This is a genomic window from Streptomyces sp. NPDC048612 (assembly GCF_043199295.1).
Lineage (GTDB): Bacteria > Actinomycetota > Actinomycetes > Streptomycetales > Streptomycetaceae > Streptomyces.
The window spans coordinates 100978-156735 of record NZ_JBICVV010000011.1; the positions used below are offsets into that span (position 1 = coordinate 100978).

The window sequence follows — 55758 nt, forward strand, 5'->3', positions numbered from 1 at the left end:
ACGCACAGGCGGGATGGGGGGGGGGGTCACCTGCCCGCCCCATGGCCGGCCGAGCCACCCCGGCGTCGGCCAGGTGGCGGCCCCCCCCGACGCGCGCGGGCGGCCCCGCCTCCTGCCCTCATCAGTCGCCTGCGCAGGTCAGTCGACCGGCTCATGCGGAATGGGCTGGTCGGTGCGGAAGCCCGCGGCCTTCTGAGCACCGGCCCGCCCGGTACCGGCCTGATCGGTGTCGGGAACCGTCTCGTCGGGCCCGTCGCTCTCGCCCTCCGAGAGCTCGGGGTCCCAGGGGTCGGGAACCGGGCTGGCGGCATCGGCCTGGTGGTTCGGCAGGTCACGGGGCAGCGGTTCGGGGTCCTCGCCGGTCGCGTCATAACGGGTCATCAGTTGACGTGCCTCCTCCACGGGTGCGTTGGGCGTGCTGGGCCCGGTACCCGGGTTCCGCCCCACCATGCTCGGCGCGGACTGAGAGACAGCCCACCCACCCGTTGACGGCACGGACAACCGGACAACTCCCGCCCGGCAAGGGAATTACCAACGACCGGTAATGCGGGAAACTCCCGTCTTCAGTTGTCAGCTCGGCCGAGATCCTCGGTGACATTCGTGATCTTTGGATTCCCCGATGGCTCCGGCAGGCGCTGCGCGGTGCCGCCTCGGTGGCCGCCTCCCTCGGACGCGAGGCCCGCCGAGCGTCGAATTCCATGGCGACGTGACATCCGTCACACCGACCTCCGGCATCAACTAAGCCAGATAGTAGAGACGGCTCGCGGTGACATAGGAGACTTGTCCGTCTTGACCCTGGAATTTCGCGCACGAGATCAGGCGCCATGGGGATTGCCGGGCTCGTTTGCCCACGAGTTCACCACATCAGCACATCTGACGGGGCAACAGCGAAAACAAAAGTGCCGAATTCCGGGCCAGCACGTTCGTACATCCATTGCAAGGTTTCTGGAGTACTACGAAGCGCAGTAGTAGTGAGCTTCGTTGCCTTGCTCTCCGAGCACCCCAAGAATGTCGACCGCAAGGCGTCTTCGCAGCTCAGGCGCGGGGATTGCACAGAACCAGCCGCGCCGGGGGACGCTGGGCAATTACCGAGTGAGGTCACGCATGAGTAAACATCGCAAGAAGCGGCGCTACCGGCAGATAACCATCGCTGCCGTCGCCGTAGGCGCCGTGGGCGTGCCCTCCGTTGCCATGGCCTGTTTCGGCGACGGCCAGGAGAATTCCGGCGGTCGGCACCATGAGAAGTGGCAGAACGCTTCCTTCGACCATGAGTGGTCCAAGGAGCAGCGGCCGTCCAAGGACCACCGCCCGGCGAAGGACCACCGCCCGTCGAAGGACCGGAAGAGCGCGAAGCCGACCGCGAAACCGGCCACGAAGCCGACCGCAAAGCCGGCCGCGAAGACCACTCCGGCACCCGCCGCGTCCCCGAGCGCTTCGAAGCCCGCCGCCAAGGCATCGGGTGCCACGGCCCGCGTCGTGGAACTCGTCAACAGTGAGCGCCGAAAGGCCGGCTGCTCGCCGCTGACCGTGAACGCAAAACTGACAAAGGCCGCCCAGGACCACAGCAAGGACATGGCGGACCACGGGAACATGTCCCACACCGGCTCCGACGGCTCCAATCCGGAGGACCGGATCACCCGGGCCGGCTACAACTGGAGTTCCTACGGCGAGAACGTCGCCTATGGCTACTCCACGCCGGAAAGCGTGATGAAGGGCTGGATGTCCAGCCCCGGCCACAAGCGCAACATCCTCGACTGCTCCTTCAAGGAGATCGGCGTCGGCCACGCACAGCCCGACGACTACTGGACGCAGGACTTCGGCACGGCGCGATAACGGCCGGCCGAACCGGACACCACAAGGTCCCCGACCGGATCGTGGTCGGGGACCTTGCGCTGTCGAGAGGGCTCTCCTGCCGAGGGGCCGCCGCCCCGCCCCCGAAGCGGCCGCCACGCGCCACAGCCGACGCCCCGACCCGGCCCGGCGCCGCACCTCACCGCACCGCCTACAGCAGATCGGTGGCCGAGTCCGCGAGCCGGCGTCGCGCCGCGCGGGCGGCGGGGACGACCGAGGCCGCCGCGGCGACGGTGACGGCGATGACGATGACCAGCAGGAGGGTCCCCAGGCCGGGGCGCTGGGCGATGCCGGCCCCCCAGCCGCTGGTCCGCCCCTGGAGGTCGATCAGCCACTGGGAGGCGAGGGCGCCCAGGGCCGTGCCGGCCAGCGCGGCGGCCAGGGTGATGAAGGCGGTGGCCGAGACGATGACCGCGGTGATCTGGCGTGGTGTCAGGCCAACGGCCCGGAGCGCGAGCAGGTCACGGCCGCGGTCGCGGACGCCGACACCGACCGTCGTCGCCAGCTCCACGAGCCCGATCAGGATCAGCACGGCGATCAGCCCGACACTGACGGCCCGGACCGCGGACAGCTGGTCGGCGGGGTTGGGGATCTCGCGCACCTCCAGGCGGCCGGCGGACGCCGTGGACAGGGCGTCCCGCACGGCGTCCGGGTCGGCGCCGTGGTGCAGCACCAGCTGATAGAAGTCGGGGCGCGAGGGGCGGGAGGCCTCGGGCGCCGCCTCACCGGTCTCGCCTTCGCGCAGGGTGTCCAGGGTGGTGGAGACGACCCGGCCGGCGTCGGCGGTCTCGATGCCACGGCCGACGATATGGAGGACGTACGGGCGGCCGGCGACGGTCATCCGTACCCAGTCGCCGACCCGCGCGTCCAGGAGGTCGAGCAGGCCCTGTCCGGCGACCGCCTCGTCGGGGCCGCGGGCGGCGCGCCCTTCCACCACAGCGCCGGGGTACGGGTGGGCGTCCGTGCCGAGCCCGCGCAGGGTGATTGTCCCGGTCTGACCGGGTACGAGTGCCTGGACCTCGGCTCCGGGGTAGGCGGTGATCTGCCGCTGGGAGCCGAGGAGTTGGCGTAGCTCATGATCACTGAGGGTGTCGGAGCGCGCGGTGAGGGCGGCGGGCAGGCCGACGTTCTCGGGGTGTGAGGTGAAGCGGTCCAGGGTCGTCCAGGCCCCCAGCGCGATGGTGATCAGCAGCAGCGGGACGGTCAGTCGTGCCACGGCTGCCGAGGAACGCAGCGGACGGTGGAAAGCACCGCGCCAGCCGAGGACCAGCGCCGGGGGGACGCGGAGACCCAGCGCCCGGCGGGTGAGTGCGGAGGCCCGGCCGCCGGGGGCCGTGGCGGCACGGGCGACCGGTACCGGAGGGACCCGTCCGGCCCGCCACGCCGCCAGGCAGGTCGCCGCGCCGATGAACGCCAGCACACCGCCGGAGATCACCAGGGTCAGCCAGCCGTGTCCGGGAAGCTGCCGCCACAGGGCCATCGCCTCCCCGATCCGGCCGGGCACCAGCGCGCCGACGGCCTGGGTGAGCAGCGCCCCGAGGACGACGCCCAGCAGCGCGAGGCCGAGGTGCAGGGCGACGAACATCCGGACCACCTGGCCGGGGGTGAAGCCGATGGCCTTGAGGATGGAGATGTCCCGCAGATGTCCGCGGACCCTGGTGCTGAGGGCGCCGCCCACCGCCAGGGCCGCGGCGAGCAGCGCGCCGAGCCCGAAGACGCCGAGCAGCCGCCCGAGCAGTTGGTTGTCCCCCTCGGCTTCGGCCTTGGCCTGCCGCCAGGTGGAGACATCGGTGATCTGGTCGGCGCCGAGCCGGGTGACCGCCCGCTGGACGACGTAGTCGGTGTCCGCGGGGTCGCCGAGCCGGAGGCCGATGGCGCGTCCGCGCTGGTCTCGGCCCGCGTCGGAGGCGTCGAGGGTCTCCGGCAGCACCCAGGCCACGCCCGGTGTCCCGCCCGCGCGGAAGGTGACCTCGGCGGTGTCCGCGACGCCCACCACCCGCAGCTGTCCGGGGAAGCCGCTCAGCTCGATGGTGTCCCCCGGCTCGGCCCACATCGCGCGGGCCACCGAACTCTCCAGGACGATGCCCTTGGTGGCCCCCGCGTCGGCGCCCGACTCCAGCCAGCGGCCCGCGGTGATCTGGGGTGCGGCGGTGGTGGGGCGCCGCACGGTGCCGCGCAGTTCCAGGGTCGCCCTGGCGTCGCCGGGCCGGAGGCTCGCGGTGGTGCGGACCGTACGGAAGGGGCCGGAGACGGCGCGTACCTCGTCCAGTCCGGCCAGCGATCCGGCGGCGGCGCTTTGGGTGTGTATCCAGACGTGGGCGCCGGAGGACTGGGTGAAGGCCCGCTGCCAGGGGTCGGTGGCGTAGGCGAACAGGGCGGTGGCCAGCAGCAGGGAGATGGTGATCCCGGCCGTGGCCAGCACGGTGAGCACCGCCGCCGGGCGGTGTGCCGTCAGATGCGCCCGCGTCCAGCGTGCCGCCGCTCGCACGGTCAGCCCTGGAGCTTGAGTACGTCGGCCACACCGGCCGCGGGGCGCTTGGGGGCGCCGCCGAGGTGTGCGTCGTCGACGACCTGGCCGTCGAAGAAGCTGATCACCCGGTCCGCCGCGCTGGCCATCCTGGCGTCATGGGTGACCAGCAGGATCGTCTGGCCGCGCTGGTGGAAGCGGGTGAGCAGCCGCAGCACCTCCCTGGTGCCCTTGCTGTCGAGGCTGCCGGCCGGTTCGTCGGCGAGCAGCAGGCTGGGGCTGTTGACCAGGGCGCGGGCCAGGGCCACGCGCTGCTGTTCGCCGCCGGACAGCTCGCCCGGTGTGGTGTTCTCCTTGCCGGTCAGCCCCAGCTCGTCGAGCAGCTCGGCCCGGTCGGTGCGGGCCTGCCGGGGGGACCGGCCGGCGAGCAGCGCGGGGAGTTCGACGTTGTCGGCGACGGTGAGGTTGGAGACGAGGTTGAAGAACTGGAAGACGATGCCGATGTGGTTGCGGCGCAGCACCGCCCAGCGGGCCTCGCTGTAGGTGTCGACCTGGCGGCCGTCGAGCCAGAGGGAACCGCTGTCGGGCCGGTCGAGGCCGCCGAGGAGGTGCAGCAGCGTGGATTTGCCGGCTCCCGAGGGGCCGGTGAGGGCGACGAACTCACCGCGTTCGACGCTGAGGTCGACATCGCGCACGGCGTGGACCGGGGCAGCGCCTTCCGGCCGGTGGGTCTTCACCAGGCCGGCTGCCCGCACTATCGGGCCGGACGGCTCGTCCCGGTTCATTCCAACTCCTCCTGACAGCGCTCCAGCCAGTCCAGGTCCGCCTGCAGATGCAGCATCGCGCCCTCGATCAGCAGTTGTGCCACCCGGTTCTCCCGGTCCTCACCCGCCGCGAGTTTCGACAGGTCACGCATGGTGTTGAGGTAGTGGCGGCGCTGCTTGTTGATCAGGGCGATCTGGTCCGCGGTCCCGCTGTGGGGGGCCAGGGCGAGCTTCATGAAGAACTCGTCCCGGACCCGTGGTTCGGCGGTGGACTCCTCGAACCAGGCGTCCACCGTCTCGCGGCCCGCCGCGGTGATCCGGTAGATGCGCTTGTTCGGGCGGTCCGACTGCTCGACGTCCTCTCCCTCGATCAGGCCCGCCTTCTCCAGCCTGCCCAGGGTGACGTAGATCTGGCCGACGTTCGGCTGAGGGTATGCGGCGCCCAGGAGGTTCTCAAGGGCTTGCTTGAGTTCATAGCCGTGTGCGGGACCGTTGACCAACAGCGCCAGGAGTGGCAGCCGCACGCTCTCCCTCTCCCTCCCCGCCCCGGGGGTGTCATTCGGATCAGCCCTAGTTGCCGGTCATCTGACCCCATACGGCTGTGAGCCGGGTCGCTCTCGCATCTTCCTGCAGCATCTAGTATCCCGCATGGCTAACAGGTATACATGGGGCGGGCTGTCGGCCCGTGTCCCGTCGACGCCTGGTTCAAGGAGGAGCCCATGCGGTGGAAGCGCGCCGTGGGCCGGGCTCTGCTGGTCTGCACCCTGCTGTTCGCGGGCAGTGCGGGCGCGCGGGCCGGGGAACCGGCGGGCGGTGCGGACGGGCGGGGCCCGGTCACGCTCGTCACCGGCGGAGACCTCACGGGCTATCTGCGGGGTGTCCTCGACGGCTGGAACGACCGGCACCCGCGCGAGAAGGTGACCCTGGTCGAGCTGCCGGACGCGGCCGACGAGGTGCGCGCGCAGATGGTCACCGAGCTGCGCTCCCGCAGTGACCGCTTCGACGTGCTGAACATCGATGTGGCGTGGACGTCGGAGTTCGCCGCCGCGGGCTGGATCAGGCCCGTGGACGGTGCGCGGTTCCCGCTGAAGCGCTTCCTGCCTCCCGTGGTGGACACCGCCACCTTCCGGGGCCGGCTCTACGCGGTCCCGTATGTGACCAATGCCGGGCTGCTCTACTACCGCAAGGACGTGCTCGACCGGGAGGGCACGCGACCGCCGCGCACCTGGGCCGAGTTGACGCACCTGGCGAAGACGGTCGCGCCCCAGTACGGGCTGGACGGTTACGCGGGCCAGTTCCTGCCGTACGAGGGGCTGACCGCCAATGCCGTGGAGGCCGTGCAGTCGGCCGGCGGCACGGTGCTCGCGGGCGAGGGCACGCGGGTGACGGTGGACTCCCCGGCGGCCCGCCGCGGGCTGTCCTTCCTGCTCGACGGGGTGCGCGAGGGCTGGATTCCGCGGCGGGCCCTGACGTTCAAGGAAGAGGAGTCCCGCAAGGCGTTCCAGGACGGGCGGCTACTGTTCCTGCGGAACTGGCCGTACGCCTATGCGCTGGCCAACGCCCGGCCCTCCGGGGTGGCGGGGAAGTTCGGTGCGGTGCCGCTGCCGGGTCCCGACGGGCCGGGCTCCAGCGCACTGGGCGGCTCCAATCTGGCGGTCAACACCCAGTCGCGGCACCAGAAGACGGCCACCGACCTGATCTCCTATCTGACGACCGAGTCGGTGCAGCGCCGGGTGCTCACCGAGGGCGCCCTGCCGCCGGTGTGGGCGGGTCTGTACACGGACCCGGAGCTGGTGCGGCGCTTCCCGTACCTGCCGGCGCTCAAGCGGGCCGTGCTGGCGGCCAAGCCGCGTATCAAGAGCCCGCAGTACGACCAGGTGAGCCTGGCGGTGCAGGCGGTCATGCATGACGCGCTGATCCACCGGCGGAGCACGGACGCCACCGTCGCCCGGCTGACGCGGGAACTGACGGCCATCGTCGGCCGCGGCTGACACACAGCAGTCAGTCTTTCCACTCTCTCTACCTACTTGTTAGGTACAGGCGTGCTATCCAAACCCCCGTAAATCCGGGCATCTCGCAGCGACTTTCGACCATTTCGTTGACACTCAAAAGACATGCCTACTTAACATGCATGCATAACAGCGACTCGCAGCCGCACGGCTTGCCCATGCACGACGGGATCACGGCAGATGCTCATAGCCACGGCAGGGAACGGCTCCACCGCCGGCTCCGCGCCCTCCCCCTCCCTCCCCGGTCCGGACTCCGCCGCCCTCGCGCCGGCCGCCGGGGCCTCCCGGAACTCCGCACGGCACTGGTGGCGCGACGCCGTGATCTACCAGGTCTACGTCCGCAGCTTCCTCGACAGCACCGGCGACGGCATCGGCGATCTGGCCGGTGTGCGGACGGGGTTGCCTTACCTCAAGAAGCTCGGGGTGGACGGCATCTGGCTCAGCCCCTTCTACCCCTCGCCGCAGCACGACCACGGCTACGACGTCGCCGACTACCGCGAGGTCGACCCCGTGTACGGCGATCTCGCCGAGTTCGACCTCCTGGTGGCCGACGCCCACCGGCTGGGGCTGAAGGTGCTCCTGGACATCGTGCCGAACCACTGCTCCAGCGAGCACCCGTGGTTCCGCGCCGCGCTGGCGGACGGTCCGGGCAGCCCGGCACGGTCGCTCTTCCACTTCGCCGACGGGCGCGGGGAGAACGGTGAGCTGCCGCCCAACAACTGGCGGGCCATGTTCGGCGGCCCCGCCTGGTCCCGGGTCGAGGAGGCGGCGGGCGGTGCGGGCCAGTGGTACCTGCATATGTTCACGCCCGAGCAGCCCGACCTGAACTGGCGCCACCCCGACGTCGGCGCCTCCTTCGACGAGGTGCTGCGCTTCTGGCTGGACCGCGGGGTCGACGGCTTCCGGATCGACGTGGCCGCCGGGCTGTTCAAGCACCCCGAACTGCCCGACTCCCCCGATCCGTCGGCCGACGAGCGGACCCGCGACTCGGTCAATCCGCTGGCCTGGAACCAGCCCGAGGTGCACCAGGTGTGGCGCGACTGGCGCGCACTGTGCGAGGAGTACACCGCCCGCGACGGCCACGACCGGCTGCTGGTCGGCGAGGTCTCGGTACGGACACCGGGCGAACAGGCGGCGTACGTCCGGCCCGACGAGCTGCACCAGGCATTCTTCTTCCACCTGCTGACCGCGCGCTGGGACATCGGCACCTTCCGCAAGGTCATCTCCGAGGCGCTCACCGATATCGCGGGCACCGGCTCCACGGTCACCTGGGTGCTCAACAACCACGACCAGGTCCGGACCGTCACCCGGTACGCGACCGCCCCGGGGAGCGCCGAGCCGGCAGAGGCCGCGGGCGGGCTGGGCGCGGCGCGGGCCCGTGCCGCCGCGCTGCTGATGCTGGCGCTGCCCGGCGCGGCGTACGTCTACCAGGGCGAGGAACTGGGTCTGCCGGAGGTCGTCGACCTGCCGGACGAGGTGCTCACCGACCCGATCTACCACCGCACGGGCAGCCGGGAGCACATCCGCGACGGCTGCCGGGTGCCGCTGCCCTGGTCCGGGCACGCCTCACCGTTCGGCTTCACCAGTGGTACCGACGCGGCACGGCCCTGGCTGCCGCAGCCCGACTGGTTCGCCGACCACGCGACGGACCGGGCACTGGCCGACACCCGGTCGTTCTGGCACCTGTACCGCGAGGGGCTGGCGCTGCGCCGCAGTCTTCCGCAGCTCGGCGAGGGCACCCTGCGCTGGCTGGAGTCACCACCCGAGGTGCTGGCGTTCGTCCGTGGCGACGGTCTGGTCTGCGCCGTCAACTTCGGCACCGAGCCGGTGCCGGCCCCCGTACCGGGTCTCCCGCTGCTGGCGAGCGGCGACTGCCCCGCAGGCACCCTCCCCGGCTCCACCGCCGCCTGGTGGATGGACGCCCCCGGCTCCCGCTAGCCCCCCGACGCCCACCACCACCGCACTCCCCCACAGCTCTCCGCACTCCTCCCGCAGTCCTCCCGCAGTCCTCCCGAAGGGAATCCCACGATGAGACGACCCGCAGTACGACACACCCGCGCCGCCCTGTCCGGCGCGGCCGTGCTCGGCCTGGCGCTCTCCGCCACCGCCTGCGGCGGCGGGGTCTCCGCCGGGGGCGGCAAGCAGGAACTGAGCGGTGAGAGCGTCACCGTGGCCGGTGTCTGGACCGGTGTGGAACAGCGGAACTTCAAGAAGGTCCTGGACGCGTTCTCCGACAAGACCGGCGCGAAGGTCACCTTCTCCTCCACCGGCGACAACGTCTCCACGGTGATCGGCAGCCAGGTCGAGGGCGGTAACGCCCCCGATGTGGTGATGGTGCCGCAGGTCGGCGTGCTCCAGCAGTTCGCCAGGAAGGGCTGGCTGACGCCCCTCTCGGCGGAGGTCGGCGCGGCGGCCGGGAAGAACTTCGCGAAGGTGTGGAAGGACTACGGCACGGTCGACAAGAAGTACTACGGCCTGTACTTCAAGGCCTCGCACAAGTCGACGGTCTGGTACAGCCCGGAGGCGTTCAGCCAGGCCGGGGTGAAGCCCGCGAAGACGTACCAGGAGCTGCTGAAGACGGGCCGTACGCTCTCCGACTCGGGTGTGCCGGCGTTCTCCGTCGCGGGTGAGGCCGGCTGGCCGCTCACCGACTGGTTCGAGAACGTCTACCTCTCGCAGGCCGGGCAGGAGAACTACGACAAGCTCGCCGCCCACAAGATTCCGTGGACCGACCCCACCGTGGTCAAGGCGCTCACCGCGCTGGGCAAGCTCTTCGGCGACAAGAGCCTGGTGGCCGGCGGCGGTTCGGGCGCGCTGCGCACCGACTTCCCCGAGTCCGTCCAGCAGGTCTTCGGCCCGGAGCCGGGCGCTGCCATGGTCTACGAAGGGGACTTCGTCAGCGCCCTGGTCACCGACGAGCTCCACAAGCAGGTCGGCAAGGACGCCAGGTTCTTCCCCTTCCCCAGCGTCGGCGACGGGAAGGCGCCGGTGGTCAGCGGCGGTGACGCGGCCGTGGTGCTCAAGGCCGGGAAGCACCGGAAGGCCGCGATGGAGCTGGTGAAGTACCTGGCCACGCCCGAGGCCTCGGAGGTGTGGGCCAAGGCCGGCGGCTACCTCTCGCCCAACAAGAAGGTGCCCGCGGGCGCTTACCACGACGAGGTCACCCGCAAGGCCGCGCAGTGGCTGACCGACGCCGGGAACTCCGTGCGCTTCGACATGTCCGATCAGGCCCCCGCGGCCTTCGGCGGCACCCAGGGCGCCGGCGAGTGGAAGCTGCTCCAGGACTTCCTGCGCGACCCGTCGGACCCCGAGGGCACGGCCCGCAAGCTTGAGGCCGCCGCGGCCAAGGCGTACGGAAAGTAAGGACGAGGGCCCGATCCCATGTCTGTCACGACTCCCGCGGTGCCGCCGACGACGAGCGGCACCGCGTCCCTCCCCCCGGGCGGCACCCCCGGCCGGGCGAGCGCCCCCATGCGGCGCGCGGTGCGGCGCCGCCGGCGGATCGCCGCGGTGTTCCTGTTCCCCGCGCTGTTGCTGCTGGGTGCCCTCGTCGCGTACCCCATCGTGTTCTCGGTCATCCGCAGCCTGTACGACGCCTCGGGCGACACCTTCGTCGGCGCCGGCAACTACACCGCGATGCTCCAGGACCCCGCCACGCTCCGGGCCATCCGCAACAGTGCGATCTGGGTGGTCTTCGCCCCCGCGCTGCTGACCGGACTCGGTCTGGTGCTCGCCGTCCTCACCGAGAAGATCCGCTGGAAGACGGCGTTCAAGCTGCTGATGTTCATGCCCATGGCGATCTCCTTCCTCGCCGCCGGCATCATCTTCCGGCTCGCCTACGAGCAGGACCCGCAGCGTGGTGTGCTGAACGCGGTCACCGTCGGCATCCACGACAGCGTCCAGGGGAAGTCCGTCTCCTTCCCCACCGCCAAGGCCCGGTTCGGCGACAAGCAGCTGACCAAGGGCGAGGACGGCTCCTACCGCACGGCGCGGCGCACCGGCCCAGGACACACCGTCGACCTCGGCCTGGTCGGCGTCGCGCCCAAGGACATGCCGTCGCAGGCGCGGCCCGCCGCACCGGCCGCCGCGTCCCCGGCCGCCGGCGGTGAACTGCGCGGCGTGGTCTACCTCGACTTCACCCCGGGCGGGGGCGGCAGGCCCGGCCGGGTGGACCGCGGCGAACGCGGGCTGCCCCGGCTGTCGGTCGAGGCGGTCGACGCCCGCGGCAAGGTGGCGGCCACCGCCACCACCGCGTCGGACGGCTCCTACCGTCTGGCCCGCCTGGCCCCCGGCTCCTACACCGTCCGGCTCCCCGCGAAGGACTTCGCCCCGCCGTACGAGGGCGTCTCCTGGCTCGGTCCGGCCCTCATCACTCCCGCCATCATCGGCGCCTACATGTGGATCTGGACCGGCTTCGCGCTCGTCCTCATCGGCGCGGGGCTCTCCTCGATGCCGCGGGACGTCCTGGAGGCCGCCCGGATGGACGGCGCCAACGAATGGCAGGTCTTCCGCAGGATCACCGTTCCGCTGCTCGGCCCGGTCCTGGGCGTGGTGTTCGTGACGATGGTGATCAACGTGATGAAGGTCTTCGACCTCGTCTACATCATCGCCCCCGGTCCCGTACAGCAGGACGCCAACGTCCTGGCCCTGCAGATGTGGCTGGTCTCCTTCGGCGGCGGCAACAACCAGGGGCTCGGCAGCGCGCTGGGTGTCCTGCTGCTGCTCCTGGTGGTCCCGGCCATGGTCCTCAACATCCGACGTTTCCGCAGGAGCCAGTCATGACCACCGTCCACGGAACTCCCGCGTCCGGCCGGCGGGCGGGTGCCCGGCCGGTGAAGTGGCTCAGCCGCGGGGTGACGCAGGTGTTCCTGCTCCTGATCGGTCTGGTCTGGCTCACCCCGGCCGCCGGGCTGTTCCTCTCCTCGCTGCGTACGGAGGAGGCGAACGCGAGCAGTGGCTGGTGGACCGCGTTCACCGCGCCCGGCCGGCTGTCACTCGACAACTATGCGGCGCTGCTGAAGGATTCCGGCATCGTCCAGGCCTTCTGGAACACGGTGCTGATCTCGGTGCCCACCACCCTGGCCGTCGTCGCGATCGCCGCGCTGGCCGGGTACGCCTTCGCCTGGATGGAGTTCCCGGGCCGGGACTGGGTGTTCCTGGTGGTGGTCGCCATGCTGGTGGTGCCGGTCCAGATCGGGCTGCTGCCGGTGGCCAAGCTGTTCGGCGCGCTCGGACTGTTCGGCTCGATCCCCGGTGTGGTGCTCTTCCACACCGCCTACGGGCTGCCGTTCGCCATCTTCCTGCTGCGCAACTACTTCGCGGAGATCCCCAAGGAGATGCTGGAGGCCGCGCGGATGGACGGCGGCGGGGAGTGGCGGATCTTCTCCCGGCTGGTGCTGCCCCTGGGCCGGCCCGCCATCGCCAGCCTCGCCATCTTCCAGTTCCTGTGGGTCTGGAACGACATGCTGGTCGCCCTGCTCTTCGCCGACAACACGTCGCAGCCGCTGACGGTGGCCCTCCAGTCGCAGATGCGGCAGTTCGGCAGCAACATCGGGGTGCTGGCGCCGGGCGCTTTTCTGTCCCTGATCGTGCCGCTGATCGTGTTCTTCGCGTTCCAACGGCACTTCGTTCAGGGCATCATGGCCGGTTCGGTGAAGTAGCCGCTCCGGTCGCCCGGCCGGTCCGTGCCTCAAGGACCGGTCCAGGAGGGGACGGCGCGCGGCACAGGCCGGCATCGTGTCGCGCGCCGAGCCGTCCCCTACGGAGCCCGGGGCCCGGCATGCCGTCCCGGGGTCCGCGATATTCCCTCGTCCCAAGTAGGGGCACCGGCTAGGTTGGCGCGATGTCCGAACTGCGCACCGAGCGCCTGCTGCTCCGCCCATGGCGGGAGTCCGATCTCGGCCCCTGGGCCGCGATGAACGCCGACCCCGAGGTCCGCGCGCACTTCCCCGACGTCCTCACGCCCGAACAGAGCGCGGCCTCCATCGCGCGGTTCCAGGCCGATATCGCGGACCGCGGCTGGGGCTGGTGGGCCCTCGAAGTGCGCGCCACCGGGGAGTTCATCGGGTTCACGGGGCTGGACCCGGTCGATGAGCACATGCCGTTCAGCGGAGTGGAGGCCGGCTGGCGGCTGGCCCGTCCGGCCTGGGGGCACGGCTACGCCACCGAGGCCGGTGCGGCCGCCCTGGCCTTCGGCTTCAGCACCCTCGGCCTGCCGGAGATCCTGGCGATGACGACGGCCACCAACCTCCGCTCGCAGGCGGTGATGCGCCGCCTCGGCATGACCCGCGACCCCGCCGACGACTTCGACGACCCCGACGTGCCCGACGGCCCGGTGCGCCCCAACGTGCTGTTCCGGATCTCCGCGGGGGCCTGGCGGGCCGTCGGGCAGGGGTGAGGCCGGCCCGCGCCGTCAAAGAAGCGAACGGGCCGGGGTAGCGGTAGGGGCCAGTGTCTCCAGTCCGGCCGGCAGCGGCCCGGTGTGGAGCACGCCGAGCCGCTGGGTGGCCCGGGTGAGCGCGACATACAGGTCGCTCGCACCGAACTCCGCCGGTTCCACCACGAGCACCGAGTCGAACTCCAGGCCCTTGGCCTGCCGCGGGCCCAGCAGCACCACAGGGCTGGTCAGGTCCGGGGCGGCCCCGGCGGAGACGTCCGGAAGGGCGGAGGCCAGCGCCTCGTGGCGGGCGACCGGAGCGATCACCGCGAGCCTGCCGCCGTCCTCGTGGCGCTCCCGCGCGACCGCGTCGGCGACCACGCCCGCGAGGTCGTCCGTGCGCCGCGCCCACGGGCGGACGCCGGTGGAGCGGATCGACCGAGGCGGAGTGAAGGACGGGTCGGCGGACCGTGGCACCTGCGCCGCGACCTCCATGATCTCGGACGGGGTGCGGTAGTTGACGCCGAGCCTGACGTGCTCCCAGCGGTCGTCCACGTACGGTGCGAGGACCGCTTCCCAGGAGCCGCAGCCGCCGGGCTCGGCGGTCTGCGCCGGATCGCCGACCAGCGTCATCGACCGGGTCGGGCAACGGCGCATCAGCAGCCGCCACATCATCGCCGACAGCTCCTGCGCCTCGTCCACGATGATGTGGCCGAACGCCCAGGTCCGGTCGGCCGCGGCGCGTTCGGCGGCGCTGCGGTGGTCGGCCTCCTCGTGCCGGTCGGCGAGGAGTTCCGCGTCCACCAGGTCGTGCGCGGCCAGCACCTCCGACTCCTCGTCGTCACGGTCCTCGAACTCCTGGGTGCGGGAGCCGTAGGAGAGGTCGAGCACGCCCTGCGCGTAGTCGATCAGCTCCTGGCGCTCCGCCTCGGCCGCGGCGCGGGCCGCCGAGGTGTCCTCACCGAGGAGTTCGGCCGCCTCGTCCAGCAGCGGTACATCGGCCGGCGTCCAGGCGCCGTCCGTCCGACGGATGGCGTCCGCGTCGGCGTCCGGGAGGTGGACCGGGTCGGCGAGGAAGTCGGCGACCAGCTGTTGCGGGCTGAGCTCGGGCCACAGCCCGTCGATGGCGTGGTGCACTTCGGTGCTGGTGGCGATCGCCTTGCCCAGTTGCGCGATGTCGTCCGGGCCGAGGAAGTTCGGGCCGCCGAAGGGGTCCGCACCGAGCCGGTCGACCAGTTGCGCGGTGAGCGCGTCGATGATGCGGAAGGCGAAGTGCGGGCGGGCGAGGTGGTGCGGCAGCCCGGTCTCCCGTGCCCGGCGCCGGGCCTCGCGCGCCATCTCGGCGTCCAGGCGCAGTTCGCCGTCCTCGTGGTCGATGACGATCGCTTCGTCGGGCAGGGACTGCCGGTCGCGGACGGCTGCCGCGAGGGCCCCGGCCATCGCGGCCCGGCCCTTGATCTCGGCGGCCTCGGGGGTGTCGGTGCCGGTCGCGGTGACGCCCGGGAAGAGTTCGCCGGGCGTGGCGAGCAGCACGCCCGTCTCGCCGAGCGAGGGCAGCACCTCCGCGATGTAGCCGAGGAACGCCGGGTTCGGCCCGACGATGAGCACGGCGCGGCGGGCGAGCTGTTCCCGGTGGGCGTAGAGCAGGTAGGCGGCGCGGTGCAGTGCGACGACGGTCTTGCCGGTGCCGGGGCCGCCCTCCACGACGAGGATGCCGTGGTGCGGGGCACGGATGATGGCGTCCTGTTCGGCCTGGATGGTCTGCACGATGTCGTGCATCCGTCCGGTGCGCGCCGCGTCGAGTGCGGCCAGCAGGACCGCGTCCGCGTCGGTGCCCTCGTGCCCGGTCCGTACCGCGTCGGCGAGGTCCATGAGCTCGTCGTGCAGTCCGGTGACCCGCCGGCCCTCGGTCGTGATGTGCCGCCTGCGGCGCAAGCCCATCGGGGTGTGCCCGGTGGCGAGGTAGAAGGGGCGGGCGACCTCGGCCCGCCAGTCGATGACGAGCGGGGTGCGGTCCGCGTCGTCACGCCGGATACCGATCCGGCCGATGTGGTGGTCGCGGCCGTCGCGGAATGCCAGCCGACCGAAACACAGGCCGTTCTCCCCGGCGTTGAAGGCGGCGAGCAGGCCGGACTGTTCGGCCACCAGCACATTGCGCTCCAGCCGCATCTGGGCGTGGTTGCCCTCCGGCGGCTGGACGGCGGCGTGCACCGTCGCCTCGGCCAGATCCCGTAGTTCGGTGAGGCGGTCGTGGAGCAGATCGATGAATTCCTGCTCGTGCTGCCATTCCTCGTTTGACAATTCAGCCCCGCTCGGATAAAGTTCGGTACGTAGGTGAGTTTCTGTTCTGAAATTCCTCAAGGCACAGAAGCCCCCAATATACCCAGAGAAATACCCCGGCCGTCAACTCGGTCCGGGGTATTTCTTTTTGTGCCCGGCGAAGACGCCACCAGGGGGCCGTCGGCTCACGCGTTCCCGCGCGGCGGCACCGGACGGCCTCTGGTGGCGCCTCGGGTCACCAGGTGTGGGCGACGTCCACGATCAGCTCGTGGCCGGACTGCTGCACCCGGAACGGCAGCTTGGCGCGCACGCCCAGACCGATCTGGGACTGCCCCTCGAAGCTCGCCCCGAATTTGGTGTCCTTGAACGTGCGGTATCCGGCGAGGTTCACCCCGGGCAGCGGCTTGCCGGCCGTCGCCGCGTAGGTCTGCTTGCCGGTCTCCGGGTCGTGGCTGGGCGCGGAGACAAAGACCTGCAGGATGGCGCCGCCCTTCACCGGTATTTTCTCGCCCGAACCGTCCTGGTGGAACGCGTCGACATATCCGACGTGGTATCCGGCCTTTCCGGTACCGCCGATGTCGAAGACCATGCGGTCGTAGCAGGTGCTCTGGCTGGTCCTGACGTTCTTCAGCGGTGTGGCGTTCGCGTCCGTGGCGGACTTGGTGCCACTGCCCCAGGCGGTCGAACAGGTCGTGGCCGGGGCGGCCTTACCCACCGGGCCGGTCGCGGCGCCGGCAACTCCGGCCGTACCCGCCACCCCGGCGCCCGCCAGCACGAGCACCGCGGCCGCTGTCCCCAACCGTCGCATGACTTACCTCCAGAGAAGTGCCTGTGTACAGATGCGTGCGGTAGGACGGGCGCGGCGGCCGGGACGTTGTGCGCCGGTCCGCATTTGGCCGACGAGAGCACCACGTTGTCGCGAAACCGGGGTGAGGGACTCAAAGCGCCCCTGTGGAACGGCCTGCGGTCCCACTCCGGCTGCGGGTGCCCTCGGTGGTGCCGTCAGGCGTCGACCACGTCGACGGTCACGCCGCCGCGGCGCAGTGCGGCCAGCTCCTCGGCCGGTGTGCCGCGGTCGGTGACGACGCGGTCGTACTGGCCGGTGTCGCCGTAGGCGTGCGTGGCGGTCTTGCCGAACTTGCTGTGGTCCACCAGCAGCAGGGACCGCTGGGCGCACTCCAGCATGGCCTCCTTGACCTCGGCATACTCCCGGATCGGGTGGAAGAGGCGGCCGTCGAGCACGGACACCGCCGACATCACCGCGAGATCGGCGCGGATACGGCCGAGACCGCGCAGGACGTCGGGGCCGACGCAGGAGCCGAACTCGCCGCGGTAGCGCCCGCCCAGGAGCGTCACCTCGGTGCCCGGCGCCTCGTCGAACAGCCGGGCCACACCGAGGGAGTTGGTGACCACGGTGACCGCTTCGGTCCGGGCGATCCGGGCCGCGAGCGGGAAGACCGTGGTCGAGTCGTCCAGGACGACGGTGCCGCCGGGCCGGATCTCGTCGGCGACGGCGGCGCACAGCGCCTCTTTCACCGGGTGGTTGACGCCGACCCGGAAGCGGGTGGCGGTCTCCATGGTGAGGCTGGGGAAGGGCGCGGCCCGGCCGCGTTCCTTGCGCAGCAGCCGGCGTTCGGCGAGCTGGTCCAGATCGCGGTGCATGGTCGCCAGGCTGACCCCGAAGTGCCTGGCCAGGTCGTCGATGCGGACTTCGCCGTGCTCGACGACATGGGCCAGTACGTCCTGCCGTCGCCGGTCGACCTCGGCCAGCGACGACCGTGTGGAAGCCATCGGGGCCGCCCCTTTCCGGTCGGACAGCGGCAGCGCCTACCGCTGCGGGTAGATGACGGCCTTCACCGCGGTCGCGTCGTGGGTGGCGACGGTCAGTGCGCTCTCGGCCTCGGCAAGACCGTAACCGTGCGAGACCAGCGAGTCGAGCCGGACGGCACCCGAGGCCACCAGCGCCGTCGCGGTGGGCCAGGTGTGGGCGTAGCGGAAGGTGCCGGTCAGTTCCAGCTCGTGGTTCTGCACCCGGCTCAGCGGGAGCGGGACCTCGTCACCGCCCATGCCGATGAGCACCACCCGGCCGGCCCGGCCCACCGTCCGGATCGCCTCGCCGCTCACGGCGGGGACGCCGGAGCACTCCAGGAGGACGGTGGGGGTGTACCCGGCGTCGCTCAGCGGGGTGGCCGAGACGTCCAGGGCGGTGGCGCCGGCGGCGCGGGCGAGTTCGAGGCGGTGCGGGAGGACGTCGGTGACCATGACCTCGCGTGCGCCGAAGGCCCGTGCCGTCTGGGCGGCCACCAGGCCGATGGGGCCCGCGCCGGTGATCAGGACGCGGTCGCCGGGGGCGACCCGGGCCTTGCGGCAGGCCCAGACGGCCACGGACAGCGGCTCCAGCAGTGCGGCCTCCTCGATGGTGAGGCTGTCGGGGACCTCGTGGGCGAAGTCCTGGTGCACGGCCAGGTATTCACAGAAGGCGCCGTCCACCGGAGGTGTGGCGAGGAAGCTCATGTCCGGGCACAGGTTGTAGCGGCCCGGCCGGCACTGGCCGCAGCTGCCGCACGGGGTGCCGGGCTCGATGGAGACGCGCCGGCCCATCCGGCGGGTGTCGGTGCCCGGACCGCAGGCGACGACCGTGCCGGCCGCCTCGTGCCCGAGGACCAGCGGCTCCCGTACGACGAAGTCGCCGATGCGTCCGTGCCGGTAGTAGTGCACATCCGAGCCGCAGGTCCCGACGGCCTCGACCCGGACCAGGACCTCTCCCGGGCCGGGTTCAGGGACGGGGCGTTCCGCGAGGCTCAGCTGCCCGGGTCCGTGCAGGACGGCGGCGCGCATGGTGGCGGGAATCCCGGATGTGGCGGTCATGACGGGCTCACGGCTCCCTCGGGGTGTGGCGATGTGGAGGGGGCGTCGCGCGATCCGGTTCTGGACCGGCGGGCTGCCGCGTCGCCCCTGGGTGACAGCACGGTATCGCGCATTTTCCTATCAGAGGAGTCTTGACTTCTCACAAAATGCGAGAAGACTTGCGCCGGCTCACCGTCCGCCCGGCGCACCGGTGCGCCCCTCCCCCACACCCCCTCGTCGAGACCCGCCCCCTTGGAGGGCCCATGAGCAGCCCCGCCCGCAGCCAGCCGGTACGGCCCCCGGACACCGGCGCCCCGCCCGCCGGCCGCCTCCGCTCCGGCGTCGCCCGCCTGGGTATACCCCCCGCCCTGACCTGGGGATTCGTCGGAATCCTGCTGTTCATGACGGGCGACGGGGTGGAGACCGGCTTCTTCTCCAAGTACCTGGCCGATCAGGGGCTCGCCAAGGCAGACGCGGCGGTGGTCATCGCCGTCTACGGGATCACCGTCGCCCTCGGCGCCTGGCTCTCCGGAGCCCTGTCGGACCTGTGGGGACCCCGGCGGGTGATGACCGCGGGCTTCGCCATCTGGCTCGTCTTCCAGGTACTGCTGCTGACGGTCGCGCTGCCGACCATGAACTATCCGCTGCTGCTGCTCATCTACGGGCTGCGCGGCTTCGGCTACCCCCTGTTCGCCTACGGGTTCCTGGTGTGGGTCACCGCGGCGACCCCGCCGCAGCGGCTGGGTACGGCGGTCGGCTGGTACTGGTTCGCCTTCACCGGCGGTCTGCCGACCCTCGGCTCCCTGGTCGCCAGCGCCACCATCCCGCTGGCCGGCTCCTACCGGACCCTGTGGCTCGCGCTCGGCCTGGTGATGCTCGGCGGTCTGCTCGCCCTGCTGCTGGTCCGCGAGCCCACCGGCCGTTCCGGGCTCGCCCCCGGCAGCGGGAACCCGCTGACGACCCTGGCGGGCAGCGTCTCCATCATGCGGCGCCGCCCGCGGGTGGCCATCGGCGCCGGGGTGCGCGTCATCAGCACCGGTTCCCAGTTCGGCTTCCTGGTCTGTCTGCCGTTCTTCTTCACCGAGACGGTCGGCTTCAGCACCTCGGCCTGGCTGCGGCTGCTCAGCGTCATGTTCGCCGCGAACATCTTCGCCAACCTGTTCTTCGGTGCCGTCGGCGACCGGCTCGGCTGGCAGCGCACCATGACCTGGTTCGGCGCCGTGGCCTGCGCGGTGACCTGTCTGGGGCTGTACTACGTACCGGTCGTGGCCGGTCCGCACTTCGCCGCCTGCGCGGTCGCCGCCGCCCTCTACGGCATCGCCCTCGCCGGCTACGTACCGATCTCGGCGCTGATCCCCGCGCTGGCCCCGCGCCACAAGGGCCAGGCCATGTCCGCCCTCAACCTGGGGGCCGGTGCGAGCACCTTCGCCGGACCGGCCGTCGTCGCCGTCGCCCTGGGGCCGCTCGGGGTGCAGGGCATCGCCTGGATCTTCGCCCTGCTGCATCTCGCCACCGCGGTCGCGATCCGCTTCCTCGAACCCGACCCGGAGTTCATCGCACCTCCCCCCGACTCTCCCGTCCCGGCCGCCGACGGCGCGGAGCTCCCCGCGGGCCGTCACTGACCTCCCTGCGGTTTCCCGCTGCGCTCGCCGCCGGCCGGGCACGGACCTGCCGGTGGCGGACCCGCGGGGGGCGAGCGGCGAGCGCAGCGGGTCCGGTCAGTCCACGGGGTCGTGCGGGCACAACGGACGCGCCGGTGGCACGTCGTGCGGGCCCGCAGGGCGCAGCGGCCGGAAGTAGTGGGTGAGCGCCCAGCCACCGATGCGACTGCCGGCGCGGCATCCGACGAGGTCCGCGGTGCGGAAGTGAATCCCGCCCCAGACACGGGCGTTGACCATGTCCTCGTTGAACCGCTCTGCCTCGTCATAGTGGCGTGTGGTGCCGGTGATCTCGGAGGGCACGTTGAGGTCGAGGTGGGTGGTGCCGAGGATGCCGGTCAGGGTCCGGGTCACGGCGCCGGCGACCGTGGTGTGGCCACTGAGGTAGTCGGGGTGCGGTGGCGTGACGAGCAGGGGCTGCCACTGCGGGTCGGCGTCGGTCGCGGGGTTGCCGTCGGTACCGGCCAGCTGGACGGCGGTGAGCGGGCGCCAGAATCCGTAGTGGAGTTTGGCGTCCCATGCGGTGACGACGGCGTCGGTGGCCGCCGCGTTCGCCGCGGCGAACAGCCGTGCCGTGTCGGCGATGTCCAGATGGTGGCGGGCGGTGTGGTCCCGGAACGCCGCCTGGAACTGCACCGCCAGATTGCCGCCGAAGAACAGCGCGGTCTCGGTCTGTTGCGCGGTGCGGCCCGAACCGGTCCTCGCCCCCATCGCCTTCACCTCGTTCACGTCCCGTGCGTAGCGGGCCGAGGAGAGCGCGGGCGGCCCGCCGGGACGGAACTGGTCCGGGGAGGTGAGCAGCAGCGGGCGCAGTACGGCGAGCCAGGGGTCGATGAAGGGCTGGTGGGCCGGCGGGGTGGGCCGCCAGACCCCGGGCGCGGGCGCGGCGGTGAACTCCACCGGTGCGAACCGTCCGTCGTTTTCGCGCAGCGCGATGAGGTGGTCGGCAGCGCGCTTCCCGAAGGCCACGCCCTGCCGCTTCGCCGGGCCGTCGGGGATCTTCGCGAGCGAACCGGCGTACGCGGCGTCGAGCGAGGTCTGCGAGGCCGGGAAGTAGGTGCGCAGTACGCGGTGTGCGGCGGCCACCGCCGCGGCCTCGGGCGAGGCGGTGGCGGGCCCGTGCGCCCGCCACTTGTACGGGGCGTAGGTGCGCCGGATGCCGACCACGGCGTTGTAGACGGCGGCCGAGACGAACCCGTGCCAGATGACCACCTGTCCGGAGGGCCGGGTGGGGCCGAGCTGGGCGCTGATGGTGTCGGTGGCGATGACGTTCCAGTCGCGGACCGCCTCGGGGTCGGCGGCCGGCGGCCGGTGGTGGCCGGCGGCCGCGGCGCCTGCCACGGCCGTGAGGGTGAGGAGGAGCAGCGCGGTGACCGCGCCGATGACTGCTCGTCTGACCGAACGAGAAGTATCCATGACCGGCTTAACAGCCGAGCGGGTGAGGGGTCACGCCGCCGCACGGCCGGGTGTGCGTACGCCGGCGTGTCAAGGGGACAGTCGGCGCGGACCCGGGGCCGTTCAGGGCGCATCGCCGGGTGCGGTGCGCCCATGGGCCGGGCGTCCCGGGGCGCTCAGCCCGACGCCTGTGCGGCGGCGCGTTCGCGGGCGGCCGCGGCGCGTGCCGGGTCGCCGAGCTGTTCCTCCAGCCGCGCCTTCGCCGACCAGTTGTACGGGCAGACCGGGCGCAGGTGGATGCGTTCGCTGAGCAGCGTCCGGGCGAGTTCGGTGCGGCCGGCGCGGAGGGCGGCCTCGACCAGGGTCCGCTGGATCGCGTCCCGCTGGGCGTGGCTGCCGCCGAAGTGGTGCAGCCGGTGGCGGACCGGCAGCAGCAGATCGGCGGCCGCGCCGTGGTCCTGCCGTCCGTAGGCGATCAGGGCGCGGCAGACGGGCAGTCCGATGTCGGCCGTCATGGCGCGGTTCGATCCGCCGGGCTCCGTCGCCACCCAGCGTTCCCGGTCCCGGACGAGGCGCTGCGCCTGGGCGACGCGCCCCGCTCCCACATAGGCCATGACCGCGTGCGCGTCGTTGAAGGCGTAGTAGGGGCCGTCCCGGCGGCTCTCCCAGGCGTCGGCGAGCCGGGCCCACCGTGCGCTCTGGTCGTCCCCGGCCAGGTGGAGCCGCCACAACAGGGCGGCGGCGTCGAGCAGTTCCATCGCCACACCGGCCGACCCGTCGTGGTGGAGCGCGGCGTCATAGATCTCCAGTACCCGGGCGGTGTCGCCGGTCTCCAGTGTGAAGAGGGCGTAATGCCACCAGTTGTGGACGGTGAGCAGGCTGCCCTCGGACCAGTCGTCGGTGCGGGCGTCGAGGAAGCGGATGCCGTCGGTGAAGCGCCCGCGCATCTCGTAGGTGTGCACCACGCCGTGGATTCCCCACACATCGCGCGGATGCCGTGCCAGGGCGTCCAGGCCGACCTCCTCGGCACGTTCGTAATGGCCCGACTCCTCCAGGCCGAACGCGTACATGCCGAGCAGCGGTCCGCGATGGGGGTCGTCCTCCTCCCAGGCGTCCAGGGCGCCGCCGACGCGGTCGCGCAGGCGCACGGCGTCCCCGGTGAGGAAGTCGTGCTGATGTCCGGCGAAGAGGGCCAGTGCGTCGCGCGGGAAGGCGAGGGTGAGGTCTGCGAGGGTCCGGCCGGCCGTGTGCAGATCACCGTCCAGCCATGCCGTCGCGGCCGTGAGATGCATACGTTCCCGGGGCGTCAGCCTCGCCGTGTCCAGACCGGAGCGGAAGCGGGTCAGGCCCTCGCGCGCCTCGGCCGCGTCCCGCTCCTCGGTCCCCAGTACGCCCAGATACGCGGTCAGCGTCTGCCCCATCACCGACCGCGGTGCGGCGGCCCGAACCTCCTGGGCGGCCTTGGCGACCCGCGGCCGGAAGAACAGCAGGTCATCCAGCGCCTGTTCGTAGGCGGCCAGGGCCTCGGTGCCGGTGTCACTCATCAGATGTCCGTGGCGGTCCGCTGTCATGGTGGCTCCTGCGGGCTGAGTGCGGTACGGGTGTGCGCAACTGACGGTGAGTCATCACCTGGTTCCCATCCTTACCCGTTCCACGGCCCAGGCCACGGCGGAAACATCGGGTTCATCTGGGACGACGCCGCGGGAAACACGTGCTGCCTAATGTCCCCGCCAACGCCGTCGCGCGGGACCCGGCCGCCCCTGCTCCGGGTGGGGTACGGCACCGCGTTCCCCTTGCAGCCCCCAGGAGGTCCGGTATGAGTGTCGAGCAACAACTGACCGCCCCCGACAGCGGCCGGCGGCCCCCGCCCGGCGAGGCGCCCGCCGGGTCGCCCGCGCCCGCCGCGAGCGCGGTCAGCGAGACCCTGGAGGACTACACCCTCCGGTTCGCCCCACGCAGTTACCGCCGGTGGACCCCGATGGTCGTGGCGACGACGGCGCTCGGCGGCATCGCCTACCTGGCCGACTTCTCCATCGGTGCCGGCATCGGCCTCACCCACGGCACCGGCAACGCGCTGGCCGCGATCGCCGTCGCCGCCGTGGTCATCTTCGTCACCGGCTTCCCCCTCGCCTACTACGCGGCGCGCTACAACATCGACCTCGACCTGATCACCAGGGGCTCCGGCTTCGGCTACTACGGTTCGGTGCTGACGAGCGTCATCTTCGCCAGCTTCACCTTCATCTTCTTCGCCCTCGAAGGCTCGATCATGGCGCAGGGCCTGAAGCTGGGCTTCGGGCTGCCGCTGTGGCTGGGGTACGCGGTCTCGACGCTGATGGTGATCCCGCTGGTCATCTACGGGATGAAGGCACTGAGCAAGCTCCAGGTCTGGACGACCCCGGTCTGGCTGCTGCTGATGGTGGGCCCGCTGGTGTACCTGGTGGCCACCGAGCCCGGGACGGTACAGACCTTCCTTTCGTACCCGGGCTCGCAGGGCGGCGGTGGCGTCAACGCGGCCTCGGTGCTGCTGGGCGCGGGGGTGTGTCTGTCGCTGATCGCGCAGATCGGTGAGCAGGTCGACTATCTGCGCTTCATGCCGCCCAGGACCGACCGGAACAGGCGCGCGTGGTGGACGGCGGTCGTGCTGGCCGGCCCCGGGTGGGTGGTGCTGGGCGCCCTCAAGCAGGCCGTCGGGGTCTTCCTGGCCGTCTACATCCTCGCCGAGGTGGGCCCGGCCGCGGCCACCGAACCCATTCAGCAGTTCACCGGGGCGTTCGCCGCGATGATGCCGTCCTGGCTGGTCGTCCCGCTGGCAGTGATCCTGGTCGTGATCAGCCAGATCAAGATCAATGTCACCAACGCCTACTCCGGTTCGCTGGCGTGGACGAACTCGTTCACCCGGGTCACCAAGCGCTACCCCGGCCGGATGGTGTTCGTCCTCGCCAACCTGGGCTTCTCGCTGGCCCTGATGGAGGCGGACATGTTCCGCGTCCTCAACAACATCCTCGGGTTCTACGCGAACTGCGCCATCGCCTGGATCGTCACCGTCGCCACCGACATCATCGTCAACAAGTACCTCCTCAAACTCTCCCCGCACGCCCCCGAGTTCCGCCGCGGCATGCTCCACGCGGTCAACCCGGTGGGGGTGGTGGCCTTCGTCGCCGCGTCCGGACTGTCGATCGCGATGTACTTCGATGCCCTGGGTGACACGCTCCAGCCGTACTCCCCGGTCGCGGCGGCGGTGATCGCCTTCGTCGTCACCCCGCTGATGGCGCTCCTGACCAAGGGCAGGTTCTCTCTACGGCGCACCTCCGACGGGATCGAGGCGCCACTGCTGGACCCGGACGGCAACCCCAGCGCGGCCACGTTCCCCTGCCATGTGTGCCGGCAGGACTTCGAGCGCCCGGACCTCGCCGCCTGCCACAGCCATGACGCGATGGTCTGCTCCCTGTGCCTGAGCACCGACCGGACCGGTGTCCATCTGCTGCCGGCGGAACCGGCCTGACGCGGCGCCAGCCCGCGCCACCGGGCGGGCGTCAACACGGGCGGCCATATCACCTAAAGGTCTGTTCTTCAGGCCCGGTGTCTCTGGACCGGGAGCCGGTGGGGAACGAAAGGGCCTGTACGGGCGGCTCACAGCCGTGGCGCACCGCGGTCGTCGGGACCGCGACGCCAAGAGCCGCCTTTCCTCCACCAGTTAGGAGACCGTCCGATGTCTCACCGGATCAAGAGTGCTCTGGTAACTGCGGGTGCCTGCGCCGTCGTTCTCGGCGGGGCGGGCATCGCCGGCGCCGACAGCGGCGCCGGGGGCGCGGCTCTCGACTCACCGGGGGTGCTGTCCGGCAACAACATCCAGATCCCCGTCCAGATCCCGGTCCAGCTCTGCGGCAACACCATCAGCATCATCGGGGCGTTCAACCCCGCCTTCGGCACCCCCTGCTGGACCGACTGACACCGGTCGGCCGCCGGCCGTTCAGGAGAGCCACCCTTCCCGGCCGGTGCCGGCCGAAGTGGCCCCCGGAGGTCTCCGGGGGCCACTCCCATGGGACGGCACGGAGCAGGACAAGCACGGCGCGGGGCACAACGGGGAGGGAACGGAACGGTGGGCAAGCACGCCGGTCAGGCACCCGGTGCGGTGTACTGGAGCTGCCGCAGCAGCGTCGCGTTGTCGGGAGTCCGCCGGACCCTCTCCAGCAGGGACTGCATGGTGGCCGGTCCGTCGCCGGCCTGGAGGGCGCGGCGCAGCCGGCGCGTCGCCGTCAACTCGGCGGGCGGAAGCATCAGCTCCTCCCGGCGGGTGCCGGAGCCGGCGGCATCGACCGCCGGATAGACCCGCCTGCCGGCCAGCACCCGGTCCAGACGCAGCTCCATGTTGCCGGTGCTCTTCAGCTCCTCGAAGAAGTAGTCGTCGGCGCGGGAGCCGGTCTCGACCAGGGCGGTGGCGAGGATGGTCAGCGAACCGCCTTCCTCGGCGAGCCGCGCCGCGCCGAAGAGGCGCTTGGGGCCGTGCAGCGCGGCGGCGTCGACGCCGCCGCTCAGGGTGCGGCCACCGGACGCGGCAGCGTTGTTGTGGGCCCGGCACAGCCGGGTGAGGGAGTCGAGCAGGATGACCACGTCCTGTCCCTGCTCGACGAGCCGTTTGGCGCGGGCCACGGCCAGTTCGGCGAGGGCGATGTGTTCCCTGGCCGGACGGTCGAAGGTGGAGGCGAGCACCTCACCGCGTACGGAGCGGCGCATGTCGGTGACCTCCTCCGGCCGTTCGTCGATCAGCACGACCATCAGCCGGCATTCGGGGTGGTTCCCGGCGACGGCGGCCGCGAGCTGTTGCAGCAGCACTGTCTTCCCCGTCTTCGGCGGAGCCACGATCAGCCCGCGCTGCCCCTTGCCGACCGGTGCGAGCAGGTCGACGATGCGCGGGGCCGGGCCGCCGGTGGCGCTCTCCAGGCGGAGGCGGTGGCGGGGGTGCAGTGGTGTGAGGTCACGGAAGTGCGGCCGACCGCGCACGGCACTCGGCCGGTGCCCGTTGACCGTTTCGATCCGGGCGAGCGACCGCGGCCGGTCGCAGGTACCCACGACCAGGTCGCCGGTGCGCAGGCCGGCCGAGCGGATCAGCGCGGCGGGCACCCGGACATCGCGGGGTGAGGCGAGACAGCCCTCCACACGGAGAAAACCGGAGTCCTGCCGCTCGTTCACGAGATCCAGGACCCCGGTGGCCGTGATGACGGGGGCTGCCGAGGTCGCGGCAGCGGGCCGTTCGGCGGTGCGGGCCGTCCTTGGAGTGGAGCCGGTGGTGGGGGTGCTGAGGTGGGTGCTACTGGTCACGGGGGTCCTCTCGGGACGTTGGTACAGGCCGATGGGATGGGAGGGAACCGGCAAATGGGGCGGTGGGATCACGCCCCGCGGGCGGGCCGGAAAGCCCGCGGCCGGAGAGAGAAACTGCGGCAGCGCCGGACTGCGGGTGCCGATAAGCGGTGCTGGTTCGCCGGCCGGAAGCGGCGGGCGCGACAGCGGGACAAGCGATCCGCGAAGCAGTGCGCAGCGGAGAAAGAGCGGCACGGGCGCCGAAAATGCGGCGAACACTCGTACGTCTCTCCAGCACGGTACCACCACCGGGCACGGGCGGTGCGGTGAAGTGGGGACCGGATCTATGCTGAGGACGATGTTCGCACCCCAGGGACCCACCGTTCGTGAACTCGCCGTCCAGGCGCTGTCCTCCGTCGAGCGCGGCTATGACCTGCTCGCCCCGAAGTTCGACCACACGCCCTTCCGGACCCCGGAACGGGTACTGACGCCGGTGTCACGAGCGCTGCGGGAGCTGGGCCCGTTCGGCAGCGGTCTCGATCTGTGCTGCGGAACGGGCGCCGGCATGGACGCGCTGCGGCAGGTCTGCCGGGAGCGGGTCACCGGGGTCGACATCAGCGCGGGGATGCTCTCCGCGGGCCGGACCCGGGAGCGGGTGACCGCGGCCGCACCGCGGGTCGAGTGGGTGCGCGCGGACGCACGGGCGCTCCCCTTCGGGCCGGTCTTCGACCTCGCGGTGAGCTTCGGCGCGTTCGGGCACTTCCTGCCCCGGGAGCGGCCGGGGCTGTTCGCCCAGGTCCACTCCGTGCTGCGCCCCGGCGGCCGGTTCGTCTTCCCGATCGGTGCGCCCGCCCGGCCGGGGTCGGCCGGCTACTGGACGCTGCTGGCCTTCGACGCGGTGATGCGGGTGCGCAACGCGCTGTGGCGGCCGGAGTTCGTCATGTACTACCGCACGTTCCCGCTCGCCGAGGTGCGCGCCGAGCTGACACGCACCGGCTTCGACGTACGGCTCCAGGCACTCCCGGAGCTGGGTCACCGCCCCGACGGCAGCCCGCGGTGCCGGCTGGTGGTGGCCACCCGGTCCTCGTGACCGCGGGCACCGTACGGGCGGACCGCCGGGTCCGGTGCGTACGGGCGGGCGGCCCGTAGGCACCGCAGCAGGCGGCCTCCTCCGGGATCGGAACCGCCCGGCGTCGTCACCAGCGGACCGCGGTGAAGTCGACGGGCTGCGGCCGAAGTGCGCGGGTGCGGACGGTCAGCTCTTTCAGGCGGCGGGTCATCTCCTCAGCCGGGAGCCGCTTGCGGTCGCCGTGGCCGGGCAGCACCCACTCGAAGCGCAGCAGGTCGGCCGTCCGGGCCAGGGAGGCGGCCAGTTCGGTGATCGAGTACCAGGTGACACTGGCGGCCACCTCCAGATCGGCGGTGGCCCGCGACCAGTAGAAGCTGTCGCCGCTGAAGCAGTACTTCCCGTCGGCGAGGAAGAGCACGCTGCCGCGGGTGTGTCCGGGCAGCGGATACGCCGTGACCCCGGCGCCGATCGCGACCGGGTCGGTGCCGCGGAGGACGAGGTCCGCGTCCGGGGCGGCATCGAGGTCGCCCTCGTGGATACACAGCCGGGCGCCGAACCGGTCGGCGTAGCGGCGGCCGTGTGCGGCATGGTCCCGGTGGGTGAGCAGGACGTCGGTGACGGGGCCCAACGCCTCGTAGCGGGCGGCCAGTTCGTCGCTCCAGCGGGGCGTGTCGATCATCATCGTGCTGCCGTCGGGCCGGCGCAGCAGGTAGGCATTCGCCGCGGCCGTCCGGCGGGAGTTGTGGCCGCAGAGATGAACGGTGTCGTCGAGGGCGAGGGGGAAGGGGTCGAGGTCGGGGGTGAGGCGGTCAACGGGGTGGCGGATGGAGCGGGTGTGGCAGGAGAAGGCGGCCGCGTACAGCTGCTGTCGTTCCGCGTCGTTCTGCGGCTGCCGGATCACCTCCGCCCGCCCGTCCCGCTCCTGGATGACCTCGGGGGCCAGCTGTCGGGCCACGTCGCAGTTGGTGCAGCGCGCATCGACGTACCAGCCCTCGTCGGCCCTCGCCTCGGGCGCCAAGTCCTTGCTCATGACGGGTCCGTCCTTCCGGTTCGTGGGGGGGGTTCTGACGAACGGTCAGTGCGCGCGCTGACCGTTCAGAAGTACCCCGCCGTGCGCCAGAAGCGGAAGAGGGGGCAGACCTTGTGGTTTGCTGCGGGAACGTCTCTTCCGGCGAGGAAACGGACACCCAGGACGGGGGCGTTTTCCACCGATATGACCTACTGTCCAGGGCCCCACGGGGCGCGGGCGGGGGACCTTTCCGTCCGCCGCCCGCTCCCCCGCCCCGGGGAGGCGCACACGGGTCAGGCGGCACTCTGGCACGCGGCACTCAGCCGGCGGAGGGTCGTACGCATGCCGGCGCGGTTCACCTCGGCGCGCCGGGCGGCCGGGGTGCCGGTGAAGAGCAGGCCGAGGAGCTCGGCGAGCCGGCGGCGCCACCCGCGGCGGCGGTGGTCGGCCCAGTACTCCGTGACCAGAGTGCCGCGCTCCGTCGGTTCCAGCCGGTAGCCCCAGCGTGCGATGGGCAGACCGAAGGTGATGTTGTCGAAGGCGAACTCCCGGCCGGGGTCGGCGGTGACGATCCGGCAGGTGCCGAACCAGATCCAGCAGGCCTTCCGGTTGACGCCCACGAAGCGGTCACCGCGGGACCACACCCGGACGACCTCCGGGCTCCACTCCTTCATCCGCCGTACGTCGGCGAGGGCCGCGTAGACGTCCTGCGGCGGGACCGGGATCTCCAGGGATTCCTCCACGCTCCATATGCGGCCGGTCATCACTTCCTCCCCTGGGCCGTCGCCCCGTGTGTCGTGCGGGCCGTGATGACCGCGGCGGCATCGCGCACCTGTCCGGCGAGACCGGCCGTATCGGCGAGGCCGGTGATATGTCCGCACCTCGGCCGGAGGGCGAGGCGGCCGTCGCGGCAGGCGTGGAGGAAGCGGCGTTCATCGCGGCGGAAGTGGTCGCGTTCGCCGTTCAGCAGCCAGACCGGGCCCGGATACGCGGAGAGCGACGCCAGCGGGTCCATCGCCCGTACGGCGTCGACGACCCCCGGTACGACCTCGGAGCTGAGCCCGCCCGCGACCATGGCGTCCGCCTGGCGACGGGGCAGCGCGCGGCGGAACGCGAAGGCGCTCAGCCGGTTGACCCCCTCGGGGTGCCTGGCCGTCAGCCGCGCCAGGCCACGGTAGACGGCGCCGAACGACCCGTGGGGCAACGCCGTGCAGCCCATGGCCACCAGACCGAGGGCACGGTCCGGATGGGCGGCGGCGGTGGCGAGGGCGACGTAGCCGCCCAGGGACAGCCCCACGAGCAGTGCACGGCCGCCGAGTTGGTCCATGGCGTCGGTGACCGCCTCCACGGCGCCGGACATGCTGAACGGCTCTCCCCGCCGTACGCCGTGGCCGGGCAGGTCGGGCGCCGCCGTGGGGTGGCGGTCGCCGAGGGCTTGGATCACGGGGTGCCACATCGTGCCGCTCACGCGGGTGCCGTGCACGAAGACGATGGGCAGCCCGGCTTCATTGGGCTCCATGACCGGCACGCTACCTCAAACGCAACGCAACGTTGCGTTGTTTTCTACTGCTAGCCTCTTCTCATGAGCGAGGAGCGGCACGGAACACGGCGCAGCGGCGGCCCACGGAAGGCGCAGGAGATCTTCGATGCCACGCTGGACCTGCTGGCGGAGAAGGGGTACGAGGGGCTGACCATCGAGGGGGTCGCCCAGCGGTCCGGCGTCAACAAGACCACGATCTACCGCTGGTGGCCCTCCAAAGGAGCGCTCCTGGGCGCCGCACTCATCGGCGCGCGGCAACTCGATTTCACCCCGCCCGACACCGGCACCCTCGCCGGGGACCTGACGGCCCTCCTGCGGACGATGGTGTCGCTCCTGACCGAGCAGCCGGCCTCCGACATCGCCGTCTCCGTCCTGGGCGCCATCACCCAGAGCGCCGAACTCGCTCTCCCCATCCGGGAGTTCTTCGCCGACCGGATGGCACTGGAACAGCCCGTCTTCGATCGCGCCGTCGCCCGCGGGGAACTCCCGACGGACACCGACACCATGCTGCTGATCGACCTGCTGGCCGGGGCCGCCTGGGTCCGCTGCGTCCTGCGCGGGCTCCCCCTGGAGCAGGACTTCGTGTCGCGCGCCGTCGGCACCGTCCTCGAAGGGGCGCGGAGTCAGAGCTGACGCCGCCTCCGTTTTCAACCCCCATAAAGAGTCTGTTTCACCATCAACTACAACTTTGCCAATTCTTGGTGTAGTTGAAACAGATTTCACACCAGTCTCAAACGTAACAGCGACGAAGGTCACACTCGGACTCGTCGCTTCCACCAGGCTGGGCGAGAGGTAACACAGCACGATGACAAGAAGCAGACTCATCCGCCACGGAAGCCGGCTGCTGGCGCTGTCCACGGCGGCACTGGGGCTGGTCGCGACCATGACCATGCCGGCCGCCGCGGAGGACCAGCCCACCCGGGAGCAGCTGATAGCCGACTGCGGCTCGGGAGAGGGGAAGTGCAGCTTCAACGAGCCGAAGCTCGGCAAGGCGTACCTCGGGGACTTCCGCCAGGTCTCCAACTCCCTCTACAACTGCTCCACTTCGGACGCCACCCAGTCCATGGGCTGGTCGGACACCGTGGGCTCGACCGACTCGGCAGGCGTCTCCGTCACGGCCGGTGGAAACATCGCCGGTCTGATCGACCTGAGCGTCACGGCGACCTACAGCCACACCTGGTCGTCCTCGCACACCGAGAACAGCTCGCTGAACATGACGGTGAAGCCGGGCGAGGTGGGCTGGATCTCCCGTGCGCAGGTGATGCAGACCGTCTCCGGCACCTGGCAGACGCACTACGACGACCCGAAGTGGGGCCACTACTTCTGGTTCGTGCCGGACACCGTCACCGGGCCCGCGCCCAACGGGACGGACGGGCGGAGCAACGCGGTGACCGTCAAGACCCGCAAGATGACGACCGCGGAGAAGAACTCCTGCTCGGCCGAGTCCAAGAAGGGCCAGTCGTTCGTGGTCAAGCACTGACCACGGCGACACCGCGCAGCTGAACGGGGGCGCGGTCCCGCGCTGTTGGTGCGGACCGCATGATCACAGCCGCCGACCCCGTGCCTCTCGGCTCCCAGGGAACCGGGAGGCACACTCGGAGCACCTGGCCGGCGTCCGGGTACGGCGCCCGCGCGTAGGCTCCGTCCGTGCACTCCCCACGCTTCCGCGCCGTCGGCGCCCTCCTCCTGATCGCGGCGCTCGGCACGGCATGCTCCGCCGGACCTCCCCCGCACTCCGCCGGGTCCGCCACCTCGGCGCCCGCCGCTCCCACCGCGGTACGGCCACCGGACGCGAACGCCGCCTTCGACTATCAGCTCGGCGGGGCGTATCCGCCGCCCGGCGAGGTCCGGGCCGTCTCCCGGGACCGCACGGCCCGGCCGGCCCCCGGCCGCTACAACATCTGCTACGTGAACGCCTTCCAGGCACAGCCCGACGACGCCGGCTCCTGGGAGGACGACCACCCCGGCCTGCTGTTGCGGGACGGGCACGGCGACCCGGTCATCGACGAGGACTGGAACGAGCCGCTGTTCGACATCTCCACCGGCGCCAAGCGCGCGGCCCTGATGGAGATCGTCGGCCCGTGGATCGACGGCTGCGCCAAGGCCGGCTACGACGCCGTGGAACCCGACAACCTCGACTCCTACGAGCGCTCCGGCGGCCGGCTCACCGCCCGGCACGCCGCCGCCTTCGCCCAACTCCTGGCCGACCGCGCCCACCGGCGGCAGCTGGCCATCGCCCAGAAGAACACCGCCGATCTGCTGCCGCAGCGCCGCCGTATCGGCTTCGACTTCGCCGTGGTCGAGGAGTGCGCCCGCTACCGGGAATGCACCGGCTTCGCCATGGCCTACGCCCACCGGATCTTCGTCATCGAATACGCGCGGCGGGACTTCACGGCCGCCTGCCGCGCCTGGGGCGCGAAGCTCTCCCTCACCCTGAGCGACCGCGAGGTCCGTCCGGCCGGCACCAAGGGCGCGTTGCGCCGCCGTTGCTGACGGCGGCCGGTCCGACGGCGGCCACCGCGGTCAGTTGTACTCGGTCGGATCGTCGCGGGCCGGTTCGGCCCGGCGCAGGTCGGTGTCGGAGAGCGGTTCGAGTGCGCCGTGGGTGTCCAGCCAGTACAGGAAGGCCACGGCCGGGCAGACGAGCACCACGGCCACGAGGCTGACCAGAGCGGTCCAGCGCAGGCTGGCGGGGTCGCCGGCGCCCGCGGCCACGGTCAGGGACGTAGGGATGAGGTAGGGGCGCTGGGCGGCGCCCCAGGCGAGGACCGCCGCCGCGACCACGCCGACGGCGGTGACCCGGGACCAGACACCGGACCCGCGCAGCAGCAGCCACCCGGTGGCGAGGGAACAGACTCCGGCCAGGATGACCAGACCGAGGCCGACGCCGTGGGTGAGCCCGTGCCAGACGTGCGGGGCATCGCTCCGGGTGACGGTCAGCATGATGCCCGCCAGTACGGCGAGGACGACGATGCTGCCGAGCGCCCGCCGCCGGAAGTAGCCGACGAGGTCGGGAGCGCCGAAGCGCACGGCGTCGCCGGCCAGGAACACGGCGCCGAGGAAGGCCGTCGCCACGATGGCGATCAGTCCGAAGAGGACGGAGGTCGGGTTGGACCAGGCGTGCGCCGAGGCCTCCGTTCCCGGGACCGCCCGGCCCGAGGCGACCCCGCCGACGGCGGCACCGAGAAAGAACGGGGTGAGCAGCGAGGAGATGGCGAAGACCGCGCCGTAGAGGCGCCGCCCGGCGATCCGGCTGAGGGGTTTGCGCAGCGCGAAGCCGGCGCCGCGCAGGACCAGGCCGATGGCGGCCAGGGCCAGCGGCAGCCACATGGCGGAGAACACCGTCTGGAACAGGGTCGGAAAGCCGGTCCACATGATGACGAGCACGAAGACCAGCCAGACGTTGTTGACCTCCCACACGGGGGCCATGGCGTGGTCGATCAGCCACCGGGGACGCGCGCCGCGCGCCGCGCCACCGGCCGTCAGGTCCCAGAACCCGGCCCCGTAGTCGGTGCCGCCGGCGCAGGCGTAGGCGGCCACGGCGAGCAGCAGCACCACGGCGATCACATCGGCGATCATGACCGGCCGTCCTCGGCCGGTCCGGGCCCGGCGGCGTCGGCGGGTGGCGGGTCACCGGCCGGTACCCGCGCGCGGGGCCCGTACGGGGCGTCGGCCTCCGGTTCCCCGGTCCCCTCCCCCGCCGCCCGGCGTGCGTCGTCGAGCCGCCAGCCCGTACGCATCTTCAGCAGCACGGCGAGCAGCGAGCCGAAGATGAACACATACACCACGATGACCAGGCCCAGCATGATCCAGAGACTGGTGGACCGGGTCGCCGTCACCGCCTCGGCGACCCGCATGTGCCGGTAGACGATCCAGGGCTGGCGCCCCACTTCGGCGGTGATCCACCCGCATTCGACGGCGATGACGGAGGCGACGCCCGCGCAGGCCGCGGCGCGGAAGAACCATGGGGAGGCGGGCAGCCGGTGCCTCCGCACCCGGCACCAGCCGTACCAGAGGGCGAGGAGGATCAGCAGGGAGCCGATCACCACCATGAGGTCGAAGGCCCAGTGGGCGATGGTGGCCTGGGTGGCCGTCGGCCGGTCGGCTGCCGGGACGGAGGTCAGTCCGGTCACCTTGGTCCCGGGGGTGAACCCGGCCAGGATGGAGTCGAATTGGGGGATCTTGATGCCGCCGGTGATGGTGCCGTCCGGGTGCAGTCGCCCGAAGATGTACTCGGGTACATGGGTGTCGGTCCGCCAGACGATCTCCGTCGCGGCGAACTTCACCGGCTGCTTGTGGAAGACCGACCGGGCGATCGAGTCCCCCAGCAGGAACTGCACCGGGGTGAAGACCGCGGCGAGGGTGAAGGGAACGGTGAACCCCAGCCGGTGGTAGCGGTCGCGGCGGCCGCGCAGCCAGCCGACGGCGTAGACACCGGCGACGGTGTAGCCCGCGGTGATCAGCATCGCCACGACGAAGTGCCAGTACTGCGGCCCGAACATCGGCGTGAAGATCGCCGACCAGACGTGCACGTCCCGGGGTGTGCCGTCGGCGTCGAGGGTGAAGCCCTGGGGCGTGTTCATCCAGGAGTTGGCCGCCAGGATGCCGAATGCGCCGAGCAGCGCGGCGGCCGGCAGGGGCAGGCCGAGCAGGAAGTGGGTGCGGGGCTTCAGCCTCTTCCAGCCGTAGAGGTAGATGGCGATGAGCACCGCTTCGAGGAAGAAGGCCCAGGCCTCCACCCCGAACCCGATGCCGAAGACGCTGCCCCACTTGCCCATCAGGCCCGGCCAGAGCAGTCCGAACTCGAAGGACAGCACGGTGCCGGTGACCACGCCGACCGCGAACTGCACCGCCATCACCGCCGACCAGCGCCGCGCGAGGAGCAGCGCGACGGGGTCGTTGCGGCGGAGACCGCGGTGGTGCATCACCAGTGTGATCAGCGGGAGCGCCACTCCGAGCGGCACCAGGATGATGTGCGAGGCCAGGGTGAAGGCCATCAGCTCCCTGGCCGGGAGGAGTTGGGCCGGGGCGTCAGCCAGCAGGGTGACCGTGGTGTGCATGGCTACGTGCCTTCGCTGCTCGGGACGTTCAGGAGAGCGCCGGCCTCGGCGTCCACGCTTGCCTGCCTCCTCGGTGCACGGCCCCGGCCCTGCGGGGCACCGCGCCGGTCGCGCGGCTCGTCACCCAACCACCGGGGGACGCGGGGCGGCACGCACCGTGCGCCCGGGTTGAGCCGTTGCGCCGACGTTCTTCGCCCGGTCAGCCCAGCCGGCGGCCCGGCGCGCCTCACGAGCGGTCCGGCGTCCCCGGCGTCGGCCGGACCGCGGGACCCGGACAGCGCGGGAGGGGCCCGGCAGCCCCACACCACCGAACCCCTCCGCCGGGAGACCCGCCGGTCTCCCTCGCGCCACTGAGCTCTTCGTCCCCCTATGCCGTCTCGTGGCCGGCGTTGCCGTTGATCTTCTCGATCGCCTGCCGGGCCTGTTCCTGCGGGGAACGGGCGGGCAGCGGCGACACCGTCGTGGACGCCACGGCGGGCTGGGCCCGCTCCTGCGGCATGGTCTTGGCATGGGCAGCGGCCGGCCGGATGCGCAGCCGGTGGCTGGCCGCCTCGTCCAGGGTCACCGGGCGTTTGAACCGGGCAGCCAGCCGCGCGGCGTCCTGCCCGAGGGCGGCGACGTCCTCCCACTGCAGACGCACCACCAGTGAGACCTCGGCGTCTCCGTCCGGCATTGCCTGCAGCTGCGGGATACCCGGGTCAGTCATGCTGCCTCCTCACTTCGTGGACCGGTGCCCAGGGGCACGGATATGGAGAGATACGCAGCCACGGCCGCTGCCGTTCACCTCCCCTCGGCGGAAAACGAGGCCGGTGGGGGTCGCCGGGCGGCCCGGCCGGCGGAGGCGCGGATTCCGTAAGGCACGATGGTGGGTGGAACGGTGAGCGGGTGGTGCCAGTGATGAGTCTGCAGCGGCTTCTCAGCTCCGTCGGACCGGCCGTGCTGTCGGGGGTGTGCGCCCCCGGAGGCACCGCGGTGCCGGTGGGAGATGTGGTGATCGCCGAGCCGGACGGTGGCTTCGATCTGCGGCCGGGCGATGTCGTCCTCGGCGTGAACCTCACGGACCGTGCGCAGGCCCTGCGGCTGTTGGCGTGGTGCGCCGAGCGGTCGGCCGGCGCGCTGCTGCTCAAGGCTCCGGCCGCGGTCGAGGAATCGGTGGTCGCGGCCGCGAGCGCCGCGGGACTTCCGCTGGTGCAGGTCGAGCAGCAGGCGGGCTGGGCGCAGGTGGTGTCGCTGCTGCGGGCGGTGCTCGACAGCGAGGGGTACGCGGACCCCGGCAGCGGGACGGCCGGTGCGGAAGCGGGTGATCTCTTCGGGCTGGCCGACGCGATCGCCGCCGTGATCGACGCCCCGGTCACCATCGAGGACCGCAGCTCCCGTGTCCTCGCCTACTCCGCACGGCAGGAGCGCGGTGACGAGGCGCGGGTCGCCACGATCATGGGGCGGCACGTTCCCGACGAGGTCAACGCCCAGTTCCGCCGGTACGGCGTGTTTCACAAGATCGCCCAGGACACCGGCCCGATCTATGTCCCCGCGGTGGTGGAGGGAACGAAGCCGCGGCTGGTGGTGCCGGTGCACGCCGGCGGGGACGTGCTCGGCTCGATCTGGGCCATCGTGCCGGGACCGGTGCCCGCCGAGCGGGCCGCGGCGTTCGCCGACACGGCCGCGACGGCGGCGCTGCATCTGCTGCGCCGGCGGGCCGGTGCCGATGTGGAGCGCCTGGTGCTGACCGACATGGTCGCCACGGTGCTGCACGGCCAGGAGGGCGCGGCGGACGCGGCGCGGCGCCTGGGGCTCGTGACCGGCCCCTGGCGGGTGGTCGCCGTGGGAGTGCGCTGCGCGGACGAGGGCGAGGCGGAGCGGCAGCGGCTGACTGTATGGGAGCGGATGTCCCGGTTCCGCGGCAGCCGGCTGCGGTCCCCCGCGGCGGTCGTGGGAGGCGTGGTCTACGGGATCGTCCCGGCGGAGACGGTCACCCCCGGCGGCGGCGAAGCACCCGGATGGCTGGAGACACTCCGTACCACCACCGGGAGCCCCGCCCCGCTCGTCGCGGTCGGCGGGCCCGCGGCGTCGGTCCCCGGGCTGGCCCGCTCACGTGCGCAGGCCGATGACACGCTCGATCTGCTGCGGACGGGGCTGATATCCCGCGACCGGGCCGTGCACGACGAGGTGTGGGCCACGGTCGTGCTGCGCCATCTCGCACGGTCCGCCGCGGCCGACCGGATCGCGGGCATCGGGCCGCTCCGGCAACTGGTGGACCACGACCGTGCGCACGGGACGACCTGCGTACCGACGCTGTACGCCTGGCTGCAGGAGCGCGGCGACCCACGGGCCGCCGCAGCCCGGCTGCACATCCACCCCAACACGCTCCGCCACCGGATGCGCCGACTCCAGGAGGTCGTGGCGCTGCCGCTGGACGACCCCGAGGTCCGCACCGCCCTGCTGCTCCAGCTCACCGCCCGCCACTACGGCACGGAGGGCGGCCCGGACGACGCGGTGCGTGCTTCCGGGTGAGGGATTCCGGGCCGCCGCCCGGTATTTCGGCCCACACCGGTATGTCGCTTCGACGGATCGTCCGCCCGGTATGCCGGGATTGACTCATGCCGCCCTCCCGTATGCCGCCTCCCGGCCCCTCCCCTCCCCGTTGTCCCGGCCCCACTGCCGGGCGGCCAGGGACGGTGCCGAGCGCACGATGACGGACCGTTCCCCCGCCGAAACCATGGGTCCACCCGCAGCCCACCGGGCAGCAACGGTTTCCCTGGAAGGACGGTGGCATGACATTCGGCATTCCCCGCGCGGCCGAGAGCGCAGCGGCCGGCCCCGGAGCGGCGGTGACCGCGGTCGTCGACCGGCACCCTCCGCAGAGGCCCGCCGGGCCGGCCCCGGTCACGGTCCCGGCGCCCTCCCCCGAACCGGACCACCCGGCCGGCGGACTGGCGGACGACCGACCCGCCCGCCCTCCACAGCCGGCCGGAACACCCCACGCACAGGCCCGAGTTGACCTGGCGGCGATCCGGTCCAACGTCAGCCGGCTGTGCGCGACGGCGGGGTCCGCCGAGGTGATGGCCGTGGTCAAGGCCGATGCCTACGGGCACGGCATGGTCCCCGTCGCCCGTGCGGCGCTCGCGGGCGGTGCCACCTGGCTCGGTGTCGCCGGGATGCGGGAGGCGCTGACCCTGCGCGCGGCCGGTCTCTCCGCGCGGCTGCTTGCCTGGCTGCTGACCCCCGGTGACGACTGGGCCGCCGCGGTGGCCGCCGGAGTCGAGCTGTCGGCCGGTGCGGAGTGGGCGGTGGGGGCGGCCGTCCGTGCGGCGCGGGCCGTGGACCGGCCCGCGCTGCTCCACCTCGAAGCGGAGACCGGACTCGGCCGCGGGGGCGCCGCCGCGGGAGACTGGCAGGCACTGGTGGACAGCGCGGCGGCCGCCGAGGCCGCCGGGTACGTCCGGGTGGTCGGCGTGTGGTCGCATCTGGCGCGGGCCGACGAGCGGGGACACCCGTCCTGCGCCCGGCAACTGGCGGAGTTCCGGGACGCGGCCGCGCTCGCCCGCCGGGCCGGGCTCACCCCCGATGTGCTGCATCTGTCCAACTCGGCCGCCACGCTGACGCTTCCGGAGGCCCGCTTCGACCTCGTACGGCCCGGGCTCGCCGTGTACGGACTGAGCCCGGTGCCGGACCTGGCCGGGCCCGCGGAGCTGGGGCTGCGGCCGGCGATGACCCTCACCGCCCGGCTCGCCTCCGTCAAGCGGGTCCCCGCCGGGCAGGGCGTCTCGTACGGCCACCGGTATCGCACCACCGATGAGACGACGCTCGGGCTGGTGCCGCTCGGCTATGCCGACGGCGTGCCCCGGCATGCGTCGCAGGCCGGGCCGGTCCTCCTCGGCGGGCGACGGCTCACGGTGGCCGGGACCGTGTGCATGGACCAGTTCGTCGTCGACCTGGGCGAGGCACCGGCCGCGCCCGGGGACGAGGTCGTGCTCTTCGGGCCCGGCGACCGCGGGGAGCCCGGCGCGGCGGACTGGGCGCGGTCCGCGCACACCATCTCGCACGAGATCGTCACCCGCATCGGCGCCCGTGTGCCCCGCATCTACGACGACACCGCCCCCGGCTGACACGCCCCGCCGTCCCACGCGCTCCGGATGGCCACCGCCCCCGACGAAAGGAGCCTCCACCATGTCGCACCGGCCTCCACCGCCCGCACCGCGGCCCGCCCACCGCGCGGAAACCGGCCCCGCCTGCTCCGGGCCCGAGCTCCACCGGGGTCTGCAGTCCCGCCACATCCAGATGATCGCCATCGGCGGCACGATCGGTGTCGGGCTGTTCCTCGGTTCCGCCGGAGCGCTCCACGACGCCGGTCCGGGCCTGCTGTTCAGCTACGCGCTCGCCGGCGTGGTCATCTTCTTCGTGATGCGCGCCCTGGGTGAACTCCTGGTCCACCGGCCCGTGTCGGGTTCGTTCGCCACGTACGCGGAGGAGTTCATCGGGCACTGGGCCGGGTTCGCGACCGGCTGGAGCTACTGGCTGATGTGGGTCGTCACCGGTACCGCCGAGCTGACCGCTGCCGGGATCTACGTCCGCTTCTGGTGGCCGGAGGTGCCCCAGTGGCTGCCCGGGCTCATCGCCCTGGCGATCCTCGGCGTGGCCAATCTGGCGGCGGTCCGGCTGTTCGGGGAGTTCGAGTTCTGGTTCGCCCTGATCAAGGTGCTGACCATTGTCGGCCTGCTGGTCGTGGCGGCCGCCATTTTGGTCTTCGGCTTCGGCCCCCTGGGGGACACCGCGTCGCTGAGCAACATCTGGACGCACGGCGGCCTCTTCCCGCACGGCATGGCCGGGCCGTTGCTCGCCCTCCAGGTGGTGGTGTTCGCGTTCGTCGGGGTCGAACTGCTCGGGGTGACCGTCGGCGAGAGCAAGGACCCCGAGAAGACCCTGCCCACCGCCGTGCGCCGGGTGATCTGGCGGATCGGCCTGTTCTACCTGGGCGCCCTCACCGCGGTCATGGCCCTGGTGCCGTGGAACCAACTCGATCCGGAGGTCAGCCCGTTCGTGCTGGTCTTCGCCAAGGTCGGCATCCCGGCGGCGGCCGGGGTGGTGAACCTGGTCGTGCTCACCGCGGCCCTGTCCTCCTGCAACAGCGGGGTGTTCTCCACCGGCCGCATGCTGCACACCCTGGCCCGGGACCGGCACGCGCCGGCCGCTTTCGGGAGGGTCAGCCGCCAGGGTGTCCCGGCCGCGGGCATCCTCGCGTCCATGGCCGTCATGCTGCTGGGGGTGGCCGCGAACTACTTCGTTCCGGAGCAGGCCTTCGCGTATGTCACCAGTGTGGCGACCATCGCCGCGGTCTTCACCTGGGGCATCATCACCTGGTCCCATCTGCGCTACCGGGCCGCGGTCCGCGCCGGCCGCCTCCGGCCGGTGTCCTTCCGCATGCCGCTGTCCCCGGTGTCGAACTACGTCGTCTTCGCCTTCCTCGCCCTGGTGCTCGTCCTGCTCGCCTTCGGCGCCGAGACCAGAATCGCGCTGTACGTGGCCCCGGTCTGGGCGGCGATCCTGGTGACCGGCTACCTCGGCACCCGGCGCCGCCGGGCCGAGCCGTCGGGCAGCAGATAGCCGGTCGGCAAAAAATGGCGGTGCGCCACAGGCTGGCTGCCTGGGCGCACCGGGTAGAGGATGGGTGCCCGGTGAGGGGGACATGGGCCGTCTCCCTCACCGGTCACCTCCTGATGGGGTCAGTGACGGTTACCGTGGCCCCAGCGGACCTGGTCGACGACCCGGTGGTGGTCGTTGCGCAGGGTCGCGGTGTCACGGCTGTCCCAGACATAGTCGCGCCGGTTCTGGTAGACGTCCCAGCGGTTGTCGTAGCCGCGGCCGGTGTGCACCCGGACCTGGCTGTGGCCGGCCAGTCGCACGTTGCCGAACCGGTAGGTGTGCCCGCTCCTGTCGGAGAGGGTCCAGCCCCGGAGGCTGACGGGCATGCGGCCGTTGTTCCGCACCGTCACCCACTCCGCGTTGAGGCTGCGGTTCGAGCGGTCGTCGCGTCCCGGGCTCTCGTACTGGACCGGCCCGAGGGCCACGGCGTAACGCGAGTGCTGCGGGGTGTGGCGGTGGTGGCCGTCCGCGCTGGCCGGGAGGGCGGCGGTGGCTGCCAGGGCAGCGGAGCCCAGAACAGCCAAGGCGACACGCGAAGCGTTGCGGAACATCGAACCTCCTGTGGTGGACGTCGCTTTTCACGGCGTCCAAAAACCGGATTCCCGGCCGGTTTGACCGGGCCCCCACAGAGTGACGGCCGGTCACGCCTTGCCGGAAGAAATCCGTGTTGGTGTTACAAAACACGGACATATACACAACCACACCACGCCAGGCGCGTACGCCCCCGCGCTCGCACCACCACCCGCAACACCCCTTACACGTATTCCGGTGCGTCCCGAGGGCGCGCCGGTCATCCACGGGCCGAGCAGCTCAGGCACGGACCGACCGCCCGGACGGCGGCAGGCCCGGTGCCGGTCACACAAGTCCCTTGCCCGTAACGGATGTTGCTCCCGTGGGCGACTTCTCGCGCCCTGGGGTGACCCGAAACCGGCTGCCCGGTGCGCCACTCAGGCACCATCCGTTGCCTGGAGCCCCCGGAGCCTCTACGTTGAGCGCGCCTGAATTCAGCTCAGCCCGCCGCCCTCGCGGCGGGCTTGCTTCGGGAGGACCCCCATGCGCAGAAACACCTCCGGACCTCGCCGCAGACGCCCCTCCATACGCACCGCGGTGTCCGTCGGCGTGGCCGCCCTGGCGGTGGCCACGGCAGCAGCGGCCACCGCCCAAGGCGCCACACCGGCCCCGCCCGCCCAACGCACCCAGCACGTCGAGTACTTCAACGGTGCCGGCGGTCACCCACGGCAGACCACCGTCCCGGCACCGAAGCCGCTCGCGCCGTCCGAGAAGGCCGCGATCGCCGCCGGCGACGGCGATGTCACCTCGGTCGTGCAGAACGGCCCGGTCGGCTCCAAGCTCGATGTCGTCTTCATCGGCGACGGCTACACCGCCGCCCAGCAGGAGGACTTCCACGCCGACGTCCGCGCCAAGTGGGCCAAGATCTCCGCCGTCGAGCCGTACGCGACCTACCGCGGCCTGTTCAACGTCTGGGCCGTGGACGCCGTCTCCAACGAGTCCGGCGTCTCCGGGGACCCGACCAAGGACGTGGTCCGCGACACCGCCCTCAACTCCGCTTTCTTCTGCGAAGACACCGAGCGGCTGCTGTGCGTGGACACCGGAAAGGTCGAGTCCTACGCGTCCAAGGCCCCGGCCGCCGACCTCGTCGTGGTCCTGTCCAACTCCACCAAGTACGGAGGCGCGGGCTACAACGACATCTCCTCGCAGGTCGGTTACGACGGCATCGCCACCGCCTCCTCCGACAACGACCAGTCGGACCAGATCGCGGTGCACGAAACCGGTCATTCGCTGGGCAAGCTCGCCGACGAGTACGACTACGGCCAGTCCGGCACCTACTCAGGACCCGAGCCCGCCCAGGTCAACCTCAGCAAGCTCTCCGCCGACCAGATGACCGCCCAGCAGCAGAAGTGGTACCGCTGGATCGGACAGCAGTCGCCCGACGGCGGCGCGGTGGGCGCGTTCGAGGGCGGCGGCTACTACCAGTACGGGCTCAACCGCCCCACCGAGAACTCGATCATGCGGACCCTGGGCCGGGAGTTCAACCTCCCCGGCCGTGAGGGGATGATCGCGGGGTTCTACCGCTATGCGAGCGTGCTGAGCAGCCCGGTCTCCACCCACCACGCGGTGTCCCGCGGGACCCGCATCCGGGTCACCGCACCTGCCTCCGCGACGCTGACCTGGTCCGTCGACGGCCGCGAACGCAAGGCCGCGCGCGGCAGGTCCACGGTGGTCCCGCGCACTCTGGGCGTCCCGGCCGACGGCCGCACCCACACGGTCACGGCCCGGGCCACCGACCGTACGAAGGCGGTCCGTGACCCGGCGCTGCGCAAGCTGCTGTCCCGCTCGCTGACCTGGCACGTGGCGCCCCGGTAGGCCGCTGACGCCGCTCGCACACCGCCCCGGTCACCGGGCGGGCCGCTCCACCCGCCCGCCCGCTGACCGGGGCCGAACCCTGCCCGGTGCCCGATGGCGCGGCCCCGAAGTGCCGGGTGTCCGCCGCGGTCAGAGGCGCACCACCATCTTCCCGGTGTTCCGGCCGTCCATCAGCCCGAGGAACGCCGCCACCGCGTGAGTGATGCCGTCCTCGACCGTCTCGCGGAAAGTGATCTCCCCTTCGGCCAGCCAGCCGCCCATCTCCTCGGCGAAGCGTGGCTGGAGATGAGCATGGTCCCCGACCTCGAAGCCGCGCAGGGTGATCCGCTTCTTCACCAGCTCGACCATGTTGCGCGGGCCCGCCGCGGACTCGGTGTCGTGGTAGCCGGAGATCGCCCCGCACAGCGCGGCCCGCCCGTTGAGGTTCAGCGCGTCGATGGCGGCCTCCAGGTGGTCACCGCCGACATTGTCGAAGTAGACGTCGATACCGTCCGGGGCGGCCTCGGCGAGCAGTTCGCGTACCGCGCCGGACTTGTAGTCGAAGGCCGTGGTGAAGCCGAGTTCGCCGGTCAGATACGCCACCTTCGCCGCGGACCCGGCGCTGCCGATCACCGCCTTCGCCCCGCGCAGCCGCGCGATCTGCCCGGCCAGGCTCCCCACCGCTCCGGCCGCGCCGGAGACGAAGACCGTCTCCCCCGCGCGCAGGCCCGCGATCTCGGTCAGCCCGACGTACGCACTCAGTCCGGGCATGCCCAGCACGCCGAGGAACGCGGAGTCCGGTATCCCCTCGACGCGCCGCAGCCTGGTGAAGCGTCCGGCCGGGGCGACCGCGGCGGTACGCCACCCCAGATCGCTGAGTACCAGGTCCCCCGGCGCCAGACCGGCCGCCCGCGACGCCACCACCTCGCCGACCGCGCCACCCGCCATCGGCCGGTCCAACGCATAGGCCGAACTTCCGGTCGCCTCGGTGCTCATCAGGGCCCGCATGTACGGGTCCACCGAGAGGAAGGTGTTGCGGACCGACACCTCACCTTGGGCCGGTGCCAGCAACTCCCGCTCCACGAGCCGGAAGTCCCCCGGCACCGGGCGCCCCACGGGACGTGCGGTCAGCTGCCACTCCTGCGCGGTGCCGGGCATGCGCGGTGCTCCTCGTGTGCGACGGACTGGTGCTCCGTCAGGTGCAGCGCTGCCGGCCGGCGGGGCATTCCCGGAGCGCCGTGCGGCGGTCCCATGACTTCCGACGCCCCGTCACGGTCAGCGGGGTGCCGCGAGGTCCTGGGTCCACCAGGGTCCGCCCGGGCCCTCGACGACGCCGATTCCGACGTCCGTGAAGGAGCAGTTGAGCAGGTTGTCGCGGTGCATGGCGTCGCCCATCCAGTCGTTCACCGCACCGGCGGCGGTGCGCGGGCCGCGGTCGAGGTTCTCGCCCCAGCTGCTCCACCGGTAGCCGGTGGCGGTGATCCGCTCGTCGGGGCCGGTGCCGTCCGGGGCCTGGTGCTCGTAGTACTGGCGTGCCGCCATATCGGCGGAGTGGCGCTGCGCCGCGGTGTGCAGGCGCCGGTCGATGCGCAGCGGGCTGCAGCCGGCCCGTGCCCGCCGCTGGTTGATGAGTAAGGTGGCCTGTTTTTCGAGGTCGGGCGGGGTGGCCGACGGGGTGGGGGTCGGCGAGGCGGACCGGGTGGGGGGCTTGGGCGTGGAGCGCGACGGGGTCGGGGTGGGTGTGGGAGTGGGAGTGGGGCGCGGCGAGGGAGTGCGCGCGGCCACCGTACGGGTCGTCCGCGGCTCGTCCTTCCGCTTGTCGGGGGGCGTGCCGGCCGACCACCACACGGCGGCGCCGACGGCCACCGCGAGGGTGGCGGTGCCCGCGACGACCGAGCCGGTCTTCGCCCGGGGCAGCCGCTTCGGGAGGTGGTGTGCGGCGGAGGTGCCGGAGGTGTGGTGCGGGGCCGCCGGGGCCGCCTGCGCGGTCGCCGCGGCGGGGGCGGGGAGGACCGTGTCCGGGGTGAGGTGCGAGGGCAGCGGCAGCAGGGCGAGACCGGCCAGCAACCCCTCGGCGGGCACCAGGCCGTCCCAGTGCCCTGAGCAGTCCGTGCACTTCCGTGCGTGGCGGGCTATTCGCTTGCGCCAGAGGGCGCAGGGCTCCTGGTCCCAGCCGGCCGTCAGCCGGGACAGCTCGGGGCAGCGGGGCGTGGCCGCGAGCGCGCGGACCACGACCCGGCCGGCCTCCAGCTGTTCCTTCATGCGCTGCACCCGGACCGCGGTGTGACGGGAGTCGATCCCGACCGCGGCGACCAGCTCCGTTCTGGTGATCTCGCCGGCCGCCTCCAGCCACCACAGGGACAGCAGCGCCCGGTCGCCCTCGTCCAGCCAGCGGGTGGCCGCGGCCACTTCACGGCGCTGGCCGGACAGGCCCAGTTCCAGGATGGTCAGGTCCGTGAAATCGGCCGCGCGGTCGGCCCGTTCCGGCGCCTGGTCCAGGCCGACGACGGGGGTCTTGCGGGTGGCGGTCCACCGGCGGCGCACCTGGTTCATGGCGATGGCCACCAGCCAGGAGCGGAAGGACGCCGGTTCCCGCAGGTCGGCCAGCGACTCCAGGACCCGCAGCATGGTCTCCTGCACCACGTCGTCGACGTCCGCGTGGCCGTCCAGGGCCCGTCCCACGACGTTGTAGATCAGCGGCAGGTATGCGGCGACCAGCTGTTCCCGGGCCTCTTCGTCCCCGGCCCTGGCTGCCGCGACGGCCTCCGTCCCGTTTTCCTGCTTCACGCCCATTCGTTCCTGTTCGTTCGTGCGTACCCGAAGCCCCCGCACTCCGGAGATCCCGCGCGCTCGCCGCGATAACGGAAACCTACGTGCATGTGGATGAGCCCTGTTCCCCGGCCCGCGCGCGGGGTGCGTTCCGGTCTCCCGGGCCCACGGGCACCGCGTGGCATCCACGCCTGTCGACGGCGCACGAAAAAAGTGTTCGCACTTTCCGTTATCCGGCCCCGACCCCGCGCTCTCCCATGTGCCGGCCGCAAAGGCACCGGGTCTCCCCGGGCTCCGCGGGCGGCGGATCGCTGTCCCCCACAGGAAACGGAACCATGAACAACGACCACCTTCAGAACGGCCGCCACGACGAGACTCCGGCCGGGAGCGGCCGCGGGGCGGACGGGGCCGGTGCGCACCGGCGTTCCGGCGGGGCGGACGGCCGTACGGGAGGCCGGCACGGGCGGACCAGCGGCCTGCACCGCGCCGCGGGCACTCCGCGGCGCAAGGCCACCCTGCTGGCGGTGGCGGCCGTGGTCACCGTGGGCGGCGCGTCCGCGGTGCTGATACGCCCCGACTCGGGCACCGACCGGGCGCTCGCGGCGGACCCGGCCGCGCCGTCGGCGCCCGCGGCGAAGCTCTCCGCTTCCGCCACACCGGACACCTCGCCCTCGCCCAAGAAGCCCCGCAAGCCCTCCGCCTCCCCGTCGAAGGAAAAGAAGCACCCCAAGCCGCACGCTTCGCCCCGGTCGCAGGCCGACCGTCCGGGCAGTGACACCGACAGCGTCCGGAAGACGACACCCCGCAAGCCGCGCCTCGATTCCGGGGCGGGCGCCACCACGCCGAACGGGGCGCAGGCCGCTTCGGGCACCGCCGCGCAGTTCGCGCAGAAAGTCGTTGAGCTGGTCAACGCCCAGCGGGCGCAGCACGGTTGCGGCCCGCTCACCGTCGACGCCCGGATTCAGCGCGCGGCGCAGGCCCACTCGGACGACATGGCGGCCCGCAACTACTACGAGCACAACACCCCGGAGGGCGTCGACCCCGGCACCCGGATGACCAAGGCCGGTTTCCCGTGGGCGAGCTGGGCCGAGAACATCTTCAAGAGCCCCAAGGACCCGGCCACGGCCGTGGACGGCTGGATGAAGAGCCCGGGCCACCGCGACAACATCCTCAACTGCTCGTACAAGTCGACCGGCGTGGGCGTCAATCTCAGCGGCAACGGCCCGTGGTGGACGCAGGACTTCGGCACCCGCTCGTAGGGCGTCAACCTCCGGCAGACGGTGGCCTGTTCGGATGCCTCATGGCACAGGCGGCGGGCCGCCGCTTCCCGGGGTGACGGGACGGGGTTCCCGGCGGTGCGCGCCGGTTCCGGCCGCACCGCCGGGGCCCGCGGGGGCGGCCGCTCAGCCGCGTGCCGGGGCGAAGGTCCGGTCGAGGAAGCGGTCGAGGCTGCGACGGGCCTTCGCGGCGTCCGGGCCGGCGAAGATCTCGGCGGCGTGGAGCTTGCCCGGCAGGACCGTGACCTCCGCTTCGGGGAAGCTGCGGGCGACCTCGCGCAGCCGCCCTTCGTCGGAGAGCGGGTCGTCGGCGGTGCCCAGGAGCAGCAGTTCGCCCTCGTAGGACCTGCCGTTCCCGGCGGAGTAGCCGCCCAGTGAGGCGAGCGGGCTGATACCGGCGACACCGGCCGGGCGGGCGGTGCGGTCCGTCAGCATGCCCAGCATCAGCGTGCCGCCCATGCAACCGCCCACCCACGCCACGTCCTTGGCGCCGCGTGAGCGCAGCAGCCGGGTCGCTTCGGACACGGTGCGGCGGCGGTCCCCTCCCCAGTCGAAGGTGACCACGTGATAGCCGTCGGCGGCGAGCCGCTTGGCCTCGGCCGCCCACTCACAGGCGTCGCCCCAGGAGATGGGGGCGAAGACCACCCCGCGGGGGCCGGTGCCCAGGGTGACCATACGGCCGTCCCCCGAGGAACCGGGCGGGCGGTACGCGGTGGCCCCGGAGACACCGCGGAAGCACGACGGCAGCCGGTCGGGGGTGGCGCTGAACTCTCGCACTGCGATGGTTCCTTCCTCCGTGGAGCGGCGGTTTTCCGCCATCGCGCTCCTCTGCGGGGGCGTCTTCGCGTCACCTCCGGCGCAGGCGGTGGCGCTGGTCAGGGCCAGAATCAAGACCGCTGTCACGGCCAGGGCACGTCTCGGCTCACGCTTGAACATGGCAGAAGCATAGAGAGAAAGCATTGGAAAAAGCTATATTGAAAGATAGATGGAAAGCTTTCACCGCGTCCACATCTGGCAGGCACACAGTCTCCCCAGGTCAGAACGTGCCCGCGTGGAGGGTGGGATATCTTTGTACTGAGCATCGGGTAGAGGGAAGGCGGTTCACGGTGGAGCCTGACCACGTAGACGAGATCATCTCGGCATGGGGCCACGAACTGCCCGAAATCGCCGGTCTCCCACTGGAACTGGCCAAAAGGACCGCCCTGTTGGTTTCGGCCTTCGACATCGCGGCCGGCGCCGAACTGGAGAAGCTGGGGCTCACCCAGGCCGAGTACGGAGTGCTCGCCACCCTCCGGCGGATCGGCGCTCCCTACCGTCTCAAGCCGACCGACCTCACCCACGCGCTGCTGCTGTCCTCCGGCGGGACCAGCAACGTCATCAAGCGCCTGGTGGCCGCCGGCTATGTCACCCGCGCGGCGGCCGAGGACGATGCGCGCAGCAGCTGGGTGCAGCTCACGCCGAGCGGGGTGGAGACCGCCGAGGCGGCGGTGCGCGCCACCACCGCCGTGCACGCCCGGCTCGTCGACCGCATTCCGGAACGCACCGCGAAGGCCCTCAGCGAACAGCTGCGCATCGCGCTGGCCGCCATCGAGGAGGGCGTACTGATCCGCCGCTGAGGCAGGTCAGCGGCGGGACAGCCGGTCGCACACCTCCTCCGCCCGTGCCAGCAGCCCCGGCAGTCCGGCGTACCGGAGCCGCCCCGCGCGCTTCACGATCCGCCCGCCGACCAGCACGGTGTCGACATCGGCCCGGTCCATCGACGACACGACGGCCGCGGTGGCGTCGTGCACCGGCGCCACACCGGGGCGGTCGGTCCGCAGCACCAGCAGATCGGCCTGCTTGCCCGGGGTGAGAGAGCCGATCCGGTCCGCCATCCCGAGCGCCTCGGCGCCGCCGAGCGTCGCGAACTCCAGCACCTCGCGGGCCGTGAGCAGCGGCGCGTCCGGGCCCGCGTGGCCCTGCAGCGCGGCAAAGCGTCCGATCTGGAAGGCGGCCCGCATCTGGGTGAACATGTCGCTCGGCGCGGCGACTTCGACATCGACGCTGAGGCTGGGACGCAGACCGGCGGCGGCCGCCGCGGCAAACGGCGGCAGTCCGTGCCCCATGGTCATCTCGATGGCGGGCGCGACCGACAGCGCCCCACCGCTGTCGCGGATCAGCTCCAGCTCGCCGGCCTCCATCCCGGTGCCGTGGATGAAGACCGTGCCGGGGCGCAGGACGCCGAGGCGGCGCAGCCGGGAGACGGGGCGGCCGCCCCTGACGTGCAGCGCGGTCGGTACGTCGAGTTCGCCGGCCAGGGCCCAGCCGCGCCGGACGGTCTCGTCGCTGCCCGCCTCGGCGTTCAGCGCCATGGTCACCAGGCCGTCGGCGGAGTGCAGCCGGCCGCCGCGGATACGGCGGGCGTCCTGTGCCGTGCCCTGCCCGTAGGCGAAGACGCTGCGCAGCCCGGACTCGGTGAGCGCGTCGAGCAGCGCGTCGGTGTGCTCCTCGGTCGTCTTGTCGACATTGGAGATGTCCTGGACGGTGGTCACCCCCGCGTCCAGGGCGCCCAGTGCGCTCAGCAGATTGCCCAGGTGGAGGTCGTCGGCGGTGAGCCGGGGCGCCTGGGTGTGCAGGACGGTCGTGAAGTACTGGTCGAGGGTCTGGTCGGCGCCGCTGCCGCGGAGCGCCGCCTGCCACATGTGCCGGTGGGTGTCGACGAAGCCGGGGAGCACCAGGCACCCCCGGGCGTCGATCCGCTCGTCGGCCGCCGTGGGGTCGATGTCCGGGCGTACCTCGATGATCCGGCCGTCCGCCACCAGGATGTCGGCGGAGGGCAGTTCACCGGTGGCCGGGTCCATGCTGAGGACCCGGCCACCGGTGACGAGCAGACGTGCGGAGGTCATGCAGTGCCCCACCCCTGCGGCGGCGTCAGACGGCCCATCTGCAGGTTCCAGTACTCGGTGTTGCGCCGGCAGCGGCCGTCGGGGGCGAAGGTCAGGATGTTGGCCTCCAGCAGGGTGACCCAGTGCTCGCCGTCGGGGTTGAGGGCGGGGGCCCGCATCGTGACCCAGAGTTCGACCGACGCCCGGTTGCCGGTGATGACGGGGGTGCCGTGACGGCCGGTCATCTCGCTCTGGCCGGCGGTGATGTCGCGCCAGTAGCGGCCGATGGCCTCGCGGCCGCGGAAGGTCTGTGCGGCCACGCCGGGGACCGCCTCGTAGAGGGCGTCGGGGGTGAAGAGCCGGACCGCGGCGGCGTCGTTCTTGGTCCGCCAGGCCTCCAGATAGGCGTCGGTCCAGCTCGACACCTGGCCGACGCTGAGCTTGGCGGGCCGTTCGGCGGCCTGTGCGGCCGAGGTCACTGCCGCCAGGGGCAGCGCGGCGACACCGGCGCGGAGCAGGGTGCGGCGGTGGGTACGGGGATTCACGGGTGTTCGGTGCCCTTTCCGTGCATACGGGGTGACGCGGTCGGCGACGGCTTCGGGAAGCCGGGCGGAACCGGTGTCACGGCCCTTCCTGGAGGCGGACGGAGAATTCGATGCCGTCGCCCAGCGGCAGCTGCTGGGAGAGATAGCCGTTGCCGGCGGTGCGGACATGGTCGGTGAACTCGGGCGGCAGCATCGGCAGGTTGTCGGAGACGACCAGGCCGCCGGTGCGCAGTGCGGGTTCGAGCAGCTTGAGGACCGGGAGGTAGAGCTCCTTCCAGCCGTCCAGCAGCAGCAGATCCACCGGGCCGGGCAGCGCGACGAGCTGGTCGCGGGCGTCGCCGGTGCGGATCTCGGCGTAGTCGGCGAGCCCGGCGCGCTCCAGGTGGCCGCGCGCCCGGTCGGCCTTGCCGGGGTGCAGCTCGGAGCCGATGATGCGGCCGCTGCCGTTGTCGCGCAGGGCGGCCGCCGCATAGATCGTCGAAGCGCCGAAGGAGGTGCCGAACTCCACGACGAGGGCCGGGCGCAGGCTCCGTATGAGCTGGTACAGGAAGGTGCCGACCTGCGGGTGCACGGGCAGCGCGGCCTGGGCGCACAGCTCGGCCGCCTCCTGGGCGGTGGGCGGCTGCGGCCAGTCGGCCGCGGTGGCGTAGGCGCGCTTCATGACGTCCGGGTCGTTGTGCTCGGCGCTCCGGGCGATCTCGCCCAGGACGGCGCCGACCCGCTCGTCGTCGAGGCCGGTGGCGGCGGTCGTCATGCCTGTGCCCTCCCGTCCCGCACGGCGGCCAGCAGCGCGGGGTCGAGGTAGCTCTGCGCGTTGTAGATGGTCCGGTCGGTGTCGAGTATCTCGCGCCGGCCGTGCATCACCCGGGTGTTGTCGATCAGGGCCACGTCGCCGTCCTGCCAGTCCAGCTCCTCGGTCAGCTCCTCGGTGAGGCGGCGGAACTCGGCGAGGAGCTGCTCGGGAATCTCCGTGCCGTCGGCGAAGGTGATATGCGGCGCCTCGTAGTTGTACGAGGGGCCGAAGACGCTGTTCGCCCAGGAGAGCCGGCTGCCGAAGAGCGTGCGGTGGACGGCGCCGGTGCGGTACGCGTAGTGGAGGGAGCCGTCGTCGTCGAGCTGGAGGGTGGTGGACACATTGCCGCCCACCAGGTCCTTCATATCCGCGAAGGTGATGTCGTCGAGCTTCTTGCGGCCCTCCGTCTGGTGGCAGACGAAGGCCTTCCACTTGGCCTCCTCCACCCGGCGGGTGTACATGATGTCCTTGACGCCGAAGACCTCGCGGGCGGTGTCGCTCGCCGCGTCCCAGACGCGGTAGCCGTCGCAGACGGTGGTCTGGGAGCCGCTGGCGGCGGCCTTCTCGCACAGGAACCAGGTCAGGTCGGGGCCGAAGGGGCTGTTGCCGTTCTCCAGGTGGAGGCCGACGGCGGCGGTGCCCGCGTCCACCTTCTGGGCCACCTCGCCGCCGTGGAAGGAGCGCGCCGGGTCGAGGGTGATCCGGCTGGAGTGCGCCTTCACGAAGGAGGTGAACTCCTCCAGGTCGGTGCGGAAGCCCCGGAACAGCAGAAAGCCGGCGTCGGCGAGCAGCCCGGTGACCCATGCGGGGTCCAGCGTGCCGAGCGACCTGTCCCCGGTGGGCAGGACGAGCCGGCCGGTGGCGTCCCCGTAGGGCTCGACGTCAGCGATGGTGGTCATGCGTCTGCTCCTTGGTGGTCGTACAGCGTTCCGTTGGACAGGGCGGTGCGGATGGCTGCCCGCATGGGTCTTCCGGTGACGGTGAAGAACCGGCGGTAGAGGCGCTCGTCGGCGACGGCGAGGTGCGGTACGGCGATCCGCTCCACCTCGGAGAGGTGCGCTTCACCGAACTCCCTGACCGCGGCCTCGGCCGCCGCCAGGTCGGTGGACTCCTTGACCAGGAAGAGCCCGTGGAGGGCGGTCATCCCGTCTCCGATCACGGCGACCGCGCGGACGAACGGGAGTTGGGCGTACTGCGCCTCGACCCACTCGGGCGCCACGTTGCGGCCGGCCGCGGTGATGATGACGTTCTTCTTGCGACCGGTGATGCTGATGAACCCGTCCTCGTCGATCCGCGCCAGATCGCCGGTCCGGAGCCAGCCGTCGGCGTCCAGGACCAGGCTGGAGGGGTCGTCGCGGGTGTACCCGGCGAACAGCGAGGTGCTGCTGACCAGGAGTTCGCCGTCGTCCGCGGTCCGGACGCGGACATGTGGCAGCGGCCGGCCGACCGTGCCCGGGCGGCGCGCGTCCGGGGTGTTCCAGCTGACCACGGAACTGTTCTCGGACAGTCCGTACCCCTCGTGCACGGGGAGCCCGTGGTCCTCCAGTCGCCGCAGCAGATCCGGGTGGACGGGCGCCCCGCCGCAGCAGATCAGCGGCGCTCCGGGCGTGCCGAACAGGGCCGGCGCGACCGGCTGTCCGCTCGCCACGGCGTCGTCCGCCGCGGCGGCGAAGGCGTCGGCCAGCGCGGGCGTGGCGACCATCGCGGTCGGCCGGGCGGCCGTCACGTACGGCAGGACATCGGCGGGGGCTGCCGCCGCGGTGCCGACCAGGGCCTTGCCGGGCGGCATCAGGACCACTGTCCCGCCGTCGAGCAGGACCATGTAGAGGCCGGTGACCTGCTCGATGAGCAGGCTGAACGGGACGACGGAGAGATAGCGGGAGAACGCCCCGCCGGGCATCACCGACCCCAGTGAGCCCAGCAGTTCGTTCAGGGCCGCCGCCCGAATCCGTACCCCCTTGGGACGTGAGGTCGTCCCGGAGGTGTGGATGATCTTGCATTCCCAGTCCGCCGCCCCGACGCCGGCCGGCGGCAGCACCAAGGGCGCGGACGGCACCGGCCCGTCCGTGGACAGCGGCAGCACCGTGCACTCCGGGGGCAGGACGCGTTCCCTGCCCCACTGGTTCAGCTGGGCCTGGCCGGCGGCGTCCACCACGCACAGATCGGTCTCCTCCAGCAGACCGGCGGCCTGCTCGGCGGAGAACGCCAGCGGGACGGGCACCTCGGTGGCACGCGCGGCGATCAGCGCGAGGTCGGCGACCACGAATTCGGGGGTGTTGCCGCAGACCACACCGATGCGCGGCGGCCGCCCCTCCCGGGCGCCGATCCGCTCGGCGAGTTCCGCGGCCCGGCGCGTCACCTCCTGGTAGCTGAGGGTCCTGGCCAGGGTGCCGTCCTCGCCCAGCACCTCGATCAGCGGACGCGCCGACTCGCCGAACCTGACCAGGCTCTGCTCAATGCCCAGCATGACCGGCCACCTCCATGGCGCTGATGCTCAGTTGGAGATCGGTGACGGAGTAGCGTCCGGTGGCGTCGGAGAAGAGCCGGTCCAGGGCGTTCAGCGGGATGACGCCGACCTGCGGCTCGTGCTCGTAGTACGTGCCCCAGCGGGCCGCCTCGTCGGGAGACAGCCGGAGCGGGTCGGCCGGGGCGAACGGCACGAAGGAGATGCCGGTGCGGTCCAGCGTGGTGATCAGACTCCGGGTGACGGTGCACAGGATGTACTCCATGCCCAGGCACCAGGCGATGATCGGGGTGGCTCTGATCAGTTCGCGGCCGACCGAGGCGCGGCGGGTGGCCAGTGCCCCCACTTCCACCACCCGCCTGCGGTCGACCGGGGTCCCGAGTCGGGACAGCGCGGCGTCCTCGACACCGGTATCGAGGTACCGCTCGGAGAACAGCTCCTGGTCTCTGCCGAAGGTGAGCCCCGCGCAGGCCAGTGGCGCGCAGGGCTTCTCCGCCGCGCCGCAGGCCGGCCGGGCGACGATGAACGAGTCGGGCCGGGGCGCCACATCGGCGCCGTATGCCTGGGCGTACACCTCACGAGCGAGGTCCGCGGCGTCCAGCCATGAGCTGGTCGACCGGTGTGCCAGATCGATCTGCACGGTGCTCCCCCCTTCCCCGGCTGCCGGCTTTACTTGGTGCCGACGACCAGAGACACGGATGAGGGCAGCGCGATGCGCTCGACGGACTTCATCCCCGCGTCACTGAGCCATCCGGAGATCTCCGGCTCGCTGTAGGTGCGGTCGCCGGAGCAGGCGTACATGGCCAGCGAGAACGCCGCGTTGTGCTCCTCCAGCTGCTCACCGCGGACATCTTCGAGCACCACGATCCGGCCGCCGGGACGCAGCGCCTTGGCAGCCCGCGCGACCAGGTCCCGGTTCTCCTCGTCGGTGTGGTTGTGCACGATCTCGAAGAGGAAGACGACGTCGTACCCGGTGCCGAGGTCGCCGCTGAGGAAGCTGCCGCGCTGGAGCGTGATCCGGTCGGCCAGGCCCGCCTTCTCGATCGCGGTGCCGGTGTCGGCGAGCGCCTCGGGCAGGTCGAGGATGGTGGCGGAGAGCTCCGGGTGCCGCTGGCACATCGCCATGGAGTGCAGTCCGTGCGAGCCGCCCAGGTCGAGCAGGCGCCGCGCCCCTTCGGGCAGCGGGACGGCGTCGACGATGGGCTGCACGGTCAGACGCGACTTGACCCGCATGTACGCGGAGAAGTCCCGCCCGGCCTCCGGGTTGTCGGCCCAGCGCTCCCACAGGGACTGGGCGGGCTTGCCGTCCCGGACGGCCTGCGGCAGCTCCCACATCACGTTGGTGAGTTCGTACGCCCAGAGCAGCGCCGGGGTGAAGTCGTACTCGGCGTTCTTGCCCAGCCAGCGCTCGGCGAGGGG

48 protein-coding genes (1 of these 48 only partly in view) are annotated in these 55758 nt (G+C 72.0%); 20 read left to right on the forward strand and 28 right to left on the reverse strand.

The genetic code is table 11. The annotated features are described in order from the left end of the window. Positions 1–138: 138 nt before the first annotated feature. A complete protein-coding gene (locus ACGFN2_RS18820; RefSeq protein WP_393361711.1) occupies positions 139–381 on the reverse strand; it encodes a hypothetical protein in 243 nt (80 codons plus the stop codon). Between the two features lie 723 nt (positions 382–1104). Here ACGFN2_RS18820 and ACGFN2_RS18825 point away from each other — a divergent pair. Beyond that, entirely contained in the window at positions 1105–1833 is a 729-nt protein-coding gene (locus ACGFN2_RS18825; protein WP_393361714.1) for a CAP domain-containing protein, read from the forward strand. 169 nt (positions 1834–2002) lie between these two features. On the opposite strand, the gene ACGFN2_RS18830 is transcribed toward ACGFN2_RS18825, so the two are convergent. The 3 genes from ACGFN2_RS18830 to ACGFN2_RS18840 are packed head-to-tail and all read right to left on the reverse strand — an operon-like array spanning position 2003 to position 5606. Further along, complete coding sequence (locus tag ACGFN2_RS18830; protein ID WP_393361717.1) at positions 2003–4339, reverse strand: FtsX-like permease family protein; 2337 nt, start codon at positions 4337–4339, stop codon at positions 2003–2005. Positions 4340–4341: 2 nt separating this feature from the next. After that, the gene (locus ACGFN2_RS18835) at positions 4342–5103 is read right to left on the reverse strand and encodes an ABC transporter ATP-binding protein (protein WP_362614384.1); all 762 of its coding nucleotides are present in this window, start codon (positions 5101–5103) and stop codon (positions 4342–4344) included. After that, entirely contained in the window at positions 5100–5606 is a 507-nt protein-coding gene (locus tag ACGFN2_RS18840; RefSeq protein WP_362614382.1) for a PadR family transcriptional regulator, read from the reverse strand. Before ACGFN2_RS18840 ends, ACGFN2_RS18835 begins: the two co-directional genes overlap by 4 nt. Before the next feature lie 195 nt (positions 5607–5801). Between ACGFN2_RS18840 and ACGFN2_RS18845 the strand changes: the two genes are divergently transcribed. The 6 genes from ACGFN2_RS18845 to ACGFN2_RS18870 all read left to right on the forward strand — a co-directional run bounded on the left by ACGFN2_RS18845 (position 5802) and on the right by ACGFN2_RS18870 (position 13488). After that, positions 5802–7073 carry an ABC transporter substrate-binding protein gene (locus tag ACGFN2_RS18845; RefSeq protein ID WP_393361721.1) on the forward strand — a complete coding sequence of 424 codons (1272 nt, stop codon included), beginning with the start codon at positions 5802–5804 and terminating at the stop codon, positions 7071–7073. 198 nt (positions 7074–7271) lie between these two features. Next, entirely contained in the window at positions 7272–9029 is a 1758-nt protein-coding gene (locus tag ACGFN2_RS18850; protein ID WP_362614379.1) for a glycoside hydrolase family 13 protein, read from the forward strand. Positions 9030–9119: 90 nt separating this feature from the next. Beyond that, positions 9120–10454, forward strand: coding sequence for an ABC transporter substrate-binding protein (locus ACGFN2_RS18855; RefSeq protein ID WP_393361724.1), 1335 nt, complete (start codon positions 9120–9122; stop codon positions 10452–10454). Between the two features lie 18 nt (positions 10455–10472). Further along, the gene (locus tag ACGFN2_RS18860) at positions 10473–11873 is read left to right on the forward strand and encodes an ABC transporter permease subunit (protein WP_393361727.1); all 1401 of its coding nucleotides are present in this window, start codon (positions 10473–10475) and stop codon (positions 11871–11873) included. Then, positions 11870–12751: a carbohydrate ABC transporter permease gene (locus ACGFN2_RS18865; protein ID WP_362614372.1), complete on the forward strand. Its 882-nt coding sequence runs from the start codon at positions 11870–11872 to the stop codon at positions 12749–12751. Before ACGFN2_RS18860 ends, ACGFN2_RS18865 begins: the two co-directional genes overlap by 4 nt. 182 nt (positions 12752–12933) lie before the next feature. Then, the gene (locus tag ACGFN2_RS18870; RefSeq protein WP_393361730.1) at positions 12934–13488 is read left to right on the forward strand and encodes a GNAT family N-acetyltransferase; all 555 of its coding nucleotides are present in this window, start codon (positions 12934–12936) and stop codon (positions 13486–13488) included. Between the two features lie 15 nt (positions 13489–13503). Here the strand turns inward: ACGFN2_RS18870 and ACGFN2_RS18875 are convergent, their stop codons facing one another. The 4 genes from ACGFN2_RS18875 to ACGFN2_RS18890 form a co-directional block, all read right to left on the reverse strand. Then, positions 13504–15768 carry a HelD family protein gene (locus tag ACGFN2_RS18875; protein ID WP_393361733.1) on the reverse strand — a complete coding sequence of 755 codons (2265 nt, stop codon included), beginning with the start codon at positions 15766–15768 and terminating at the stop codon, positions 13504–13506. Positions 15769–15982: 214 nt separating this feature from the next. Then, positions 15983–16555: a hypothetical protein gene (locus ACGFN2_RS18880; protein WP_393361736.1), complete on the reverse strand. Its 573-nt coding sequence runs from the start codon at positions 16553–16555 to the stop codon at positions 15983–15985. 194 nt (positions 16556–16749) lie between these two features. Beyond that, a complete protein-coding gene (locus ACGFN2_RS18885) occupies positions 16750–17538 on the reverse strand; it encodes a DeoR/GlpR family DNA-binding transcription regulator (protein ID WP_393361739.1) in 789 nt (262 codons plus the stop codon). 36 nt (positions 17539–17574) lie between these two features. Beyond that, positions 17575–18615 (reverse strand): NAD(P)-dependent alcohol dehydrogenase, encoded by a 1041-nt coding sequence (locus ACGFN2_RS18890; RefSeq protein ID WP_393361742.1) that lies wholly within the window; start codon positions 18613–18615, stop codon positions 17575–17577. A 242-nt stretch (positions 18616–18857) separates the two neighbouring features. Between ACGFN2_RS18890 and ACGFN2_RS18895 the strand changes: the two genes are divergently transcribed. Next, the gene (locus tag ACGFN2_RS18895) at positions 18858–20216 is read left to right on the forward strand and encodes an MFS transporter (RefSeq protein ID WP_393361745.1); all 1359 of its coding nucleotides are present in this window, start codon (positions 18858–18860) and stop codon (positions 20214–20216) included. 96 nt (positions 20217–20312) lie between these two features. On the opposite strand, the gene ACGFN2_RS18900 is transcribed toward ACGFN2_RS18895, so the two are convergent. Together ACGFN2_RS18900 and ACGFN2_RS18905 are read right to left on the reverse strand one after the other, a co-directional pair. Next, a complete protein-coding gene (locus ACGFN2_RS18900; protein WP_393361748.1) occupies positions 20313–21668 on the reverse strand; it encodes a vanadium-dependent haloperoxidase in 1356 nt (451 codons plus the stop codon). Between the two features lie 155 nt (positions 21669–21823). Then, positions 21824–23218: a tetratricopeptide repeat protein gene (locus tag ACGFN2_RS18905; RefSeq protein ID WP_393361751.1), complete on the reverse strand. Its 1395-nt coding sequence runs from the start codon at positions 23216–23218 to the stop codon at positions 21824–21826. Between the two features lie 245 nt (positions 23219–23463). On the opposite strand from ACGFN2_RS18905, the gene ACGFN2_RS18910 reads away from it, so the two are divergent. Next, the gene (locus ACGFN2_RS18910) at positions 23464–25149 is read left to right on the forward strand and encodes a purine-cytosine permease family protein (RefSeq protein ID WP_393361754.1); all 1686 of its coding nucleotides are present in this window, start codon (positions 23464–23466) and stop codon (positions 25147–25149) included. A gap of 207 nt (positions 25150–25356) precedes the next feature. Continuing rightward, complete coding sequence (locus ACGFN2_RS18915) at positions 25357–25596, forward strand: chaplin (protein ID WP_393361757.1); 240 nt, start codon at positions 25357–25359, stop codon at positions 25594–25596. Between the two features lie 167 nt (positions 25597–25763). On the opposite strand, the gene rho is transcribed toward ACGFN2_RS18915, so the two are convergent. Then, positions 25764–26966 carry a transcription termination factor Rho gene (gene rho / locus ACGFN2_RS18920; RefSeq protein WP_393361760.1) on the reverse strand — a complete coding sequence of 401 codons (1203 nt, stop codon included), beginning with the start codon at positions 26964–26966 and terminating at the stop codon, positions 25764–25766. A 337-nt stretch (positions 26967–27303) separates the two neighbouring features. Between rho and ACGFN2_RS18925 the strand changes: the two genes are divergently transcribed. Then, the gene (locus ACGFN2_RS18925) at positions 27304–28035 is read left to right on the forward strand and encodes a class I SAM-dependent methyltransferase (protein WP_393361763.1); all 732 of its coding nucleotides are present in this window, start codon (positions 27304–27306) and stop codon (positions 28033–28035) included. 106 nt (positions 28036–28141) lie between these two features. On the opposite strand, the gene ACGFN2_RS18930 is transcribed toward ACGFN2_RS18925, so the two are convergent. From ACGFN2_RS18930 to ACGFN2_RS18940, 3 genes are all read right to left on the reverse strand, one after another. Next, the gene (locus ACGFN2_RS18930) at positions 28142–29044 is read right to left on the reverse strand and encodes an MBL fold metallo-hydrolase (RefSeq protein ID WP_393361766.1); all 903 of its coding nucleotides are present in this window, start codon (positions 29042–29044) and stop codon (positions 28142–28144) included. A gap of 272 nt (positions 29045–29316) precedes the next feature. Further along, positions 29317–29787, reverse strand: a complete 471-nt coding sequence (locus tag ACGFN2_RS18935; RefSeq protein WP_393361769.1) for an SRPBCC family protein — start codon at positions 29785–29787, stop codon at positions 29317–29319. Then, positions 29787–30542, reverse strand: a complete 756-nt coding sequence (locus tag ACGFN2_RS18940; protein ID WP_393361772.1) for an alpha/beta fold hydrolase — start codon at positions 30540–30542, stop codon at positions 29787–29789. Before ACGFN2_RS18940 ends, ACGFN2_RS18935 begins: the two co-directional genes overlap by 1 nt. Positions 30543–30605: 63 nt before the next feature. Here ACGFN2_RS18940 and ACGFN2_RS18945 point away from each other — a divergent pair, with 63 nt between their 5' ends. From ACGFN2_RS18945 to ACGFN2_RS18955, 3 genes are all read left to right on the forward strand, one after another. Beyond that, positions 30606–31196, forward strand: coding sequence for a TetR/AcrR family transcriptional regulator (locus ACGFN2_RS18945; protein WP_362614943.1), 591 nt, complete (start codon positions 30606–30608; stop codon positions 31194–31196). Positions 31197–31368: 172 nt separating this feature from the next. Beyond that, positions 31369–32043 (forward strand): hypothetical protein, encoded by a 675-nt coding sequence (locus ACGFN2_RS18950; protein ID WP_393361775.1) that lies wholly within the window; start codon positions 31369–31371, stop codon positions 32041–32043. Positions 32044–32210: 167 nt separating this feature from the next. Continuing rightward, on the forward strand, positions 32211–33056 hold the full coding sequence (locus ACGFN2_RS18955; protein WP_393361778.1) for an endo alpha-1,4 polygalactosaminidase: 846 nt from the start codon (positions 32211–32213) through the stop codon (positions 33054–33056). 30 nt (positions 33057–33086) lie between these two features. On the opposite strand, the gene ACGFN2_RS18960 is transcribed toward ACGFN2_RS18955, so the two are convergent. From ACGFN2_RS18960 to ACGFN2_RS18970, 3 genes are all read right to left on the reverse strand, one after another. Next, positions 33087–34142: a cytochrome d ubiquinol oxidase subunit II gene (locus ACGFN2_RS18960; protein WP_393361781.1), complete on the reverse strand. Its 1056-nt coding sequence runs from the start codon at positions 34140–34142 to the stop codon at positions 33087–33089. After that, on the reverse strand, positions 34139–35623 hold the full coding sequence (locus ACGFN2_RS18965) for a cytochrome ubiquinol oxidase subunit I (protein WP_393361784.1): 1485 nt from the start codon (positions 35621–35623) through the stop codon (positions 34139–34141). The genes ACGFN2_RS18960 and ACGFN2_RS18965 overlap by 4 nt, the downstream gene beginning before the upstream one ends. A 367-nt stretch (positions 35624–35990) precedes the next feature. Next, positions 35991–36329: a hypothetical protein gene (locus ACGFN2_RS18970; protein ID WP_362615183.1), complete on the reverse strand. Its 339-nt coding sequence runs from the start codon at positions 36327–36329 to the stop codon at positions 35991–35993. Between the two features lie 191 nt (positions 36330–36520). Between ACGFN2_RS18970 and ACGFN2_RS18975 the strand changes: the two genes are divergently transcribed. The 3 genes from ACGFN2_RS18975 (at position 36521) to ACGFN2_RS18985 (ending at position 41224) form a co-directional block, all read left to right on the forward strand. Further along, positions 36521–38134, forward strand: coding sequence for a helix-turn-helix domain-containing protein (locus ACGFN2_RS18975; protein ID WP_362615181.1), 1614 nt, complete (start codon positions 36521–36523; stop codon positions 38132–38134). A gap of 260 nt (positions 38135–38394) precedes the next feature. Then, on the forward strand, positions 38395–39729 hold the full coding sequence (gene alr, locus ACGFN2_RS18980; RefSeq protein ID WP_393361787.1) for an alanine racemase: 1335 nt from the start codon (positions 38395–38397) through the stop codon (positions 39727–39729). Between the two features lie 61 nt (positions 39730–39790). Continuing rightward, positions 39791–41224 carry an amino acid permease gene (locus tag ACGFN2_RS18985; RefSeq protein ID WP_393361790.1) on the forward strand — a complete coding sequence of 478 codons (1434 nt, stop codon included), beginning with the start codon at positions 39791–39793 and terminating at the stop codon, positions 41222–41224. 119 nt (positions 41225–41343) lie between these two features. Here the strand turns inward: ACGFN2_RS18985 and ACGFN2_RS18990 are convergent, their stop codons facing one another. Then, positions 41344–41814 carry a lamin tail domain-containing protein gene (locus ACGFN2_RS18990; protein WP_393361793.1) on the reverse strand — a complete coding sequence of 157 codons (471 nt, stop codon included), beginning with the start codon at positions 41812–41814 and terminating at the stop codon, positions 41344–41346. A 502-nt stretch (positions 41815–42316) separates the two neighbouring features. Between ACGFN2_RS18990 and ACGFN2_RS18995 the strand changes: the two genes are divergently transcribed. Further along, positions 42317–43648, forward strand: a complete 1332-nt coding sequence (locus ACGFN2_RS18995) for a M64 family metallopeptidase (protein ID WP_393361796.1) — start codon at positions 42317–42319, stop codon at positions 43646–43648. 129 nt (positions 43649–43777) lie between these two features. Here the strand turns inward: ACGFN2_RS18995 and ACGFN2_RS19000 are convergent, their stop codons facing one another. Both ACGFN2_RS19000 and ACGFN2_RS19005 read right to left on the reverse strand, forming a co-directional pair. After that, positions 43778–44785: an NADP-dependent oxidoreductase gene (locus ACGFN2_RS19000; RefSeq protein WP_393361799.1), complete on the reverse strand. Its 1008-nt coding sequence runs from the start codon at positions 44783–44785 to the stop codon at positions 43778–43780. Positions 44786–44902: 117 nt separating this feature from the next. Then, entirely contained in the window at positions 44903–46420 is a 1518-nt protein-coding gene (locus tag ACGFN2_RS19005) for a sigma-70 family RNA polymerase sigma factor (RefSeq protein ID WP_393361802.1), read from the reverse strand. Between the two features lie 311 nt (positions 46421–46731). Between ACGFN2_RS19005 and ACGFN2_RS19010 the strand changes: the two genes are divergently transcribed. Continuing rightward, on the forward strand, positions 46732–47655 hold the full coding sequence (locus tag ACGFN2_RS19010) for a CAP domain-containing protein (RefSeq protein WP_393361805.1): 924 nt from the start codon (positions 46732–46734) through the stop codon (positions 47653–47655). 144 nt (positions 47656–47799) lie between these two features. Here ACGFN2_RS19010 and ACGFN2_RS19015 read toward each other — a convergent pair whose 3' ends face one another. After that, on the reverse strand, positions 47800–48450 hold the full coding sequence (locus ACGFN2_RS19015; protein ID WP_393361808.1) for an alpha/beta hydrolase: 651 nt from the start codon (positions 48448–48450) through the stop codon (positions 47800–47802). A gap of 329 nt (positions 48451–48779) precedes the next feature. Between ACGFN2_RS19015 and ACGFN2_RS19020 the strand changes: the two genes are divergently transcribed. Beyond that, positions 48780–49289 carry a MarR family winged helix-turn-helix transcriptional regulator gene (locus ACGFN2_RS19020; protein WP_093636098.1) on the forward strand — a complete coding sequence of 170 codons (510 nt, stop codon included), beginning with the start codon at positions 48780–48782 and terminating at the stop codon, positions 49287–49289. A 6-nt stretch (positions 49290–49295) separates the two neighbouring features. On the opposite strand, the gene ACGFN2_RS19025 is transcribed toward ACGFN2_RS19020, so the two are convergent. The 7 genes from ACGFN2_RS19025 to ACGFN2_RS19055 form a co-directional block, all read right to left on the reverse strand. Beyond that, entirely contained in the window at positions 49296–50558 is a 1263-nt protein-coding gene (locus ACGFN2_RS19025; protein WP_393361811.1) for an amidohydrolase family protein, read from the reverse strand. Further along, positions 50555–51082, reverse strand: coding sequence for a nuclear transport factor 2 family protein (locus tag ACGFN2_RS19030; protein ID WP_393361814.1), 528 nt, complete (start codon positions 51080–51082; stop codon positions 50555–50557). Before ACGFN2_RS19030 ends, ACGFN2_RS19025 begins: the two co-directional genes overlap by 4 nt. Positions 51083–51158: 76 nt before the next feature. Beyond that, a complete protein-coding gene (locus ACGFN2_RS19035; protein ID WP_393361816.1) occupies positions 51159–51836 on the reverse strand; it encodes an O-methyltransferase in 678 nt (225 codons plus the stop codon). Then, the gene (locus tag ACGFN2_RS19040; protein WP_393361819.1) at positions 51833–52774 is read right to left on the reverse strand and encodes a TauD/TfdA family dioxygenase; all 942 of its coding nucleotides are present in this window, start codon (positions 52772–52774) and stop codon (positions 51833–51835) included. The genes ACGFN2_RS19035 and ACGFN2_RS19040 overlap by 4 nt, the downstream gene beginning before the upstream one ends. Further along, on the reverse strand, positions 52771–54342 hold the full coding sequence (locus ACGFN2_RS19045; protein WP_393361822.1) for an AMP-binding protein: 1572 nt from the start codon (positions 54340–54342) through the stop codon (positions 52771–52773). The genes ACGFN2_RS19040 and ACGFN2_RS19045 overlap by 4 nt, the downstream gene beginning before the upstream one ends. Then, entirely contained in the window at positions 54329–54979 is a 651-nt protein-coding gene (locus tag ACGFN2_RS19050; protein ID WP_393361825.1) for a thermostable hemolysin, read from the reverse strand. Before ACGFN2_RS19050 ends, ACGFN2_RS19045 begins: the two co-directional genes overlap by 14 nt. A 29-nt stretch (positions 54980–55008) precedes the next feature. Then, positions 55009–55758, reverse strand: partial view of a methyltransferase gene (locus ACGFN2_RS19055; RefSeq protein ID WP_362613528.1) — the 3' portion only. The gene runs 255 nt beyond the window's last position; only the last 750 of its 1005 coding nucleotides appear in the window; the start codon falls outside the window, past its right edge — the gene reads right to left on this strand; it ends in the stop codon at positions 55009–55011.

What these genes read in the sequence shown, in the direction of transcription:
- ACGFN2_RS18870 (WP_393361730.1), top strand. Translation starts at nt 12,934, where the DNA reads ATGTCCGAACTGCGCACCGAGCGCCTGCTGCTCCGCCCATGGCGGGAG.
- ACGFN2_RS18945 (WP_362614943.1), top strand. Translation starts at nt 30,606, where the DNA reads ATGAGCGAGGAGCGGCACGGAACACGGCGCAGCGGCGGCCCACGGAAG.
- ACGFN2_RS18835 (WP_362614384.1), bottom strand. Translation starts at nt 5,103, where the DNA reads ATGAACCGGGACGAGCCGTCCGGCCCGATAGTGCGGGCAGCCGGCCTG.
- ACGFN2_RS18960 (WP_393361781.1), bottom strand. Translation starts at nt 34,142, where the DNA reads ATGATCGCCGATGTGATCGCCGTGGTGCTGCTGCTCGCCGTGGCCGCC.
- ACGFN2_RS18965 (WP_393361784.1), bottom strand. Translation starts at nt 35,623, where the DNA reads ATGCACACCACGGTCACCCTGCTGGCTGACGCCCCGGCCCAACTCCTC.
- ACGFN2_RS19010 (WP_393361805.1), top strand. Translation starts at nt 46,732, where the DNA reads ATGAACAACGACCACCTTCAGAACGGCCGCCACGACGAGACTCCGGCC.
- ACGFN2_RS18860 (WP_393361727.1), top strand. Translation starts at nt 10,473, where the DNA reads ATGTCTGTCACGACTCCCGCGGTGCCGCCGACGACGAGCGGCACCGCG.
- ACGFN2_RS18865 (WP_362614372.1), top strand. Translation starts at nt 11,870, where the DNA reads ATGACCACCGTCCACGGAACTCCCGCGTCCGGCCGGCGGGCGGGTGCC.
- alr (WP_393361787.1), top strand. Translation starts at nt 38,395, where the DNA reads ATGACATTCGGCATTCCCCGCGCGGCCGAGAGCGCAGCGGCCGGCCCC.
- ACGFN2_RS19025 (WP_393361811.1), bottom strand. Translation starts at nt 50,558, where the DNA reads ATGACCTCCGCACGTCTGCTCGTCACCGGTGGCCGGGTCCTCAGCATG.
- ACGFN2_RS18925 (WP_393361763.1), top strand. Translation starts at nt 27,304, where the DNA reads ATGTTCGCACCCCAGGGACCCACCGTTCGTGAACTCGCCGTCCAGGCG.
- ACGFN2_RS18950 (WP_393361775.1), top strand. Translation starts at nt 31,369, where the DNA reads ATGACAAGAAGCAGACTCATCCGCCACGGAAGCCGGCTGCTGGCGCTG.
- ACGFN2_RS18930 (WP_393361766.1), bottom strand. Translation starts at nt 29,044, where the DNA reads ATGAGCAAGGACTTGGCGCCCGAGGCGAGGGCCGACGAGGGCTGGTAC.
- ACGFN2_RS18990 (WP_393361793.1), bottom strand. Translation starts at nt 41,814, where the DNA reads ATGTTCCGCAACGCTTCGCGTGTCGCCTTGGCTGTTCTGGGCTCCGCT.
- ACGFN2_RS18845 (WP_393361721.1), top strand. Translation starts at nt 5,802, where the DNA reads ATGCGGTGGAAGCGCGCCGTGGGCCGGGCTCTGCTGGTCTGCACCCTG.
- ACGFN2_RS19005 (WP_393361802.1), bottom strand. Translation starts at nt 46,420, where the DNA reads ATGGGCGTGAAGCAGGAAAACGGGACGGAGGCCGTCGCGGCAGCCAGG.
- ACGFN2_RS18825 (WP_393361714.1), top strand. Translation starts at nt 1,105, where the DNA reads ATGAGTAAACATCGCAAGAAGCGGCGCTACCGGCAGATAACCATCGCT.
- ACGFN2_RS18820 (WP_393361711.1), bottom strand. Translation starts at nt 381, where the DNA reads ATGACCCGTTATGACGCGACCGGCGAGGACCCCGAACCGCTGCCCCGT.
- ACGFN2_RS19000 (WP_393361799.1), bottom strand. Translation starts at nt 44,785, where the DNA reads ATGCCCGGCACCGCGCAGGAGTGGCAGCTGACCGCACGTCCCGTGGGG.
- ACGFN2_RS18935 (WP_393361769.1), bottom strand. Translation starts at nt 29,787, where the DNA reads ATGACCGGCCGCATATGGAGCGTGGAGGAATCCCTGGAGATCCCGGTC.
- ACGFN2_RS18855 (WP_393361724.1), top strand. Translation starts at nt 9,120, where the DNA reads ATGAGACGACCCGCAGTACGACACACCCGCGCCGCCCTGTCCGGCGCG.
- ACGFN2_RS18905 (WP_393361751.1), bottom strand. Translation starts at nt 23,218, where the DNA reads ATGACAGCGGACCGCCACGGACATCTGATGAGTGACACCGGCACCGAG.
- ACGFN2_RS18850 (WP_362614379.1), top strand. Translation starts at nt 7,272, where the DNA reads ATGCTCATAGCCACGGCAGGGAACGGCTCCACCGCCGGCTCCGCGCCC.
- ACGFN2_RS18910 (WP_393361754.1), top strand. Translation starts at nt 23,464, where the DNA reads ATGAGTGTCGAGCAACAACTGACCGCCCCCGACAGCGGCCGGCGGCCC.
- ACGFN2_RS18915 (WP_393361757.1), top strand. Translation starts at nt 25,357, where the DNA reads ATGTCTCACCGGATCAAGAGTGCTCTGGTAACTGCGGGTGCCTGCGCC.
- ACGFN2_RS18890 (WP_393361742.1), bottom strand. Translation starts at nt 18,615, where the DNA reads ATGACCGCCACATCCGGGATTCCCGCCACCATGCGCGCCGCCGTCCTG.
- ACGFN2_RS18885 (WP_393361739.1), bottom strand. Translation starts at nt 17,538, where the DNA reads ATGGCTTCCACACGGTCGTCGCTGGCCGAGGTCGACCGGCGACGGCAG.
- ACGFN2_RS19035 (WP_393361816.1), bottom strand. Translation starts at nt 51,836, where the DNA reads ATGACGACCGCCGCCACCGGCCTCGACGACGAGCGGGTCGGCGCCGTC.
- ACGFN2_RS18975 (WP_362615181.1), top strand. Translation starts at nt 36,521, where the DNA reads ATGAGTCTGCAGCGGCTTCTCAGCTCCGTCGGACCGGCCGTGCTGTCG.
- ACGFN2_RS18940 (WP_393361772.1), bottom strand. Translation starts at nt 30,542, where the DNA reads ATGGAGCCCAATGAAGCCGGGCTGCCCATCGTCTTCGTGCACGGCACC.
- ACGFN2_RS19040 (WP_393361819.1), bottom strand. Translation starts at nt 52,774, where the DNA reads ATGACCACCATCGCTGACGTCGAGCCCTACGGGGACGCCACCGGCCGG.
- ACGFN2_RS18970 (WP_362615183.1), bottom strand. Translation starts at nt 36,329, where the DNA reads ATGACTGACCCGGGTATCCCGCAGCTGCAGGCAATGCCGGACGGAGAC.
- ACGFN2_RS18985 (WP_393361790.1), top strand. Translation starts at nt 39,791, where the DNA reads ATGTCGCACCGGCCTCCACCGCCCGCACCGCGGCCCGCCCACCGCGCG.
- ACGFN2_RS18995 (WP_393361796.1), top strand. Translation starts at nt 42,317, where the DNA reads ATGCGCAGAAACACCTCCGGACCTCGCCGCAGACGCCCCTCCATACGC.
- ACGFN2_RS18880 (WP_393361736.1), bottom strand. Translation starts at nt 16,555, where the DNA reads ATGCGACGGTTGGGGACAGCGGCCGCGGTGCTCGTGCTGGCGGGCGCC.
- ACGFN2_RS18895 (WP_393361745.1), top strand. Translation starts at nt 18,858, where the DNA reads ATGAGCAGCCCCGCCCGCAGCCAGCCGGTACGGCCCCCGGACACCGGC.
- ACGFN2_RS19045 (WP_393361822.1), bottom strand. Translation starts at nt 54,342, where the DNA reads ATGCTGGGCATTGAGCAGAGCCTGGTCAGGTTCGGCGAGTCGGCGCGT.
- ACGFN2_RS18900 (WP_393361748.1), bottom strand. Translation starts at nt 21,668, where the DNA reads ATGGATACTTCTCGTTCGGTCAGACGAGCAGTCATCGGCGCGGTCACC.